The sequence below is a fragment of the Tessaracoccus pujii genome (assembly GCF_055326215.1).
In genome coordinates this window covers 1-57,671 of record NZ_JBUZNP010000003.1, presented here as the reverse complement: position 1 = coordinate 57,671, position 57,671 = coordinate 1, and the positions used below count along the sequence as shown (strand labels likewise).

Annotated in this window: 45 protein-coding genes (1 of these 45 running past the window's edge); 26 read left to right on the top strand and 19 right to left on the bottom strand. The window is 69.6% G+C overall.

Annotated features, from left to right (window positions below):
• A protein-coding gene (rny, locus tag ACZK5N_RS04440) for a ribonuclease Y (protein ID WP_459019516.1) crosses the window boundary here: on the top strand, positions 1-547 show its 3' end. The gene continues 1,061 nt to the left of window position 1, outside the view; 547 of the gene's 1,608 nt are visible here — the last part of the coding sequence; its start codon lies off the left edge, out of view; it ends in the stop codon at positions 545-547.
• Here the strand turns inward: rny and ACZK5N_RS04435 are convergent, their stop codons facing one another.
• Positions 548-1,426 carry an aldose 1-epimerase family protein gene (locus ACZK5N_RS04435; protein WP_459019517.1) on the bottom strand — a complete coding sequence of 293 codons (879 nt, stop codon included), beginning with the start codon at positions 1,424-1,426 and terminating at the stop codon, positions 548-550.
• A gap of 66 nt (positions 1,427-1,492) precedes the next feature.
• On the opposite strand from ACZK5N_RS04435, the gene miaB reads away from it, so the two are divergent.
• On the top strand, positions 1,493-2,989 hold the full coding sequence (gene miaB / locus ACZK5N_RS04430) for a tRNA (N6-isopentenyl adenosine(37)-C2)-methylthiotransferase MiaB (RefSeq protein ID WP_459019518.1): 1,497 nt from the start codon (positions 1,493-1,495) through the stop codon (positions 2,987-2,989).
• Between the two features lie 5 nt (positions 2,990-2,994).
• On the opposite strand, the gene ACZK5N_RS04425 is transcribed toward miaB, so the two are convergent.
• Positions 2,995-3,204, bottom strand: coding sequence for an antitoxin (locus tag ACZK5N_RS04425; RefSeq protein WP_459019519.1), 210 nt, complete (start codon positions 3,202-3,204; stop codon positions 2,995-2,997).
• An 85-nt stretch (positions 3,205-3,289) separates the two neighbouring features.
• On the opposite strand from ACZK5N_RS04425, the gene miaA reads away from it, so the two are divergent.
• The 4 genes from miaA (at position 3,290) to ACZK5N_RS04405 (ending at position 8,511) form a co-directional block, all read left to right on the top strand.
• The gene (gene miaA, locus ACZK5N_RS04420) at positions 3,290-4,252 is read left to right on the top strand and encodes a tRNA (adenosine(37)-N6)-dimethylallyltransferase MiaA (RefSeq protein WP_459019520.1); all 963 of its coding nucleotides are present in this window, start codon (positions 3,290-3,292) and stop codon (positions 4,250-4,252) included.
• Complete coding sequence (gene dapF, locus ACZK5N_RS04415; protein ID WP_459019521.1) at positions 4,230-5,045, top strand: diaminopimelate epimerase; 816 nt, start codon at positions 4,230-4,232, stop codon at positions 5,043-5,045. The genes miaA and dapF overlap by 23 nt, the downstream gene beginning before the upstream one ends.
• Before the next feature lie 84 nt (positions 5,046-5,129).
• Positions 5,130-6,533, top strand: coding sequence for a GTPase HflX (gene hflX / locus ACZK5N_RS04410; protein WP_459019522.1), 1,404 nt, complete (start codon positions 5,130-5,132; stop codon positions 6,531-6,533).
• The gene (locus ACZK5N_RS04405) at positions 6,526-8,511 is read left to right on the top strand and encodes an ATP-dependent DNA helicase (protein ID WP_459019523.1); all 1,986 of its coding nucleotides are present in this window, start codon (positions 6,526-6,528) and stop codon (positions 8,509-8,511) included. The genes hflX and ACZK5N_RS04405 overlap by 8 nt, the downstream gene beginning before the upstream one ends.
• Before the next feature lie 7 nt (positions 8,512-8,518).
• On the opposite strand, the gene lexA is transcribed toward ACZK5N_RS04405, so the two are convergent.
• The gene (gene lexA / locus ACZK5N_RS04400; RefSeq protein ID WP_459019524.1) at positions 8,519-9,253 is read right to left on the bottom strand and encodes a transcriptional repressor LexA; all 735 of its coding nucleotides are present in this window, start codon (positions 9,251-9,253) and stop codon (positions 8,519-8,521) included.
• A 201-nt stretch (positions 9,254-9,454) separates the two neighbouring features.
• Between lexA and ACZK5N_RS04395 the strand changes: the two genes are divergently transcribed.
• The 8 genes from ACZK5N_RS04395 to ilvD all read left to right on the top strand — a co-directional run bounded on the left by ACZK5N_RS04395 (position 9,455) and on the right by ilvD (position 19,645).
• The gene (locus tag ACZK5N_RS04395) at positions 9,455-9,781 is read left to right on the top strand and encodes a hypothetical protein (protein ID WP_459019525.1); all 327 of its coding nucleotides are present in this window, start codon (positions 9,455-9,457) and stop codon (positions 9,779-9,781) included.
• A gap of 170 nt (positions 9,782-9,951) precedes the next feature.
• Entirely contained in the window at positions 9,952-10,467 is a 516-nt protein-coding gene (gene nrdR / locus ACZK5N_RS04390) for a transcriptional regulator NrdR (RefSeq protein WP_459019526.1), read from the top strand.
• Positions 10,468-10,509: 42 nt separating this feature from the next.
• Entirely contained in the window at positions 10,510-13,362 is a 2,853-nt protein-coding gene (locus ACZK5N_RS04385) for a vitamin B12-dependent ribonucleotide reductase (protein ID WP_459019527.1), read from the top strand.
• A 114-nt stretch (positions 13,363-13,476) separates the two neighbouring features.
• On the top strand, positions 13,477-15,657 hold the full coding sequence (locus tag ACZK5N_RS04380; protein WP_459019528.1) for an amino acid ABC transporter substrate-binding protein/permease: 2,181 nt from the start codon (positions 13,477-13,479) through the stop codon (positions 15,655-15,657).
• Positions 15,654-16,403: an amino acid ABC transporter ATP-binding protein gene (locus tag ACZK5N_RS04375; RefSeq protein WP_459019529.1), complete on the top strand. Its 750-nt coding sequence runs from the start codon at positions 15,654-15,656 to the stop codon at positions 16,401-16,403. The genes ACZK5N_RS04380 and ACZK5N_RS04375 overlap by 4 nt, the downstream gene beginning before the upstream one ends.
• A gap of 28 nt (positions 16,404-16,431) precedes the next feature.
• Positions 16,432-16,842 (top strand): pilus assembly protein CpaE, encoded by a 411-nt coding sequence (locus tag ACZK5N_RS04370; protein WP_459019530.1) that lies wholly within the window; start codon positions 16,432-16,434, stop codon positions 16,840-16,842.
• 89 nt (positions 16,843-16,931) lie between these two features.
• On the top strand, positions 16,932-17,729 hold the full coding sequence (locus tag ACZK5N_RS04365) for a sulfurtransferase (RefSeq protein WP_459019531.1): 798 nt from the start codon (positions 16,932-16,934) through the stop codon (positions 17,727-17,729).
• Between the two features lie 77 nt (positions 17,730-17,806).
• Entirely contained in the window at positions 17,807-19,645 is a 1,839-nt protein-coding gene (gene ilvD, locus ACZK5N_RS04360; protein ID WP_459019532.1) for a dihydroxy-acid dehydratase, read from the top strand.
• Between the two features lie 13 nt (positions 19,646-19,658).
• Here ilvD and ACZK5N_RS04355 read toward each other — a convergent pair whose 3' ends face one another.
• From ACZK5N_RS04355 to ACZK5N_RS04345, 3 genes are read right to left on the bottom strand one after another with little or no spacing between them, the layout of a single operon-like run.
• Positions 19,659-20,804, bottom strand: coding sequence for a magnesium and cobalt transport protein CorA (locus ACZK5N_RS04355; protein ID WP_459019533.1), 1,146 nt, complete (start codon positions 20,802-20,804; stop codon positions 19,659-19,661).
• 32 nt (positions 20,805-20,836) lie between these two features.
• Entirely contained in the window at positions 20,837-21,322 is a 486-nt protein-coding gene (locus tag ACZK5N_RS04350) for a DedA family protein (protein ID WP_459019534.1), read from the bottom strand.
• Positions 21,323-21,364: 42 nt separating this feature from the next.
• A complete protein-coding gene (locus ACZK5N_RS04345) occupies positions 21,365-22,270 on the bottom strand; it encodes an AEC family transporter (RefSeq protein ID WP_459019535.1) in 906 nt (301 codons plus the stop codon).
• A 77-nt stretch (positions 22,271-22,347) separates the two neighbouring features.
• Here ACZK5N_RS04345 and ACZK5N_RS04340 point away from each other — a divergent pair, with 77 nt between their 5' ends.
• Genes ACZK5N_RS04340 through ACZK5N_RS04320 form a run of 5 tightly spaced genes read left to right on the top strand, consistent with a single transcriptional unit; the run spans position 22,348 to position 29,220 of the window.
• Positions 22,348-23,232, top strand: a complete 885-nt coding sequence (locus tag ACZK5N_RS04340; protein WP_459019536.1) for a T3SS (YopN, CesT) and YbjN peptide-binding chaperone 1 — start codon at positions 22,348-22,350, stop codon at positions 23,230-23,232.
• 36 nt (positions 23,233-23,268) lie between these two features.
• Entirely contained in the window at positions 23,269-23,673 is a 405-nt protein-coding gene (locus ACZK5N_RS04335; RefSeq protein ID WP_459019537.1) for a pyridoxamine 5'-phosphate oxidase family protein, read from the top strand.
• Positions 23,674-23,684: 11 nt separating this feature from the next.
• Positions 23,685-24,557: a universal stress protein gene (locus ACZK5N_RS04330; protein ID WP_459019538.1), complete on the top strand. Its 873-nt coding sequence runs from the start codon at positions 23,685-23,687 to the stop codon at positions 24,555-24,557.
• Positions 24,554-28,363, top strand: a complete 3,810-nt coding sequence (hrpA, locus tag ACZK5N_RS04325; protein WP_459019539.1) for an ATP-dependent RNA helicase HrpA — start codon at positions 24,554-24,556, stop codon at positions 28,361-28,363. Before ACZK5N_RS04330 ends, hrpA begins: the two co-directional genes overlap by 4 nt.
• Before the next feature lie 8 nt (positions 28,364-28,371).
• Complete coding sequence (locus ACZK5N_RS04320; protein WP_459019540.1) at positions 28,372-29,220, top strand: acyl-CoA thioesterase; 849 nt, start codon at positions 28,372-28,374, stop codon at positions 29,218-29,220.
• Positions 29,221-29,300: 80 nt separating this feature from the next.
• Here the strand turns inward: ACZK5N_RS04320 and ACZK5N_RS04315 are convergent, their stop codons facing one another.
• Positions 29,301-30,233, bottom strand: a complete 933-nt coding sequence (locus ACZK5N_RS04315) for a sigma-70 family RNA polymerase sigma factor (RefSeq protein ID WP_459019541.1) — start codon at positions 30,231-30,233, stop codon at positions 29,301-29,303.
• Positions 30,234-30,431: 198 nt separating this feature from the next.
• Between ACZK5N_RS04315 and ACZK5N_RS04310 the strand changes: the two genes are divergently transcribed.
• Positions 30,432-31,757, top strand: coding sequence for an RNA polymerase sigma factor (locus ACZK5N_RS04310; RefSeq protein ID WP_459020377.1), 1,326 nt, complete (start codon positions 30,432-30,434; stop codon positions 31,755-31,757).
• Here the strand turns inward: ACZK5N_RS04310 and ACZK5N_RS04305 are convergent.
• Positions 31,745-32,491, bottom strand: coding sequence for a glutamine amidotransferase (locus tag ACZK5N_RS04305; protein ID WP_459019560.1), 747 nt, complete (start codon positions 32,489-32,491; stop codon positions 31,745-31,747). The two genes, ACZK5N_RS04310 and ACZK5N_RS04305, sit on opposite strands and share 13 nt — an antisense overlap.
• On the bottom strand, positions 32,488-33,630 hold the full coding sequence (locus ACZK5N_RS04300; protein ID WP_459019561.1) for a carboxylate-amine ligase: 1,143 nt from the start codon (positions 33,628-33,630) through the stop codon (positions 32,488-32,490). The genes ACZK5N_RS04305 and ACZK5N_RS04300 overlap by 4 nt, the downstream gene beginning before the upstream one ends.
• A 141-nt stretch (positions 33,631-33,771) precedes the next feature.
• Here ACZK5N_RS04300 and ACZK5N_RS04295 point away from each other — a divergent pair, with 141 nt between their 5' ends.
• Positions 33,772-34,974: an amino acid aminotransferase gene (locus ACZK5N_RS04295; protein ID WP_459019562.1), complete on the top strand. Its 1,203-nt coding sequence runs from the start codon at positions 33,772-33,774 to the stop codon at positions 34,972-34,974.
• Positions 34,975-34,978: 4 nt separating this feature from the next.
• Here the strand turns inward: ACZK5N_RS04295 and recD are convergent, their stop codons facing one another.
• From recD to ACZK5N_RS04280, 3 genes are read right to left on the bottom strand one after another with little or no spacing between them, the layout of a single operon-like run.
• Positions 34,979-36,703: an exodeoxyribonuclease V subunit alpha gene (gene recD, locus ACZK5N_RS04290; RefSeq protein WP_459019563.1), complete on the bottom strand. Its 1,725-nt coding sequence runs from the start codon at positions 36,701-36,703 to the stop codon at positions 34,979-34,981.
• A complete protein-coding gene (locus tag ACZK5N_RS04285) occupies positions 36,696-39,872 on the bottom strand; it encodes a UvrD-helicase domain-containing protein (RefSeq protein WP_459019564.1) in 3,177 nt (1,058 codons plus the stop codon). The genes recD and ACZK5N_RS04285 overlap by 8 nt, the downstream gene beginning before the upstream one ends.
• Entirely contained in the window at positions 39,869-42,901 is a 3,033-nt protein-coding gene (locus ACZK5N_RS04280; protein WP_459019565.1) for an exodeoxyribonuclease V subunit gamma, read from the bottom strand. Before ACZK5N_RS04280 ends, ACZK5N_RS04285 begins: the two co-directional genes overlap by 4 nt.
• Before the next feature lie 91 nt (positions 42,902-42,992).
• On the opposite strand from ACZK5N_RS04280, the gene ACZK5N_RS04275 reads away from it, so the two are divergent.
• The gene (locus tag ACZK5N_RS04275; protein ID WP_459019566.1) at positions 42,993-45,017 is read left to right on the top strand and encodes an ATP-dependent DNA helicase UvrD2; all 2,025 of its coding nucleotides are present in this window, start codon (positions 42,993-42,995) and stop codon (positions 45,015-45,017) included.
• On the opposite strand, the gene ACZK5N_RS04270 is transcribed toward ACZK5N_RS04275, so the two are convergent.
• The 3 genes from ACZK5N_RS04270 to ACZK5N_RS04260 all read right to left on the bottom strand — a co-directional run bounded on the left by ACZK5N_RS04270 (position 45,008) and on the right by ACZK5N_RS04260 (position 47,394).
• Positions 45,008-45,520, bottom strand: coding sequence for a hypothetical protein (locus tag ACZK5N_RS04270; RefSeq protein ID WP_459019567.1), 513 nt, complete (start codon positions 45,518-45,520; stop codon positions 45,008-45,010). The two genes, ACZK5N_RS04275 and ACZK5N_RS04270, sit on opposite strands and share 10 nt — an antisense overlap.
• Before the next feature lie 166 nt (positions 45,521-45,686).
• Complete coding sequence (locus ACZK5N_RS04265; protein WP_176715192.1) at positions 45,687-45,848, bottom strand: DUF5679 domain-containing protein; 162 nt, start codon at positions 45,846-45,848, stop codon at positions 45,687-45,689.
• Between the two features lie 208 nt (positions 45,849-46,056).
• Positions 46,057-47,394 (bottom strand): zinc-dependent metalloprotease, encoded by a 1,338-nt coding sequence (locus ACZK5N_RS04260; protein WP_459019568.1) that lies wholly within the window; start codon positions 47,392-47,394, stop codon positions 46,057-46,059.
• 103 nt (positions 47,395-47,497) lie between these two features.
• Here ACZK5N_RS04260 and ACZK5N_RS04255 point away from each other — a divergent pair, with 103 nt between their 5' ends.
• From ACZK5N_RS04255 to ACZK5N_RS04245, 3 genes are read left to right on the top strand one after another with little or no spacing between them, the layout of a single operon-like run.
• Complete coding sequence (locus ACZK5N_RS04255) at positions 47,498-48,541, top strand: YlbL family protein (protein ID WP_459019569.1); 1,044 nt, start codon at positions 47,498-47,500, stop codon at positions 48,539-48,541.
• Positions 48,534-49,052 carry a PPA1309 family protein gene (locus tag ACZK5N_RS04250; RefSeq protein WP_459019570.1) on the top strand — a complete coding sequence of 173 codons (519 nt, stop codon included), beginning with the start codon at positions 48,534-48,536 and terminating at the stop codon, positions 49,050-49,052. The genes ACZK5N_RS04255 and ACZK5N_RS04250 overlap by 8 nt, the downstream gene beginning before the upstream one ends.
• On the top strand, positions 49,049-51,919 hold the full coding sequence (locus tag ACZK5N_RS04245) for a UPF0182 family membrane protein (protein ID WP_459019571.1): 2,871 nt from the start codon (positions 49,049-49,051) through the stop codon (positions 51,917-51,919). Before ACZK5N_RS04250 ends, ACZK5N_RS04245 begins: the two co-directional genes overlap by 4 nt.
• A gap of 6 nt (positions 51,920-51,925) precedes the next feature.
• Here the strand turns inward: ACZK5N_RS04245 and ACZK5N_RS04240 are convergent, their stop codons facing one another.
• From ACZK5N_RS04240 to ACZK5N_RS04230, 3 genes are read right to left on the bottom strand one after another with little or no spacing between them, the layout of a single operon-like run.
• Complete coding sequence (locus ACZK5N_RS04240; protein ID WP_459019572.1) at positions 51,926-53,248, bottom strand: M16 family metallopeptidase; 1,323 nt, start codon at positions 53,246-53,248, stop codon at positions 51,926-51,928.
• Positions 53,245-54,519 carry a M16 family metallopeptidase gene (locus ACZK5N_RS04235; RefSeq protein WP_459019573.1) on the bottom strand — a complete coding sequence of 425 codons (1,275 nt, stop codon included), beginning with the start codon at positions 54,517-54,519 and terminating at the stop codon, positions 53,245-53,247. The genes ACZK5N_RS04240 and ACZK5N_RS04235 overlap by 4 nt, the downstream gene beginning before the upstream one ends.
• A gap of 40 nt (positions 54,520-54,559) precedes the next feature.
• Positions 54,560-55,144 (bottom strand): DUF1349 domain-containing protein, encoded by a 585-nt coding sequence (locus ACZK5N_RS04230; protein WP_459019574.1) that lies wholly within the window; start codon positions 55,142-55,144, stop codon positions 54,560-54,562.
• 54 nt (positions 55,145-55,198) lie between these two features.
• Here ACZK5N_RS04230 and ACZK5N_RS04225 point away from each other — a divergent pair, with 54 nt between their 5' ends.
• Entirely contained in the window at positions 55,199-56,203 is a 1,005-nt protein-coding gene (locus ACZK5N_RS04225) for an aldo/keto reductase family protein (RefSeq protein ID WP_459019575.1), read from the top strand.
• A 97-nt stretch (positions 56,204-56,300) separates the two neighbouring features.
• Here ACZK5N_RS04225 and ACZK5N_RS04220 read toward each other — a convergent pair whose 3' ends face one another.
• Positions 56,301-57,557: an integrase catalytic domain-containing protein gene (locus ACZK5N_RS04220; protein ID WP_459017860.1), complete on the bottom strand. Its 1,257-nt coding sequence runs from the start codon at positions 57,555-57,557 to the stop codon at positions 56,301-56,303.
• Between the last annotated feature and the right edge of the window lie 114 nt (positions 57,558-57,671).

The following is a 57,671-nucleotide window of genomic DNA, read 5'->3' as shown; positions in this document are numbered from 1 at the left end:
TCTGGTGGAGTGCGCCCACCTGGCCGGCGTGATGGCGGCGGAGTTGGGCCTGGATGTGGCCACGTGCAAGCGTGCCGCCTTCCTGCACGACATCGGCAAGGCGATCACCCACGAGGTGGAGGGCCCGCACGCGCTGATCGGGGCCGATCTGCTGCGCAAGCACGGTGAGCACGAGGACATCGTCCACGCCGTCGAGGCGCACCACAACGAGGTGGAGCCCCGCACCGTCGAGGCGGTTCTCACCCAGGCGGCGGACGCCATCTCCGGGTCGCGGCCCGGCGCGCGGCGGGAGTCGCTCGAGGCCTACGTGGAGCGCATGGAGAACCTCGAGGGCATCGCGATGGCCCATGAGGGCGTCATGCGCGCCTACGCCATGCAGGCGGGGCGCGAGGTGCGCATCATGGTGGCGCCGGACCACGTCGACGACGCAGGCGCGCACGCTCTGGCACGCGACATCGCCTCAGAAGTGGAGCACAACCTCAGCTACCCCGGCCAGATCCGGATCACCGTGGTGCGCGAGTCGCGCGCCACGGAGACCGCCCACTGATCAGCTGACCCGGAAACCCCACACGGAACGCGACGAACCGCCGGGCTCCAGGACGATGAGGCCGTCGTGGGTGGGGCCCTCGTTGAACGCGTCGGGCCCGCACGTCATCGGCTCCACGGCCAGGGCGATCCGCTCCGGGTGGGTGAACACCTGGCCCCAGGGGAGGGTCTCGTCGGCCCACAGGGTGACCGTGCGGCCACGGGACGTCAGGGTCAACTCCCACGGCCCGGCCGCTCCGGCCAGCGCCGTGTCGAACTCCGTGTCCCCGATGACCCTCGTCCGACGGAAGTCGTGCCGGGGTGTGACCTCTGCGATCTCGACCGGCAGGAGCCTCTCGGGATCGACCAGCAGTTCCTGGGCGAAGGGCAGGGTCAGCTCTGCCGTGGCCAGGTCGGCCGCCACGTAGGGGTGGGCGCCGTAGCCGTAGGGCGCGCTGGTGCCGCCTACGTTGGTGACCTCGACGGTGATCGTGAGCCCGTCGTCGCCGAGGCGGTGCCCGATGCTGGCCTCGAGCACGGCGTTCCAGCCGCGCTGCGGGTAGTAGCGGGCCGTGAGCACCACCTCGTCCTCCGTGTGCCGCACGACCTGCCAGGGCTTCCCCTCGTCCAGGCCGTGGAGGGCGGTGTGCCGCGGGACCTCCGTGATGGGGAGCTGGTAGGCGGTTCCCTGGAAGGTGTAGCGGCCGTCGCGGATGCGGTTGGGCCAGGGCAGGAGCTGACGCCCCATCGACCCCGTCGGCGGCTCGTCCTCAGCGAAGGTGTGCAGCACTTCCTGGCCGTCGAAGGTCAGGCTGCGTAGCGTCGCGCCGACCTCGGTGACGACGGCGCCGTAGCGTCCGTGCGCGATGGGGAACTGGGTGCCGGTGGGGTTGATCGTCATGGGTGCGAGCCTACGCCCAGCTGAGGATTCGGCGCCCCCCAGGAGGCCCATTACCATGGTGGGACCATGCCAGACCCACGCACCTATCACGTCATCACCTACGGCTGTCAGATGAACGTCCACGACTCGGAGCGCATCAGCGGCCTGCTCGAAGAGGCCGGCCTGTCGCGCGCTGCGGCCGAGGCGGACGCGGGCCTGGGGGCGGGCGCTGATGTGGTGGTGTTCAACACCTGTGCGGTCCGGGAGAACGCCGACAACCGGCTGTACGGCAACCTCGGCCACATGGCCAGTGTCAAGGCGCGGCACCCGGGGCTCCAGATCGCCGTCGGCGGGTGCATGGCGCAGAAGGACCGCGAGCTGATCCTGCGGAAGGCGCCCTGGGTGGACGTGGTGTTCGGCACACACAACGTGGGCGCGCTGCCGACGCTGCTGGAGCGCGCCCGCGTCGAGCGCGAGGCGCAGATCGAGATCAAAGAGGCACTGGAGACGTTCCCCAGCAACCTGCCCAGCCGGCGCGAGTCGCCGTACTCGGCATGGGTGTCGGTGTCTGTGGGCTGCAACAACACGTGCACGTTCTGCATCGTCCCTGCGCTGCGGGGCAAGGAGGCCGACCGGCGCCCCGGCGACATCCTCGCCGAGATCGAGATGCTCGTCTCCCAGGGCGTGCAGGAGATCACGCTGCTCGGTCAGAACGTCAACGCCTACGGCGTGGAATTCGGCGACAGGCACGCGTTCGCGACGCTGCTGCGCGCGTGCGGGGGAGTCGAGGGCCTTGAGCGGGTGCGGTTCACATCCCCCCACCCCAAGGACTTCACCGACGACGTCATCGAGGCCATGGCCGAGACTCACAACGTGATGCCCCAACTGCACATGCCGCTGCAGTCCGGCTCTGATCGGGTGCTGCGCGCCATGCGGCGCTCGTACCGCTCAGACCGCTTCCTGGGCATCCTGGACCGGGTGCGCCAGGTGATGCCCGAGGCGGCCATCACCACCGACATCATCGTCGGGTTCCCCGGCGAGACGGAGGAGGACTTCCTGGCCACCATGGACGTCGTGCGCCGTGCCCGGTTCTCCGCGGCGTTCACGTTCCAGTACTCCATCCGGCCCGGCACGCCCGCGGCCACCATGCCGGACCAGGTGCCCAAGGCCGTCACGCAGGAGCGCTATGAGCGCCTCGTCGAACTCGTCAACGAAACGTCCTGGGAGGAGAACCGGCGCTTCGCGGGCCGGGAGGTGGAGGTCATGTTCGCCACCGGCGAGGGCCGCAAGGACGCCGAGACCAACAGGATGAGCGGGCGGGCCAGGGACAACCGCCTCGTGCACGTGGCGGTGCCGGCGGACCCGGGGGCCCGGCCACGACCAGGAGACATCGCGATGGTGAGGGTCACCCACGCCGCGCCGCACCACCTCAACTCGGACGAACTCCCCACGCGGCTGCGTCGGACTCGCGGCGGTGACGCGTGGGAGGCCGCCACCACGCAGCCCGGGCCCGTGGGTGTGGGGCTCGGCATGCCCGCCATGGGGCAGCCGGCGCCCCTCGAGGTGAGCGCCGGCTGCCCCTGACGCGATTACTGCTGGGTGGCCCGCTGAGCCGGCGGATCCTGGTCCCCCGTCACGCTGTCGAGCCGGTCGTTGGCGAAGTCCTGCGCCTGATCCACGTGCGCGGCGTACTTGCCGCCGGTCTTCTCGTCGAGGATGTCGCCGGACTGGTCGATGCCCGCCTCGATGGTGTCCTCGTGCTGCTTGGCGAGATCGCCGATGTTGTCGAACAGTCCCATGATTGAACTCCTTCTGTCGTTGACCGCTCCATCATGCCCGGCCTCCCGCGCATGTGCCGGGAACGCGGGGTGGCACACTGGCGGAGTGTCGCTCCCGCTCATCGTGCTCGTCGGTCCCACGGCGACGGGGAAGTCCCGCCTCGCCGTCGAGCTCGCGGTCGAGCTCATCGCCTCCGGGCGTTCGGCGGAGGTGGTCAACGCGGACTCGATGCTGGTCTACCGCGGCATGGACATCGGCACCGCCAAGCCCACGGCGGAGGAACGGGCGGGCGTTCCCCACCACCTCCTCGACATCGCCGACGTCACCGAGCGGGCGTCCGTCGCCGACTTCCAGGTGCTGGCGCGAGAGCTGATCGCGGAGCTGCGGGGTCGCGGCGTGATTCCCATCGTGGTGGGCGGTTCCGCGCTCTACGTGCGCGCCATCATCGACCACTTCGACTTCCCAGGCTCCGACGACGAGGTCAGGGCCAGGTGGGAAGCGGAGTTGGAGCGCGTCGGCCCGCTGGAGCTCCACCGGCGCCTGGCAGAGCTCGCGCCCGACTCCGCGGCCAAGATCGAACCGGGCAACGGCCGCCGGACCGTTCGGGCGCTGGAGGTGGCCGAGCTCACGGGAGGCCACCGTCCGAACCTGCCCGAGTGGACCTACGAACTGACGGACGTGTACCAGTTCGGGTTGACGCTGGAACGGTCCCAGCTCGACGCACGCATCGATCAACGCGTCGATGACATGTGGGCTCAGGGCCTCGTCGACGAGGTGCGCCACCTCCTGACACTGGGGCTGCGCGACGGCGTGACCGCGCTGCGCGCCATCGGTTACCGACAGGTGGTCGACCACCTCGACGGGTTGTGCACGGAGGACGAGGCGCGAGCCGCGGTCAAGCGGTCGACCCGCAGGTACTTCCGCAAGCAGATGGGCTGGTACCGCCGCGATCCGCGCATCACATGGCTCGACGCAACGGACCGGACCAACGTGGCACGAGTCTTAGCGGGGCTAGGATTGACCCACCACTCTGGAGGAGGCAAGGATGCGCCGGTTCAGCTTCCATAAGGGGCACGGCACCAAGAACGACTTCATCGTGCTCGATGACTCCTACGGCATGCACGACATGAATCCGCAATTCATCCAGGCAGTGTGCGACAGGCACTCCGGCATCGGGGCCGACGGTGTGATCCGCGTGGTGCGCGCGGGCAGCGTGCGGGAGTGGGACGGTGAGCCGACGCTGTGGTTCATGGACTACTACAACGCCGACGGCTCGGTCGCGGAGATGTGCGGCAACGGGCTGAGGGTGTTCGCCCGGCATCTGATCAACGAACAACTGGTGGATTCCGGCTCCTTCGACGTGGCCACGAGAGCTGGCGTCAAGCACGTGGACGTGGCTCGCCACGGTCTAATCGGCACAGACATCGGCCAGGTCACGGTCACCGACGAGCAGGTCACCATCGTCCACGAGGGGAGTGAGTGGCCGGCCACCAAGGTGGACGTCGGCAATCCTCACGCCGTGGTCTTCGTCGAGGAGCAGGTCCTCGACGAGCTCGAGCTGCACCATGCGCCCGCATGGGATCCGGCCGAGGCGTATCCGGCGGGCGTCAACGTGGAGTTCGTCCACATCGACGGACCAGGCCGGCTGCGCATGCGGGTCCACGAGCGCGGGGTGGGGGAGACGATGAGCTGCGGGACGGGCGTGGTGGCTGCGGCCGCCGCCTACCGGGACCGCAGCGGGCACACCGGCACCACCGTCGTCACGGTGCCCGGCGGCGAGCTGTCCGTCGAGCTGACCGGAGACAGGGCGCGGCTCACGGGTCCCGCCGTCATCATCGGTCGCGGCGAGTTCTGGATCTGAGCCCCATCCTCCGGCTCCGGTTTTTCCACAGGCTTAGCACCGCGGCTTGGCTGGCTGCGCGTCGGCTGGGAGAATGGCTGAACGATGAATGACGAATTCCTGGACCAGCAGCCCGATCTCGACGACGGCGAACAGGAGGACCTGGCGGCCAGGCACTCCCTGCGGCGCGTCGACGGCCTGCGCACCGAGCTCGAGGACGTCACCGAGGTCGAGTACAGGCAGCTTCGCCTTGAGCGCGTAGTGCTCGTGAGCGTCTGGACGTCCGGCTCGCAGGAGGACGCGGACAACGCCATGGCCGAGCTGCGGCTCCTCGCCGAGACCGCCGGCTCCGAGGTGCTGGCGGAACTGGTGCAGCGGCGCAGCCACCCGGATCCTGCCACCTACATCGGAAGTGGCAAGGTGGAGGAGGTCCTGGAACTGGTGCGCGCCACCGGGGCGGACACGGTGATCTGCGACGGAGAGCTCGAGCCGGCGCAGCTACGCAACCTGGAAGACCGCGTGAAGGTCAAGGTGGTGGACCGGACCGCGCTCATCCTGGACATCTTCGCCCAGCACGCCAAGAGCGCCGAGGGCAAGGCCCAGGTGGAGATGGCGCAGCTGCAGTACCTCAAGCAGCGTCTGCGCGGATGGGGCGGCAATCTGTCGCGTCAGGCCGGCGGTCGGGCCGCGGGCGGGGCCGGTATCGGCGGCCGTGGTCCTGGCGAGACGAAGATCGAGACGGACCGCAGACGGATCCGCACCCGCATCTCCATCCTGAGGCGCAGGCTGCGGGACATGGACGCCACCCGCGAGGGCAAGCGCGCGGAGCGCCGGCGCAACCAGGTGCCGTCGGTGGCCATCGTGGGCTACACCAACGCCGGTAAGTCGTCGCTGCTCAACCGCCTCACCGGGGCGGGCGTGCTCGTCGAGGACTCCTTGTTCGCGACGTTGGATCCCACCACGCGGCGCACCGAGACCTCCGACGGCAGGGTTTTCACGCTCACGGACACGGTGGGCTTCGTCCGGCACCTGCCCCACGATCTGGTGGAGGCATTCCGGTCCACCCTCGAGGAGTCGGCACAGGCGGATCTACTCCTTCACGTGGTGGACGCCTCGGACCCCGACCCGGAGGGCCAGATCGCGGCGGTGCGGACCGTCCTGGGGGAGATCGGTGCCACGCAGGTGCCGGAGCTGCTGGTGCTGAACAAGGCAGACGCGGCGGACGAGGCCGCCATCCTCGCGTTGCGCGCCAACCATCCCGACGCCCTGGTGGTGTCCGCCCGCACCGGCCGCGGCTTCGACGAGCTTCGCGCCGTGGTGGACGAGCGGCTTCCCCGCCCGGAGATCCCGCTCACCGTGCTCGTCCCCTACGGTCGCGGTGACCTGGTGGACAAGGTACACAAGACCGCCGTGATCGATTCCCTGGAGCACACCGGCGAGGGCACCCTCATCACCGCCCGGGTCCGCGGTGACCTCGCCGACGAGCTGGCGGCCTTCGTCCGTGAGTGATCACTCCAGCATCCTGGCGGCCGCCGTCGGCGAGATCCACGGCCAGGCCCGCCCGGGGCAGGAGGCCATGGCGGACGCGGTCGCGGCATCGCTGGAGACCGGTGTCCACCTTCTTGTGCAGGCCGGCACCGGCACCGGTAAATCGCTGGGATACCTCGCTCCCGCGCTGGCGCGCTGTGTGGGCTCGGATCAGCGCATCGTCGTGGCCACCGCCACGCTCGCGCTGCAGGCGCAGCTGGCCACCAAGGACATCCCCACCGCTCTGGACGCGGTGGAGGAGGTCACCGGGACCCGTCCCAAGGCAGCCATCCTCAAGGGCCGCACCAACTACGCCTGCCTGTATCGGGCCCGTTCGGGCGGCCGCCCGGAGCAGGACTCGCTCGTCGGCAGCGCCGCGCTGGCTGAGGCCATCGCCCCCGGCGACGAAACCTCCAAGCTGGGTGCGGAGGTCCTCGCGCTCCGGGAGTGGGTGGAGGAGGAGGCGGAGCGGAAGGGTCTGGCAGATCGCGACGATGCGCCATCGCACACCGCACGAGGATGGGCGCAGGTCTCCATCCCCACCCGCGAGTGCCTGGGCGTCGCCACCTGTCCGTTCGGGTCCGAGTGCTTCGTCGAGGCCTCCCGCGAGGAGGCCCGCGGCGCGCAGCTGGTGGTCACCAACCACGCGCTCCTGGCCATCAACGCCATGCACGGCGGCACCGCCCTCCCGGAACACTCAGCCGTCATCATCGACGAGGCGCACGAGTTGGTGAGCCGCATCACCACGGCGGCCACGGACGAACTCACCCCGGGCATTGTCGAGCGCACGGCCCGCCGCGCGCTGGCCTGGCTCGACGACGACCTCGGAGTGGATTTCCTGGACCAGGCGGACGTGCTGCGCGAGGCTCTTGCGGAGTCGGAGCTCACCCGCATCACGGCAGGCTCAGCGCCGCTGGCCTATGCCGCGGCTCAACTGCGCGACGTCGCCCGCAAGGTGGTGAGTGCCCTCGGCAAGGTCACCGACGACCCGGAACGGATCCAGGCGTCCTCCGCGGTGAAGGAGATCTTCGACGTCGCCGAGCGGATCGCGAAGCTGTCCGAGGCGGACGTGGTCTGGGTGAGTGAATCCGACATTCTCGGCCGCGCCGCGTATGTGGCGCCGCTGAACGTGGCCGGGCTGCTGCGCAACCAGGTGTTCGCCGAGACCACCACGGTGCTCACCTCGGCCACACTGGAGCTCGGCGGCTCGTTCGAGGCCGCAGCCAGCTCCATGGGGCTCAACTACAACGACAGGCTCACGGGGGACGCGGAGCCGGACGACGAGTTCGCATGGCGTGGGGTGGACGTCGGATCACCGTTCGACTACTCCAGGCAGGGGATCCTCTACGTGGCCAGGCGGCTTCCGCCCCCCGGCCGGGACGGCATGAACCCAGAGACCCTGGCCGAGATCGCCCAGCTCATGTGGGCGGCCGGCGGCCGCACGCTGGGGCTCTTCGCCTCGCGTCGCGCCGCGGAACAGGCCGCTGAATACTGTCGCCGGGAGCTGCCGGACCTCACGCTCTTGTGCCAGGGGGAGGCCCAGCTGTCCGAGCTGACACGCACCTTCATCGCGGATCCCGCCACTTCGCTGTTCGGCACCATGTCACTGTGGCAGGGCGTGGATGTGCCGGGGGAGACGTGCCAGCTGGTCATCATCGACAAGCTCCCTTTCCCGCGTCCGGACGATCCGCTTATGCAGGCTCGGAAGAAGGCCGTCGACGACGCGGGCGGCAACGGATTCATGCGGGTGGCCGCGTCGCACGCGGCTCTCCTGCTGGCGCAGGGCGCCGGGCGGCTGATCCGCCGGACCGAGGATCGCGGCGTCGTGGCTGTGCTGGACCCGAGACTCGTCACGAAGCGCTACGGCGAGTTCCTCAAGTCCTCGCTTCCGGACTTCTGGATGACCACCGACGGCGATGTGGCGGTGCAGGCACTGCGCCGCCTCAGGGGTGCTGACTAGCGCACCACTAGAGCTTGCGAAGGACCGCCACGACCTTGCCCATGATGGTGGCGTGGGTGCCGTCGATGGGTGAGTAGTCGGGGTTGTGCGGGAGCAGCCACACCTTTCCGTCCTTGCGCTTGAAGGTCTTGACCGTGGCCTCGTCGTCCAGCAGCGCGGCCACGATGTCTCCGTTGTGGGCGTCCGACTGCTGGCGCACCACCACCCAGTCGCCGTTGCAGATGGCGGCGTCGATCATCGAATCCCCACGCACCTCCAGCAGGAAGACCTGGTCGTCTCCCACGAGCTGGCGCGGAAGCGCGAACACGTCCTCCACCTGCTCCTGGGCCAGGATGGGCCCACCGGCGGCGATGCGGCCGATCAGCGGGGCCGCGACGGACCTGGGCGCCTCGTCGAACGCCTGCGCCGAATCCATGCCCTCCTCACCCGGCATGGTGACCACCACAGCTCGGGGGCGGTTCGGGTCCCGGCGGAGGAATCCCTTCTCCTCCAGGACCTTGAGCTGGTAGGTGACGCTGGATGTGGAGGCCAGGCCGGCCCGCGTCGCCACTTCGCGGATGCTGGGCGGATATCCGAGTTCTTCGATGGATTGCTTCACCACGCGCAGAATGGCCAACTGGCGCGTGGTGAGGCCGTGCGCGTCCTCCGGACCGTCAGGGAACGAGGCCATGGTCCCGAGCTCGGCCTCGATGGAAGCGTTGGTGGGGCGGCCCCGTCGAGGGCGTTTCGTCTCTTCAACCATGGAACAAGATTAGCCGGTCCGCGAACGTGTGTTCGAAATCAACGTGGCGTGTCGCGCACTGTGGAGAAATTGTCAGTGGGTGCCGATGGACTACGTGTGTCGCCTACCGCGACACGCCAGGGTCGAACGGGTGTTTCATTCCGGAGGCGAAGGCGCTAGAGTTTATTTAGAACAAGCGTTCTACGGAGGAGAGAGGTTGTCATGACCGCTTCACGCGCACTGAGCTTCCGGGTTGTCGACGCCGGCGCCCGTCGGGTCGTCACGGTCTCGCCCGCTGGTCGGCCGGAGCTCGGAGGGCCGCTGGCTCGCCCGTCCCGCCCCGTCTCGCCCGGACGGGTCGGCGGCGTCGCCTCCTGCAGAGTCACCCGCCCAGTCCTACCCTTTCTCGCGCTGAAGGTGGTGGCTGTCGGGTTGCTGGCGTCCGTGGGTGCGGCCGTCTCTGCGGCCCAGTTTGTGGACATGTCGCAGGAGCCGGCCACCCGCTACGTGGCGGGGGATCCGGCCTGGGCGCACGTCGCCGCTCCCTGAAGACCGACTTGACGTGCATCGGCGATTCGCCCTTGAACATGGAGGCCCCCAGATCTAGGCTGTCCCTACATCTAGTAGTTACAGCGGTGTCTTTCCCCCATAAGTTGTGGTCCCGGCCATAGCGTGGCAAGGTTGGCCCTCCGCTGTTCACCAGGGAAGGCCCGCCGGTCATGCACTGCCCGTTCTGCCGCAACGAAGACACCAAGGTGTCTGACTCGCGCGCCACCGAGGACGGGTCCGCCATTCGCCGACGGAGGATGTGCCCTGTCTGCGAACGGAAGTTCACCACCGTCGAGCAGATCGTCCTCACCGTGGTGAAGCGTTCCGGAGTGGTGGAGTCCTTCACCAGGGACAAGGTCATCAAGGGCGTGTCCAAGGCATGCAAGGGTCGTCCCGTCACAGCCGCTCAACTGGCGGCGCTCGCCCAGCGGGTCGAGGAATCATTGAGGGCCTCAGGCCAGGCGGAGATCGCCGCCGAGCAGATCGGTGTGGCCATCCTCGGTCCACTCGAGGAGCTGGATTCGGTCGCCTACCTGCGGTTCGCCAGCGTGTACAAGAACTACGACTCGGTGGACGATTTCCAGCGCGAGATCGATCTGCTCCGGCTCAGCTCCGCCGAGAAGGAGCTCAGCCGTGAGTCCGCGGCCATCGGGGTCGCGTCGGCCCAGCAACCGCTCATCAGCTAGAGCATCAGCACAATAACCAGGAATAGATCGAGGGGAAGAACCATGACCGCGACAGCAGCACGCGCCACGCGAACGAAGGGCGCCGCACAGGGGAAGGGGCTCGTCATCGAGCGCGTCTTCACCAAGCAGGGGGTTCATCCCTACGACGAGGTGGAATGGGATCGCCGTGACGTCATCCAGACCAACTGGAAGACCGGCGTGAACGTCTTCGAGCAGCGTGGCGTCGAGTTCCCGGCGTCGTGGAGCGTCAACGCCTCTACCATCGTCACCACGAAGTACTTCCGCGGCGCGCTCGGCACCCCCCAGCGCGAGGACAGCCTCCGCACCCTGATCGACCGTGTCGTCAAGAGCTACGCGAAGGCCGGCCTGGACTACTCATACTTCGCCTCGGAGCAGGATGCGGAGATTTTCGAGCACGAGCTCACCTGGATGCTGATGAACCAGTTCTTCTCCTTCAACTCCCCGGTCTGGTTCAACGTCGGCACCCCCTCGCCGCAGCAGGTCAGCGCATGCTTCATCCTCAGTGTCGATGACTCGATGGACTCGATCCTCAACTGGTACAAGGAGGAGGGTTTCATCTTCAAGGGCGGCTCGGGTGCCGGCCTCAACCTGTCCCGGATCCGCTCGTCGAAGGAACTCCTGAGCTCCGGCGGCACCGCCTCCGGGCCCGTGTCCTTCATGCGGGGCGCCGATGCGTCCGCCGGCACCATCAAGTCGGGCGGCGCCACCCGTCGCGCGGCCAAGATGGTGGTCCTGGACGTCGACCACCCGGACATCGTGGAATTCGTGGAGACGAAGGCGCGTGAGGAGGACAAGATCCGCGCCCTGCGCGACGCCGGCTTCGACATGGACCTCGGCGGCAAGGACATCACCTCGGTGCAGTACCAGAACGCCAACAACTCGGTGAGAGTCACCGACGAGTTCATGGAGGCGGTGGAGGCGGGCAGCGCGTTCGGCCTGCGCTCGCGCACCGACGGCTCTGTCATCGAGGAGGTGGACGCCAACGAGCTCTTCCGCAAGATCTCCACCGCGGCGTGGGAGTGCGCTGACCCGGGCATCCAGTACCACGACACCATCAACGACTGGCACACCAACCCCGTCACGGGTCCCATCACGGCGTCGAACCCCTGCTCGGAGTACATGAGCCTGGACAACTCCTCGTGCAACCTGGCCTCGCTGAACCTGCTCAAGTTCCTCAAGGCCGACGGCACCTTCGACGCGGAGCTGTTCGTCAAGGCCGTCGAGCTGATCATCACCGCGATGGACATCTCGATCTGTTTCGCGGACTTCCCGACCGAGTCGATCGGCGAGACCACGCGCAACTTCCGCCAGCTGGGCATCGGCTACGCCAACCTCGGCGCGCTGCTCATGGCCATGGGCAAGGGCTACGACACCGAGGGCGGCCGCTCCACCGCGGCGGCCATCACCTCGATCATGACCGGCGCGTCCTACCGCCGCTCCGCTGAACTCGCGGCGATCGTCGGCACCTACAACGGGTACGCCGTCAACGCGGAGGCCCACCAGCGGGTGATGCGCAAGCACCAGGCCGCCAACGACGACCTCCGCGTGCTCCAGGAGGACCGTCCACTCCACACCGTCGCCACCCGCGAGTGGGATCGCGTGGTCACTCTGGGGGCCACGAACGGCTTCCGCAACGCCCAGGCGTCGGTGCTCGCCCCCACCGGCACCATCGGCTTCATGATGGACTGCGACACCACGGGCGTGGAGCCCGACTTCTCCCTGGTGAAGTTCAAGAAGCTCGTCGGCGGCGGATCCATGCAGATCGTCAACCAGACCATCCCGCGCGCGCTGAAGCGGCTCGGGTACAGCTCGGAGGAGATCGACGGCATCGTCGAGTTCATCGGCGTCAATGGGCACGTCATCGGCGCACCCGGCCTGGCCGCGGAACATTACGAGGTCTTCGACACCGCCATGGGCGCCCGCTCCATCAAGCCGATGGGCCACGTCCGGATGATGGCCGCGGTCCAGCCGTTCCTCTCCGGTGCCATCTCCAAGACGGTGAACCTGCCGGAGACCGCCACGGTCGAGGAGATCGAGGACGTCTACCTCCAAGGGTGGAAGCTCGGCCTCAAAGCGCTGGCGGTCTACCGCGACAACTGCAAGGTGGGCCAGCCGCTCTCCGAGGGCAACGGGGAGGCCAAGGAGGAGAAGAAGGCAGAGCCTGAGGTGCGGATCGAGTACCGTCCCAAGCGGCAGCGGCTCCCGAAGTCCCGCGCCTCGCGTACCACCAGTTTCTCCGTCAGCGGCGCTGAGGGCTACATGACCTCCAGCGCCTACGAGGACGGCGGCATCGGTGAGGTGTTCCTCAAGCTGGGCAAGCAGGGATCGACCCTCGCGGGCGTCATGGACGCCTTCTCCATCGCAGTGTCCATCGGCCTGCAGTACGGCGTGCCGCTGGAGAGTTTCGTGCAGAAGTTCACCAACCTGAAGTTCGAGCCCGCGGGCATGACCGATGACCCGGACATCCGGATCGCTCAGTCCTTCATGGACTACATCTTCCGACGCCTTGCACTGGACTACCTGACGTTCGACGATCGGGCCGAACTGGGTATCTACACCGCCTCGGAGCGGGCCCGCTACGTCGAGACCGGCTCCTACCTCTCGGAGGAGGACGAGGCGGCGATGCCGGAGGCGGTATCCCTCCGCAACGACGCCGGCGACAACTTCAAGGTCGACGGGGCCCGTCAGCCCTCGCTGATCGACGCGCCGTCGCCGTCGCACTTCGGCACCGCACAGACCACGGCGGAGTTGATGGAGTCGCTCACGGGCCGTGAGGTCGACGCGCCCCTGTGCATGACCTGCGGCACGAAGATGCGGCCCAGCGGGTCCTGCTACGTGTGCGAGGGGTGCGGCTCCACCAGCGGCTGCAGCTGACCGCACCGGCTGAGCTCCAGATGGGCCAGGCAGACGTTGACGCGTCGGCCTGGCCCATCTGGGATATCGTTCTGCCAGCGTCCAGCGGGGGCGCCCACAGAGAGGACACGAACTGTGAACAGGCTGAAGGTCAAGGCTCGTGTGCATCGGCTCTGGGCCGCCGTCGTGGCGCTCCTGGTGGTCGGCTTCCTGGCGGCACCCGCCGCGCTGGCTGAGCCCACGCCGGACCCGTCGCTGGTGGGCAGGACGTTCGCGATCGCCACGGACACGACGTTCGCGCCGTTCGAGTTCCGTGACACCGGCGGTGAACTGACCGGCATCGACATGGATCTCATCCGTGAAGTCGCCCGGCGAGGTGGGTTCACCGTCGACATCAAGTCCGTGGGCTTCGATGCCGCCCTGCAGTCGCTGCAGTCCGGACAGGTGGCCGGGGTGATCGCCGGCATGACCATCACCGACGTCCGCAAGGAGACGTTCGACTTCTCCGATCCGTACTTCGAATCCGGCATCCAGATGGCTGTCAAGGCTGACTCGGCCATCACGTCGTACGAGGATCTGCGCGGGCAGACCGTCGTGGCCAAGACCGGAGCGGAGGGGCTGAGGTTCGCTGAGTCGATCGCGGACCAGTACGGCTTCGCCGTGAAGGCCCTGCCGCAGGCGGACACGATGTACTCCGAGGTGAACTCCGGTAACGCGGCCGCCGTCTTCGACGACTACCCGGTGCTCGCCTACGGCATCAAGCAGGGCAACGGACTCAAGACTGTCACCGCCAAGGAGCCGGGCGGGTCCTACGGCTTCGCGGTGAGCAAGGGCCAGAATGGCGCTCTGTTGGCTGCGTTCAACGCCCAACTGGCCGCCATGAAGGAGGACGGCAGTTACCAGAAGATCCTCGACAGGTACCTGGACGCCGGGTCGACGGGTGGACAGCCGGTGTCGAGCATCGATCCCGCGGTGGCCGGCAAGACGTACTCGATCGCCACCGACACCACGTTCGCGCCGTTTGAGTTCCGCGACGCCAACGGCGAACTCACCGGCATCGACATCGACCTCATCACCGCCATCGCAGAACGAAAGGGTTTCACGGTCGACATCAAGTCGGTGGGCTTCGACGCGGCGCTCCAGGCCCTACAGTCGAACCAGGTGGCCGGCGTGATCGCCGGGATGTCCATCACCGACAAGCGCAAGGAGATCTTCGACTTCTCCGATCCGTACTTCGATTCCGGCATCCAGATGGCCGTGAAGGACGACTCGCCGATCACGTCGTACGAAGACCTCGATGGGCAGATCGTGGTGGCCAAGACGGGTGCAGAGGGCCTGGCCTTCGCCGAGTCGATCAAGGATCAGTACGGGTTCTCGGTCAAGGCACTGCCTCAGGCGGACACGATGTACTCCGAGGTCAACTCCGGCAACGCCGCAGCGGTCTTCGACGACTATCCGGTCCTCGCCTACGGCATCAAGCAGGGCAACGGACTCAAGGCCGTGACGCCCAAGGAGCCCGGGGGTCAGTACGGTTTCGCCGTCAACAAGGGTCAGAACCCCGAGCTGCTCGCGGCGTTCAACGCGGGCCTGGCCGAGATGAAGGCCGACGGCTCCTACCAGGCGCTGCTCGACACCTATCTCGAGGCCCCCACCGGCGCTGAACGCCAGGGCTTCTTCGACCTCCTGGCGTCGGCCCTCCCGGCGTTGAGCAAGGGCATGGTGATGACCATTGCGGCCACGGCACTCTCGCTGGTGTTCGCGTTGATCCTCGGTCTGGTCCTGGGATTCTTCAAGGTGGGTGGCAACCCCGTCCTCAACGTCATCGCGAGCATCTACGTGGACGTGTTCCGTGGGACCCCGCTGCTGGTGCAGGCGTTCTTCATCTACTTCGGCCTGCCCACGCTGACCGGGGTGAGGCTCGATGTCCTGACCGCCGGCATCCTCACGTTGGCGCTCAATGCCGGCGCCTACATGACCGAGATCGTGCGCGGTGGCATCCAGTCGGTGGACCCGGGCCAGCTCGAGGCCGCCCGGTCGCTGGGTCTGCCGTGGATGAAGTCCATGCAGATGGTGGTGGTTCCGCAGGCCGTGAAGATCATGACGCCGTCGTTCATCAACCAGTTCGTCATCACCTTGAAGGACACCTCTCTGCTGGCCGTTCTCGGTCTCGCCGAGCTCACGTACCAGGGCCAGCAGATCATCGCCAACAACTTCAGGTCCGCTGAAATCTGGCTGATCGTGGGCGCGTTGTACCTCATCGTCATCAAGGCCCTCACCATGCTCTCCAATGCCGTCGACCGGAGGTTCAACAAGTGAGCACGCAACCCAGTGGCCAGACGCTCCTCGAGGTCCAGGACCTGCGCAAGTCGTTCGGGCACCTCGAGGTGCTCAAGGGCCTCGACGTCGCGATCCGCGAGGGGGAGGTGGTCACGGTCATCGGGCCCTCCGGGTCCGGCAAGTCCACCTTCCTGCGCTGCCTCAACAAGCTCGAGGAGCCCACGAGCGGGCGCATCATCTTCGAAGGCCAGGACCTGACGGATCCGAAGACGGACATCGACGTTGTGCGTCAGCGCATCGGGATGGTGTTCCAGCACTTCAACCTGTTTCCCCACATGACCGTTGCCGAGAACATCATGCTGGCCCCGGTGCAGCTGAAGAAGATGTCGCGATCCGAGGCCCGCGACGCTGCCCTCGAGCTCCTCAACCGCGTCCAGCTCGCGGACAAGGTGGACGCCCGGCCCGCCCAGCTGTCCGGCGGCCAGAAGCAGCGCGTGGCGATCGCCCGGGCATTGGCGATGAAGCCCGACGTGATGCTGTTCGACGAGGCCACCAGCGCCCTGGACCCCGAAATGGTGGGTGAGGTGCTGGCCGTCATCAGGACCCTGGCGGGTGAGGGGATGACCATGGTGATCGTCACGCACGAGATGGGATTCGCGCGGGAGGTGTGCGATCGGGTGCTGTTCATGGCCGATGGCACCGTCGTGGAGCAGGGACCGCCCGCCGAGTTGTTCGGTTCACCGCGGGAGGATCGCACGAAGGACTTCCTGAGCAAGATCCTCTAGCGGCTCAGCAGGTGCGAGGAGGCACGAGATGATCTCAGTGACAACCGCGGAGCGGTTGGCCCAGGCCGGTGTGGTGTGGCATCCGGGTGAGGGTGACCGCTTCGTCGTGCGTGCCATGGACCTGGAGGACGAGGTCTTCACCCTCGCCAACATGGTGGTGGAGGCGCGGGATCACCCCACCGGGACGCTGCTGGCGTTCAACGGCACCACCGAATGGGCGCTGGACTCCGTGCCGGCGGAGAAGGCGCTGTGGCTCCCGCGCGAGGAACAGCTGCGCGAGCTGCTCGGCGGCACCTTCCGCTCGCTAGGCAGGTCCCAGACCGGTGAGTTCGCCGTCGTGATCGAGATCCCCAGCCAGCCGGCGCGTTCCTTCATCGCCGAGGATGCGGCCGAGGCCTACGCCGCCGCGCTGCTCGCCCTCATCAGCGCCGCGCGGTAGCCCGGTCCCGGCTCATCGTTTCCCCACGGAAGCCGTGTCAGGCTCAACCCCCCTCCCCAGCCAGGACAGCGGCGGCATAGGCTGGTGACGTGATTCCTCCGGTGGTTGACCAGACCTGGCTCGCGGCGCATCCCGACGCGGTCGTCGCGGACGTGCGGCACTACCTCGACGGGCGATCCGGCGCCGACGCCTATGCGGCCGGTCACCTTCCCGGCGCGGTGTTCGTGCCGATGGACGACGTCCTGGCCGACCCACCGTCGCCCGCCCGCGGCCGGCACCCACTGCCTGATCACGACACCTTCGCCGAGGGTATGAGCCACCTCGGCATCGGTGAGCGCGACACCGTCGTGGCCTACGACGACGCAGGAGGCGCCATGGCCGGGCGCCTCGTGTGGTTGCTGCGCATCCTCGGCCGGGACGCGGCCCTTCTCGACGGCGGGATCCAGGCCTGGGACGGTGAGCTCACCACAGAGGTGCGGCGCCGGCCCCGTGCCGAGTTCCCGCCCGCCTCCTGGCCCGACGCCGCGCTCGCCGACATCGAAGAGGCGGCAGCGGGCGAGTTCGTGATCGACGCCCGCAGCGAGGAGCGCTTCCGCGGCGAGAACGAGCCGATCGACCCCAAGGCCGGCCATATCCCGGGAGCGCGCAACTATCCGCTGCCAGGCAATCTCACCGAGGACGGGCGGTTCAGGACGCCGGAGGCGCTGCGGGAGCGGTTCGCGGGGGTCGACGACGCCTCGCGCGTCATCTCCTACTGCGGGTCCGGGATCACCGCCTGCCACAACCTGATCGCCCTCGAGTACGCCGGGCTCGGGCGGGGTCGGTTGTATCCCGGGTCCTGGTCGCAATACAGCCACACCTCCAGACCCGTCGCGACGGGGGAGTAGGGCTCGGACGGCCACGGGCGAGGAGACGGCCGGCGGGTATCCTGGCCGGGTACGTCGCTAGCCCTTGGAGGTTCCCCATGCCGGCACTCCGGTCCCGCACCACCACCCACGGCCGAAACATGGCGGGCGCCCGCGCCCTCTGGCGCGCCACGGGCATCACGGACTCGGACTGGGGCAAGCCGATCATCGCCGTGGCCAACTCGTTCACGCAGTTCGTGCCCGGCCACGTGCATCTCCGTGACATGGGCAAGCTCGTCTCCGAGTCCATCGCCGAGGCCGGCGGCATCGGCCGCGAGTTCAACACCATCGCCGTGGACGACGGCATCGCGATGGGTCACGGCGGCATGCTCTACTCGCTGCCCAGCCGTGAGCTGATCGCCGACTCGGTGGAATACATGGTCAACGCGCACTGCGCGGATGCGCTGGTGTGCATCTCCAACTGCGACAAGATCACCCCCGGCATGTTCCTGGCCGCCCTCCGGCTGAACATCCCGGCCGTCTTCGTCTCCGGCGGACCCATGGAGGCCGGCAAGGCGGTGGTGAAGGAGGGCGGGGTCGTGACCTCGCTGGACCTGGTCGACGCCATGGTCTCGGCGGTGGATCCATCCGTCACCGACGACGAGCTGGGCCGGATCGAGGCCAACGCGTGCCCCACGTGCGGCTCCTGCTCGGGCATGTTCACCGCCAACTCCATGAACTGTCTCCTCGAGGCGGTGGGGCTGGCGCTCCCGGGCAACGGCTCGACGCTGGCCACGGCGTCGGCCCGCAAGGGCCTGTTCCAGGAGGCCGGCCGGCTCGTCGTCGAGCTGTGCCGCCGCTGGTACGACGAGGAGGACGCGTCCGTCCTCCCGCTCTCCATCGCGACCAAGGCAGCGTTCTCCAACGCCATGAAGCTCGACGTGGCGATGGGCGGCTCGACCAACACCGTCCTCCACCTGCTCGCCGCCGCCCAGGAGGCCGGCGTGGACTTCACCATGGACGACATCGACGCCATCTCCCGCATCACCCCGTGCCTGGCCAAGGTGGCGCCCAACTCCCCGAAGTACTACATGGAGGACGTTCACCGGGCCGGAGGCGTCCCCGCGATCCTCGGTGAGCTGTACCGCGGCGGCAAGCTCGACGACGCCGTCTCGACCGTCCACTCCCGCACGATGCAGGAGTGGCTCGACGACTGGGACATCCGCAGCGGCAAGGCCCGCCCAGAGGCCGTCGAGCTGTTCCACGCCGCTCCCGGCGGCGTTCGCACCACCGAAGCCTTCTCGTCGACCAACCGCTGGGACACGCTTGACACCGATGCCGAGGGCGGCTGCATCCGCTCCGTGGAGCACCCGTACACCCTCGACGGTGGCCTCGCCGTGCTCAGCGGCAACCTCGCGCCCGACGGCGCCATCGTCAAGACCGCCGGCGTGCCGGAGGCCCAGTGGGAGTTCACTGGGCGTGCCGTGGTCACGGAGTCGCAGGACGACGCGGTGGAGGCCATCCTCGGCAAGCGGATCCAGCCCGGCGACATCGTCGTGGTGCGCTACGAGGGCCCCAAGGGCGGCCCCGGCATGCAGGAGATGCTGTACCCCACCTCCTACCTCAAGGCGCTGGGCCTCGGCCCGCAGTGCGCACTGATCACCGACGGACGCTTCTCGGGCGGCTCCTCGGGGCTGTCCATCGGGCACGTGTCGCCGGAGGCTGCCTCCGGCGGCGCGATCGGGCTCATCGAGGACGGGGACACCATCACCATCTCCATCCCCAACCGCTCCCTGACGCTCAACGTGGACGACGACACCCTCGCGGCTCGGCGCGCCGCGCGGGACGCCGCCGGGTGGGCGCCGAAGAACCGCGTGCGCGAGGTGTCGACCGCCCTGAAGATCTTCGGGATGCTGGCGCAGTCCGCGGACAAGGGCGCGGCCCGCAAGCTGTCCTGAGGGTTCGGGAGGGCTACAGCCAGCCCTTGAGCTTGAACACTGTGTACATCCCCACCCCGGTGACCAGCATCAGCACAAGGGCGAAGGGGTAGCCCCACACCCAGTCGAGTTCGGGCATGTAGGCGAAATTCATGCCGTAGGTGCCCGTGACCAGACTGGGCACGAACAGGACGCCGGCCCACGCGGCGATCCGCCGGGTCTCCTCCGCCTGCTTCAAGCTGGAGGCGGTCATGTTGCTGATCTCCTCGTTCTGTCGCTGCGCCTGGAGCGAGATGTTGAGGTCCAGGGTGCCCTTGAGCGTCTCGCGGAGGATGTCGACCCGCTCGATCATGGCGATGGCGTGGTCCTCGATGTCGCGCAGCTCCTGGCGGCGGCGCTCCCCGGCGGAGGCGAACACCCGGTCACCCCGCACTCCCTCGATGATCTGTTTGAGGGGCCGCACGGCCCGCTGGAAGTCGATCACCTCGCGGGAGAGCTGATAGATGCGCCGCGACACCCGGGAACTCCCGGTGAACACCTGCGTCTCGATCTCGTCGATGTCGTTCTCGATGCCCATCGCGACGGGGGTGTAGTCGTCGACGATGCCGTCGAGCAGCCGCAGCAGGACCACGCTGGGCCCCTTCGCCAGAACCGTCGGCGTTGACTCCAGCTGCTGCCGCACGCGGGTGAGGTCCGGGGTCTCCGAGTGGCGCACGGTCACCACGAACCTGTCGCCGACGAAGGCGTGCACCTCGCCGAAGTCCACCGTCTCGCTGCGATCGACGTAGTGGGCGGCGCGCAGCACGAGGAACAGCACGTCCTCGTATCGCTCGAACTTGGGCCGCTGGTGGGCGGTGATCGTGTCCTCGACGGCGAGGGGACTGAGCCGGAACTCCTCGGCCAGGAGGGCCATGTCCGAGTGCCTCGGGCGGTACAGCCCGATCCAGGCGAAGCCGTCCGGCTGCTGGTCGAGGAGCCGGAAGGCCTCCTCGAACGTCTCCGGGGTGGCGACCCGCCTGCCGTCGGCGTAGATGCCCGCGTCCACGATGGAGGTGACACGAGCAGGGACGGTGCTCGGTGTGGGGGCAGGTTCCGTGGAGGGAGCCTCGGCGGAGGCGGGCAGTGTGGGCTTGAGCCGCAGCGAACGCAGCAGCCGGTCTGCGCGGCGCTGATCCGCCATGGGTGCCTCCTTGGGCAGGTACGGGCGGCAGCCTACTCCGCGGGGACGGGTTCCGGTGACGGATCGCGGCGGGCGACGGCCCAGAGGATGCCCGCCGCGGCCAGCGCCAGGAGGGCGACGGTGAGAAGCGGCGAACGGTCCCACAGGGCGAGCACCGCGACCCACCCGATGAACCCCACAGTGCCGTACATGAAGGCCCACATGAGGCAGCCGACGGCCACGGCCGGAAGGTAGCGGCGTAGCGGCATCCGCGCCACTCCCGCAGCCAGATTCACCATGGTCTGGATCCCGATGGTGAGGAACGAGAGCGAGACCGCCGGCGCGCCCCATCTGGTCAGCCAACGCGCTCCGGTGGCGTAGTGCCGCGATGCCAGAAGCCGCTCCCACCGGGTGCGACGGGCACCCGCGGCCAGCGCCCGCCCGAGCCAGTAGGCGCCGTTGGCGCGCAGCATGACGATGACGAACAGTGCCGACACCACGACAACGAACGGCGCGTCCCAGGAAGTGGGATCGAACATGGCGCTCCAAGGTGCTGCGGGCGGGCCGCCAGCTTAGCGGCTTCAGTGCAGCAGCGCCCCGGCCGCGACGATGACGGGGACGCTCAGCAGCGTGGACCACAGCGTCGTCGCCTGCACCAGGCGGAGCCCCACCTGATAGCGGACGGAGTGCACGAACACCACCTGCGCCGTCGGCAGCGCGGCCAGCACGACGGCGGCGCGCAGCGGGGTGCCGGTGAGGCCGATCGCGAGGGCGATGAGTAGCGCCAGCGCCGGCACGACGAACGACTTCGTCACGATCGCCGCCACGATGCGCCGCGACAATCGGCGGGGCAGGGGGCTGGAGTGCAGCGACATGCCGAACGCCAGGAGCATCGCGGGGATCGCGAGGTCTGCCAGGAGGGTGAGTGGCGCCCACAGCGCCGTCGGGGCCTGCCAGCCGCTGAGGTTGACCGCCAGGCCGATGAGGCCGCCGATGACGAGCGGGTGGGTGGCGAAGCTGCGCACGACAGAGCGTCCGCGCCCCGCCGTCGACGACTCCAGGACCGCGACGGCGCTCGGCTGCAGGATCAGCACCTGCAGCAGCATCGCCGGGGCCGCCCAGGCGGCGTCGCCCAGGACGAAGGCCGCGATGGGCATCCCGAGATTGCCGGCGTTGACGTAGCTCGTGGCCAGGTAGCCGATGGCGGCCTCGGCGCGGCCCGTCCGCCACCGCCGGGCCATGAGCAGCGCGAACGTCGACCCGGCCAGCACGCAGGCCCCACCGAAGGCCACGACGTGCCAGCCGACGAGCAGCCGCACGTCCGCGCCGGCGACCGCCACCAGGACCAGCGCGGGCTGGCCGACGTAGAAGGCCACGTCGCCCAGCGCACGCTGCGCCGACCGGCCCACCAGCCGCGCGCGGGCGAGGACGAAGCCGACGGCCACCACCAGACCGATCGTGCTGAACCCCTCGAGCGCCTCCCACATGCCGCCCAGCCTAGGGTTTGCGGGGTGGCCTGCAGCCCAGCGGGGTTTGCTAGGTTGATCCGCGAGGAGGTACTCCAGTGGCCGACTACCGCGATTTCGACTTCGACGCCACCCAGCGGCATGCCTGGGAGGAGTTCACCCTCCGCCTGGGCGAGGTGCTGTCCGTCATGGACGGGACAGAGGACCTCACCATCTCCGTGGCTGATCCGGACGCCGCGGCGCTGCGTCCCGGCCTCAGGTTTTCCATGGTGGCGCCGCTGGTGGTGGCGGGCTACGTGCTGGGTTCCGACGCCGGGCAGCCCACTCCCGAGGAGGCGGAGGCGCTGCGGGGCCTCGGGTGGACCGAGGGCGACGGGGTGCTGCGCTTCCACGCCGAGGTGGACCAGGAGGCGTCGTCGACGCTGGCCGAACTCGCCACCAGCACCCTGACGGGCGTCTTCGGGGTCCTGCACCCCGTATTCCTCCATCCGGATCAGCTGGCCGAGATCCTGCAGGGAGAGGCGCCGTGGGCGCCACTGACGCCGCGGAAGCTCTCGCGCGAGGAGACCGCCGTCATGCCTGGCTCCCGCGCCGAGCTGGACTCGCTGGTCGACGACGAACTGCGCCGGCTGTACCGCCACCCCACGCTGCGCAACGAGCTGGGCGACGTCGCCATCCGCGTGGGCTCCACGATGGTGTTCCTGCGGTCCACCCCGGACGGCGCCGAGTTGGTGCTGTTCTCGGCCCTGGTGCACGACGTCATCGGCAGGTCCCGCGCCTGCGAGGTGCTTAACGACCTCAACGTGGAATCGCGATATGGCCGGTTCGCCCTCCACCGCGACCGCGTCTTCGTGCAGTTGTCGGTGGCGGCGCAGCCGTTCGTGCCGGCGCACCTGCACCAGGCACTGTTCGCGCTCAGCCAGATCGCCGACGGCATCGACGACGAGCTCGCCACCAAGCTCGGCGGCCGCACCACGTTCTGACCTCCCCGGACGCCGCGCGAGCACTACAGTGGAGGCATGACCACCGAGCCTCAGCCCGTGACCTATTTCTCTCGGCTCGACGCCGACGAATGCTGGGCGCTCCTCACCGAGGCCGTCGTGGGACGCGTCGCGTGGATGGCCCCGGACGGCATCGCCGTCGTGCCGGTCAACTTCCGTGTGGTGGACGGCGCCATCGTGTTCCACACGTCCCCGCAGTCGTTCCTCGCGGGGCTCACCCAGCGCACCGATGTCGCGTTCCAGGTGGACGAGATCGATCAGGAGACCGCCACAGGTTGGTCCGTGCTCGTGCGCGGGATCAGCGGCCCGGCGGATGCGGACGTGGCCAGCAGCAGCTGGCTCGAAGGCAACAGGCCGGTGGGGCTGGCCGTGACCGCGAGCACCATCGCCGGGCGCGTCGTTTCCGGCGTCATCCAACAGTGAGGAGTCCAGACATGAGCGAACGCACCACACCCCTGGTGGTCGTCGGCGTCGACGGCAGCGACGACGGCCTCCGCGCCGTCCGCTTCGGCACGGGCACAGTGCTGCGCTACGGCGGCGAGCTTCTCCTGGTCAACGCCGTCGACGACACCCTCATGGCGGGCGCGTGGGGCGTGGTCTACGACCCCGAGGTGCTCCAGTCCGCCGGTGTCACCGCCAACGAACAGGCCAAGGACGTGGCCCTGGGGATGGGCCTCACGGAGGACCGGATCAAGACCGAGGTGGTGATGGGCTCCCCAGGCGGCGTCATGGCCCGCCTCAGCGAGATCGCGAGCCTCGTGGTGGTCGGCCGGCGCGCCGCCACCGGCCTGGAGCGCATGTTCGTGGGCTCCACGTCGGTGGCCGTGGTGGCCAATGCCGCCTGCCCCGTCGTCGTCATCTCCGCGGCCGCCCACCCCGACCCCGTCGGGCAGAAGGGTGTGGTGGGGGTGGGCCTCACCACCAGCCCTGGGTCCGAGCAGATTCTTGAGGCCGGATTCCTCCAGGCCGAGCGGCTGGGCGCCCGTCTCGAGATCGTCCACGCCATTCAGCCCCCGGTGGGTCTGTTCGCGAAGCGGCTCAGCCCCTCAGACCTCGACCAGCAGGTGCGGTTCGCCAAGGGCGGTATCGAGGCCATCGCAGCCACCGTGGCGGCCCGCCATCCCGGCGTGGAGTACGAGGTGCTGGTGGCCGCGGACACCCCCATCAACGAACTGGTCAGCCGCAGTGCCGGCTACGACCTCCTGGTGCTGGGCGTGGGGCAGTCCCACATTCCCGGCTTCAGCCTCGGCGGCCTGATGCGTGGCCTGATGGCCCACGCGGAGTGCCCGCTGTTCATCACTCGATGAGCCCGGACCCTTCCACGCGTCCCCCCGACGTCGAGGTCGTCGCCTCCCTGCCCATCGCGGCGGAGGCGGAGCGCATCGCGGGCCTGATCCGCGACCACCAGGTGGTGGTGGTGGCCGGGGAGACCGGCTCGGGCAAGACCACGCAGCTGCCCAAGATCTGCCTCCTGGCGGGCCGGGAGCGCATCGCGCACACCCAGCCGCGACGCATCGCGGCCCGCACCGTCGCGCAGCGCATCGCGGAGGAGTGCGGCGTCGAGCTGGGCGCGTTCGTCGGCTACCAGGTGCGTTTCACGCGCAAGGTCACGGCCCAGACCCGGATCAAGGTGATGACGGACGGCATCCTGCTCTCCGAGCTCACCCACGACCGACTGCTCAGCCGCTACGACACGATCATCATCGACGAGGCCCACGAACGCAGCCTCAACATCGACTTCCTCCTCGGCTACCTCAAGCAACTGCTGCCGCAGCGGCCCGAACTGCGCATCATCGTCACCTCCGCCACCATCGACACCGCCCGCTTCTCGGAGCACTTCGACGGCGCACCCGTCGTCGAAGTGTCGGGGCGCACCTTCCCGGTGGAGACCCGCTACCGCCCCCTGGGAGAGGACCAGGACGAGATCGACGGCATCGCCGGCGCGGTGGAGGAGATCGTCACGGAGTCCTCCACCGGCGACATCCTCGTCTTCCTCAGCGGTGAACGCGAGATCCGCGACGCGGCCGAGGCCATCGACAAGCTCAAGACCGGCCTCGACGTGCTGCCGTTGTACGCCCGGCTCTCCTCAGCCGAGCAGCAGCGCGTGTTCCAGCCGCACAGCGGCCGACGGGTGGTGCTCGCCACGAACGTGGCGGAGACCTCGATCACCGTGCCCGGGATCCGCTACGTGGTGGACGTGGGCACGGCCCGCATCTCGCGCTACTCCGCGCGCACCAAGGTGCAACGGCTGCCCATCGAGCCGGTGTCCCAGGCCTCGGCGAACCAGCGGGCGGGGCGCTGCGGCCGCCTCGGCCCCGGCATCGCCGTGCGCCTCTACAGCGAGGAGGACTTCGACTCCCGCCCGCTGTATTCCGAGCCCGAGATCCTGCGCACCAACCTGGCCACCGTCATCCTCCTCATGGCGCAGGCCGGGCTCGGTGACGTGGAGTCCTTCCCCTTCGTCGAGGCGCCCGTGATCTCACAGATCAACGACGGCGTCCGAGTGCTGACCGAGCTCGGCGCCCTGCATCCCCGCAAGCGCCATGACCACGTCCGGCTCACCCGCACCGGCCGCATGCTGGCCAGGCTGCCGGTGGACCCGCGGCTCGGCCGGATGCTGATCGAAGGCGCACGCCGCAAGACGCTCGGCACGGTGCTGGTGCTGGTGGCCGGACTCACGGTGCCCGACATCCGCGAACGGCCCACCGAGTTCCAGGCGAAGGCCGACGAGCTGCACCGCAGGTTCTGGGGCACGGACGTCCCGGCCGCGGTGGAACCCGACGGCGCGCCGCTGCGCCACACCGCACACACGGGCACCCGGCAGGAGAAGGCGGCCAGAACCAGCCTCGAGGGTGGAGACTTCGAGGTGCTGCTCAACGTCTGGACCTACCTGCGAAGGCGCCGTCGGGAGCTGTCCGGCAACGCTTTCCGGCGCATGTGCCGCGAGGAGTACCTCAACTTCGTCCGGTTCCGCGAGTGGGAGGACCTCGTCTCCCAGCTGCGCGAGGCGGTCAAGGAGCTGGACCTCGACGCCACCGGCGACGCACCGATGCCCGAGGTGCTGACCTGCCTGCTGACGGGGCTCCTGTCCAACGTCGGTCTCGCAGAGCAGGAGAAGACGAAGGGCCAGCCCGGGAGGCGGCGTCCCCTCACGCTGTACCAGGGGGCGCGCGGCGCCCGGTTCGCGATCCAGCCCGGGTCGTCGCTGGCGCGCTCCACGCCGCCTCTGGTGGTGGCCTTCGAGTTGGTGGAGACCTCTCAGCTGTGGGCCCGCACCGTGGCCGAGGTGCGGCCGGAGTGGATCGAGCAGGTCGGCGGCCACGTGCTGACGCGCACGCTGTCCGAGCCGCGCTGGTCGGGTCGCTCCGGGACCGTCGTGGCAAGCGAGACCGTCAGCCTGTTCGGCGTCCCCATCATCGCCGGCCGGCGCACCAACTACGCCGCGACCCACCCCGTCGAGGCCCGCGAGATCTTCCTGCGCAGCGCGCTCGTGGAGGGGGACTGGGAGACCAGGCAGCGCCTCGTCGTGGCCAACCGGGCCGTGCTCGACGAGGCCATGAAGATGACCGACCGGATGCGCCGGCCGGATCTCCTCATCTCCGACGACGCGCTGTACGCCTTCTACGACGAGCGCATCCCGGCGGACGTGGTCTCGGCCGCCACCCTCGACGCGTGGCTGCGCTCCATCCCTGAGGAGCAGTGGCCCAGGCTGATGATCGACGACGCCGTCGTCGACGCCAGGCAGCTGCGGCCCTCGGACTTCCCGGACCGGTGGCGGGCCGGGCCGCACACACTGCCGATCCACTATGTCTTCGACCCGGGATCCGGCAGCGACGGCGTGACCATCACGGTCCGGCTGGAACTCCTCAACCAACTCGACGGCGCCCGCTTCAGCTGGCAGGTCCCCGGTCTGCGCCGCGAACTCGCCACCGAGCTCATCCGCTCGCTGCCCAAGGCGCTGCGCACCAGCTTCGTCCCGGCCCCGGACTACGCCGCGCGGGCGCTGGCCTGGCTCGAGGGTCGCGGCGAGGTCGGCGAGGGCAGCTTTCCCGAGGCGCTCGCGCGGGCACTCACGGCGCTGACCGGCGTCGTCGTCGGGCCGGACAGCTTCGCCCCGACGACGATCGGCGGCCACCTCCGTCCCACCTTCGTCGTCGTCGACAACGGACGAGAAGTGGCACGCGGAGACGACCTGGACATGTTGGCGGTGACCCTCGCCCCCAGGGTCGCGGCGAAGCTCACCGCCTCCGCGGGAGACCTGGTGAGTTCCGGTCAGCGGAGCTGGACCTTCGGCACCGTCCCGCGGGAGAGCGCCGTCGCCAAGGGCGTGCTGGGCTACCCCGCGCTCGTGGACGAGGGCAGGACGGTGGGCGTGCAGGTGCTGGACTCGCCGCAGAAGGCCGCCCGCTCCCACACGCTCGGGGTCCGCAGGCTCCTCACGCTGACCAACCCGGATCCGACGAAGTGGGTGGTGGGGCACCTCGGCCGGCACGAGAAGCTCTCGCTGGCGGACTCGGCGTACCCGAGCGTGCCGGAGCTTCTGGCCGACGCCTGGCTCAAGGCGGGGGAGCAGCTCGCCGCCGAGCAGGGCCCGATCGTGGACGTTCGCTCGGAGGCCGACTACGCGAGGGTCGCGCTGGCGGTCCGGCAGGAGTGCCCCGGGCGCACCCGGCAGGTGGTGTCCATCGCCGCCCAGGCCCTGGCCTCCGTCACGCAGGCCCGGCTTCTCCTCGCGGGATTCGCCGCCGCCAGCCCGGTGCGCCGCGACGTCAGCGCCCAGCTCGACAACCTCTTCTTCGCGCGGTTCATCTCGGCCACCCCCGACCCGTGGCTGACGCACCTTCCCCGGTACGCCGAGGCCGCCGTCGCGCGGCTGCAGGCCGCCGCCTCCCAGCCCGAGCGTGACGCCCGTCTCCAGGCGGAGATCGACGACGTGGAGGATGCGTACGCCGAGCTGACCGACGCGCAGCCGCCAGGGCCGCTGCCGCCCGAGGTGGAGGAAATCGCCTTCCTCCTCGAGGAGTTTCGGGTCAGCCTGTTCGCGCAACAGCTGCGCACAGCGGTGCCGATCTCGGCCAAGCGCATCAGGCAGGCGATCCGTCAGGCCCGTTGAGTGGCACGATGGTCCTCGTGCCCAAGGACGTTACGGAACTGATCGCGTTGTTCGACCTGCACGCCACCGGTGAGAACCGGTTCCGCGGGCCGCACCCCACCACGCTGCTGCAGCGCCTCTTCGGCGGTCAGGTGCTCGGTCAGACCCTCGTCGCGGCCGCGCGGACCGTGCCCGCGGACCGGGTGGTCCACTCGCTCAACGCCTACTTCCTGCGCCCCGGGGCCATCGATCAGCCCCTTGACTTCGAGGTGGAGGTGATGCGCGACGGCGCCACCTTCAGCAACCGTCGAGTGGTCACCAGGCAGGGGGGCTCGGTGATCTTCCAGATGACCGCCTCGTTCCAGCAACCGGAAGAGGGGCTCACCCATTCCGTGGCGCCACCGGTCGACGTGTCGGTGCCGGAGTCCTGCCCATCGCTGCACGACGTGCTGGAGCGGCGCTTCGGGGCCAGCGTTCGGCTGGTCGCGGAGTGGGACGCGCTGGACGTGCGGCTTGCGGCGCGACCGGAGATGGTCGACGGTGGCGGCAGCATGCGGGCCTGGGTACGCACGAGGGAGCCCATGCCCGACGACCCGCTGCTGCACGCGGCGGTGCTGGCCTACCTGTCGGACATCACGCTGCTCAGCGTCTCGACGGTGCCCCACCCCGTGGAGTTCCTGTCACCGTCGATGCAGGCCGCGTCCATCGACCACGCCATGTGGTTCCACCGCCCGGTGCGCGTGGACCAGTGGCTGCTCTACGACATGACGTCGCCGTCGGCCTCACACGCGCGTGGTTTCGCCATGGGCAGGCTGTTCCAGGGCGGCGTGGCGGTGGCGTCGTGCGCGCAGGAGGGGCTCATCCGCGTCTTGTCGTGACACCGCCCCGGACACAGACCGCGGCCCGCTTCCCGGGGGAGGGGGAGCGGGCCGCGGTGCTCAGGGGACGCAGCGGGTGGTCAGGCGGCGAGCCCTTGACCGGCGCGCAGCGTGGCGAGCGCCTGCCGCTCGATCTGGCGCACCCGCTCCGCCGTGATGCCCCAGTGCACACCGATGTCGGCGAGCTTGGCCTGGCGGCCGTCGAGGAGGCCGTAGCGGCGACGCACCACGTCCTGGGAGCGCTCGTCCAGGCCCGCCAGCATCCCCTCGAGCCGCGCGCGCTCCTCCGCGTCCAGGACCATCTCATCCGGCCCGGGCGAGGTCTCGCGTGCGATGAGGTCGCCCAGTGCGGTGTCCCCGTCCGCCTCGACGGGTGCGTCGAGCGAGACGTGGTCCCTGGAGTAGCGGATGAGATCCACGATCTTGCTCTCCTCGATGCCGAGCTCGTCGGCGATCTCGGAGAGTTCCGGATCCCGGCCCAGCTGACGCTCCAGGTTGCGGCGCACCGCGGAGACCTGGTTGACCTGCTCGGCGACGTGCACCGGGAGGCGGACGATGCGTGCCTGCTGGGCGATACCGCGCGAGATCGCCTGCCGCACCCACCATGTGGCGTAGGTGGAGAACTTGAAACCCTTGGCGTAGTCGAACTTCTCGACCGCGCGGATGAGACCGGTGTTGCCTTCCTGGACGAGGTCCAGCATGGGCATCTGGGCGCGCCCGTACTTGCGGGCGACGGACACCACGAGGCGCAGGTTGGCCTGGATGAAGCGCTGCATGGCCCGCTCGCCGTCTGCGGCGACCTCCTGCAGTTCCTCGTCGGTGGCCGGCACCGCCGACTCGATCTCGCCGTCGAGGATCTTGCGGGCGTAGAGCCCGGCTTCGATCGCCCGCGCCAACTCCACCTCGTCGAGGGCGTTGAGCAGCGGCGTCTTGGCGATGGCGTCGAGGTACAGCCCCACCGCGTCCTTGCCGTCGATGCCGTCATTGGTTCGTGTACGCACAGTAGTGTTCATATCTCTGGCAACCTTTCGTACTCGTCATCTCCAACAACGCATGGGGTGCGAAAAGGGTTCCCGCGCGCGGGCAGCCGGTTGAGAATTGCGACCCAGATCGTACGGGACGACCCTGACGGGTGTTCGTTTGAGTGGTCGCCCGGCGCGTGCAAGAATGGGGGGCGCGTCACCCTTGACTAAGGCGGGGCGACGCACGCGCTGAAACCAGTAGATGCCCGCGAGAGGACCAATGTGACGCAGGACGCTGAAGGAACCGGCAAGCCGACACGAACCCGCCGGGCAGCCGTTCGCACCCGCGCCGCGCAGCCGGCCGCCGCCGGCGAATCCACTGTCAAAGCCGCCCCGCGCACGCGGGCCAAGGCAGCCGCCAAGGCGGAAGTGCCCACCGTCGCCCAGGCATCCACCGGCGAAGTCGAAGTCCAGTTCAAGCGCGAGGGGGACGACGTGGTCCTCACTGTTGGCGGGAAGAAGCGTTCCCTCGACGAGGTTGACGACTCCTCATTCAACGAAGCCAGCGAGGCGCCGCTGGTGAAGCAGCTCGTCGAGGAGGAGGGCTTCGCGCTCTCTGATTCCGACGACGCCGACGAGCCGGAGCAGCAGGTCGTCTCCGCCGGGGCCACGGCTGACCCGGTCAAGGACTACCTCAAGCAGATCGGCAAGGTGGCGCTGCTCAACGCCGTCCAGGAGGTGGAGCTGGCCAAGCGGATCGAGGCCGGCCTCTTCGCCGACGAGCGCATCCACACCACGGACAAGCTCAAGCAGGACGAGCGCGAGGACCTGGAGTGGATCGCCGAAGACGGGCGCCGAGCCAAGAACCACCTCCTCGAGGCCAACCTGCGCCTCGTGGTCTCGCTCGCGAAGCGCTACACCGGCCGCGGCATGCTGTTCCTGGACCTCATCCAGGAGGGCAACCTGGGCCTCATCCGCGCGGTGGAGAAGTTCGATTACACCAAGGGCTACAAGTTCTCCACCTACGCCACCTGGTGGATCAAGCAGGCCATCACGCGCGCCATGGCGGACCAGGCCCGCACCATCCGCATCCCGGTGCACATGGTGGAGGTCATCAACAAGCTGGCCCGCGTGCAGCGCCAGATGCTGCAGGACCTGGGACGTGAGCCCACCCCTGAGGAGCTCGCCGTCGAGCTGGACATGACGCCGGAGAAGGTCGTCGAGGTCCAGAAGTACGGCCGCGAGCCCATCTCGCTGCACACCCCGCTGGGCGAGGACGGCGATTCCGAGTTCGGTGACCTGATCGAGGACTCAGAGGCCGTCGTCCCCGCGGACGCGGTCAACTTCACGCTCCTGCAGGAGCAGCTCAACGACGTGCTGGACACGCTCAGCGAGCGCGAGGCGGGTGTGGTGTCGATGCGATTCGGCCTCACGGATGGTCAACCGAAGACCCTTGACGAGATCGGCAAGGTCTACGGGGTCACGCGCGAGCGCATCCGGCAGATCGAGTCCAAGACCATGTCGAAGCTGCGCCACCCGTCGCGCTCCCAGGTCCTCCGGGACTACCTCGACTGACCGTCGCGCTCGCGGGCCAGGCCCACGAAGTTGCGCAGCATGCCGTGGACGGCGTGCGTGATCGTCGACGATTCCGCCAGGGCCACCAGATCCTCGGTGTCGGCCGGGTCGAAGTAGCCGGCGTCGCGGTAGATGCGGATGCGGGCCGCCAGCCCGGCGGAGTCCAGTTCGGGGTGGAACTGGGTGGCGTAGACGCGCTTCCCCAGGCGGAAAGCCTGCACCGGGCAGGTCACTCCCGTGGCCAGGAGCGCGGCTCCCGGGGCCAGGATCCGGCAGCCCTCCTTGTGGGCGGTGAACGCGTGGAACTGATCCGGCACGCCGTCGAAGATGGGATCCGCGCGGCCCTCGTCGGTGAGTGTGGCGGTGACCACTCCCACGTCCTCGCCGACGCTGCGGTCCACCACCCCGCCCATCCGGCCGGCCAGCGCTCCCACCCCGTAGCAGAGGCCGAAGAAGGGGAAGTCGCGCTCCACCACCTCGGTGATGATCCGGTCCAGGTCCGCCTCCACCCGCACCTGCAGGGCGGACTTGTGCGTGTCGCTGGAGTTGAAGGGCCCCCCACCGAGGAACACGCCCGAGTACGAGTCGAGGTCGACCACCGGCGCGGGAGCGGCCTCGACGCGCACCTGCACCACGTCGTCCGCGGCGAGGCCCGCAAGCCGCGCCACGGCCTCCAGCTCGCCCGCCGCCGCGTCGTCCTCGGGCCGCGTGCTGAGCAGAAGGAAGGGTTTCACCTGGACTCCTTGAACGATGGCTGACCGGCGCGGAGCTCCGCGGCGATGGCCCGGGTGACCGCCACGGGGTCCCCGTCGTGGGCGCCCGCCACGCGCCGCTGCCGAAGGTAGCTCGGACCCAGCCGCACGAGGTCCTCGACGTGGGCCAGGCTCTCCGCGCACCCCAGCTCCTCGGCGATGGGCGTGAGCTCCACCACCCAGCGGAGGATGCCGTCGCTGACGTGGATGAGGTATTCGTCCTTGCGGGGAGTGATGATGTCCGCGGAGAGCCCGTAGCGCGCCGCCCGCCACTTGTTCTCCCGCATGAACCAGAAGGGTAGGCGGTGGATGGGCTCGTTCAGGGCCAACGCCCGTGACATCCGCTCGACGAGGCACTGGTTGAAGGCGGTCAACGCACCGATCTCCATCAACGTGGGCACCGAGTCCATCGTGCGGTTCTCCACCGTCCCCCACGTCGAGGGCCGCACGTCCCACCGGATCTCCGAGGGGTTCTGGATCAACCCGACCCCCTCGAGCTGCGACGCGTAGCGCTCCAGCTCCGCCCAATCGCTCATGTGATAGGGCAGGCCGTTGGTGGGTAGCTGCTGGAAGATCATCGTGCGCTGCGAGGCGAACCTGGTGTCCTCCCCGATCCAGAACGGCGACGAGGCCGACAACGCGATGAAGTACGGCGCGAACCGGGCCATGCCGTAGACGATCGGCAACGCCTTGTCGCGGTGGTCGATGCCGGTGTGGATGTGGAGGCCGTTGATGGCCATCTGTTGACCCCACCACCCGTTGCGCTCCGTGACGCGGCGGTACTGCGGCTTGTCGCCGGGAAGCTGGCGGGCCGGATCACCGAAAGGGTGGGCCCCCGCGCCGAGCAGCGTGAAACCCCGCGGCTCGAGGAGCGCCAGGGCGCGCTCCAGGTGCCCGCGCATCTCCTTCACCGCAGACGGCACGGTGGCGTGCACGCCGGAGACGATCTCGATCATGCTGGTCAGGTACTCGGAGCGGATGGGGCCGTTGACCGGATCGTCGACCCGGGACAGCACCACGTCGGCCGCCGGCACCTGCTCCATGGTGTGCGCGTCGACGACGGCGAGCTCCCACTCGATCCCGATCGTCGACTGCCTGGACTGACCGAACTTGATCCTCATGAGGTCCCTCCGTCGGTGGCGTGGTCGCGGCGACACTGAGAAGTCTGGCACCTCGCCGATCCCGGTGGCGCGTGTCGGATGGGTATCTGGACACCCGGCCGCAGGGCATTAGGCTGGGCCACCGAGGAAAGAGGTGCCCCCATGTCGCTGTTCGATCGTGTCCAGCTCGCCCCCGCAGACCCCATTCTCGGACTCACCGAGGCTTTCGTGGCCGACCAGCGGCCGGGGAAGGTGAACCTGGGCGTCGGCGTCTACCTGGACGAGGACGGCAGAATTCCGCTGCTCGGCTGTGTCAGCACGGCGGAGCAGCGGCTCGCTGCCGAGTCCAAGCCGAAGGGCTACCTCGGCATCGACGGCCTGCCTGCCTACCGCGAGGCCGTGCGGTCACTGGTGTTCGGCGCTGACGCGGAGGTGCTGGCCGAGGGTCGCGTCGTCACGGTTCAGACGCTCGGCGGCACCGGCGGGCTGAAGGTGGGGGCGGACCTCCTCAAGCAGATCGAGCCCTCGGCCACCGTGATGATCTCCTCACCCAGCTGGGAGAACCACCGCGCGCTGTTCACCAGGGCCGGGTTCGCGGTGAAGGACTACCGCTACTACGAGCCGGCGCTGCAGGGCATCGACGTCGACGGCATGCTGGCGGACCTCGGCCAGGCGGATGCCGGCACCATCGTGGTCCTCCACGCGTGCTGCCACAACCCCACGGGCTACGACCTCAGCCCGGACCAGTGGGACAGGGTCATCGAGGTGTTGCGCGAACGTGACCTCATGCCGTTCCTGGACATGGCTTACCAAGGCTTCGGGTTCGGCATCGAGGAGGACGGGGCGGTGGTGGCGAAGTTCGTCGCCTCCGGCCTGGAGTTCTTCATCGCCACCTCCTTCTCCAAGTCGTTCAGCCTCTACGGAGAGCGCATCGGCTCGCTGTCGGTGGTCACCTCGACGGCGGACGCGGCGCGGCGGGTCCTGTCCCAGCTCAAGGTTTGCATCCGCACCAACTACTCCAACCCGTCGACGCACGGCGCGGCCCTGGTCACCGCGGTGCTGTCGGATCCGGATCTGCGGCGCGGATGGGAGCAGGAGCTGGCCGCGATGCGTGACCGGATCAAGCAGCTACGCCGTGGCCTGGTGGCCGCTCTGGAGGCGAGGGGGGTCCAGGACATGGGCTTCATCGCGCAGCAGATGGGCATGTTCAGCTACTCCGGCCTCACCAAGCCGCAGATGGTGGCGCTGCGGGCGGACCACGGGATCTACGGCACCGACGCGGGGCGCATGTGCGTGGCCGCCCTGAACAACGACAACCTCGTCCATGTGGCAGAGGCCATCGCGGAGGTGCGGACCGCCGGGTGAGGGGTCAGCGCCGGCCGAGCCCGCTCGCCCGGCGCACCGGGGTGGAGATGGCCTCTGCCAGCGTGTCCCACGTGCCGTAGATCCGGACCGTGTCCTGGGCGCGCGTCACCGCCGTGTAGAGCAACTCCCGGGTCAGCAGCGCTGATCCGGCCGGGGGCAGCACCACGGACACTGCCCCGAACTGGCTGCCCTGGGACTTGTGGATGGTCATGGCGTGCAGATCCGCGGCGTCGTCCAGCAGCCACGGCGACACCCACAGCGGGCGGTTGGGCAGGTCCACGACCGCCATGAGCTCACCGTCGCCGGGACGCCGCACAACGACCGCGGTGTCACCGTTGTTGTAGAGATCCGTGTTGCGCTGGATGAGGAGGGGCTGGCCCGCGTAGGGCCGGGACTCGAAGCCGTATCCGTCGATCTGACTGGACAGCCAGGCCCGTACGGTCCGGGCCCAATGGCCGGCGCCGAACGGGCCCTCGCGGTGCCCGCAGAGAATCCGGTGGGCGTTCATCGCCAGCCCGGCGCCCTGCCCGTCACCGGACAGGGCGTGATCCACCACGGCCCGGGCCGCCGGCAGCACATCATCGCGCAGGCTGGGCAACGAGGCCGGGTCCGGCGTGCCGTCGAAGTTCACCAGGTGCAGCACGGATGATGCCTCCAGCAGGCCCCTGGCCGTCTCCGCATCCCCGGCGAGGATGGCCTGGGCCAGCAGGTTGATCTCCTGGTTGGAGCGGAAGTTGGTGAGCAGCCGCACCAGCCGGCCTCCTGGTGCGGTGACGAGATCCGCCGCCTGTTCGATGTCGGCGAGCACCGCGCCCGCCTCCACCGACCGGAGCTGGTGTGGGTCACCCAGCAGGATGAGCCTGGTGGTGGGATCCAGCGCCGCCATGAGCGCCCCCATCATCTCCAAGGACACCATGGAGGTTTCGTCGACCACCACGACGTCGAACGGGAGGGGGTTGGCCGGCCCATGCTCCAGCCTGCTGGTACGCGGCCGGGCCCCGAGGAGCTTGTGGAGCGTACCGCCCCACAGCTCCGACCCGGGAGGGATCCTGCCGGCCACAGCCGACTGCAGCCGGGCGGCGGCCTTCCCGGTGGGGGCGGCCAGGGCGATCCTCGGCCCCGCCGGGGCGAGGGCCGTGAGGATCCGGGCCACGATGGTGGTCTTGCCGGTGCCGGGGCCACCGGTGATGACGGTGGTGGAATGGCTCAGGGCGGCGGCCACGGCAGCCTCCTGGTGGGTGTCGGCGGTGTCCACCGGCGAGGGCGGCGGGGCCGCCGGCCCGGGTGCGGGCATCAGGGCGCTGCGGCGGCGGAGGTGCACGGCCAGACCTCGCTCCTGACGCCAGTAGCGATCAAGGTAGAGCAGTGTGCCCTCCAACCTGAAGGGCTTACCGGGGTCCTCGGGCCCGGCCACGGCAGGCGATAGCGCGATGCGTTGCAGCCACCCCTCCGGCTCCGGCCAGTCCAGGGCGGCCCATGCCTCGTCGTCGAGTCCGTCGTCGAGGTCCGTCTCGGGGAGCAGATCCTTCGCGGCGGTGTGGAGGTCCACGCACACGGAGCCCAGCCGCAGCTCACGCGCGGCGATGGCGAAGGCGAGCTGAACCTCCGGGTCCGCCTCACCGGCGAGCGAGCCCAGCCGGCGGGCGACGTGAAAGTCGATGGGGCGCAGCATTCCCGCCTCGCAGAAGTGACGCAGCACCCCCGTGGCGGCGATCGGGATCTCAGGCATGGTGGCCTTCCAGCAGGTCTGAAACGGCCTCGACGAGGGGCGCCGGTGGGTGCCAGGCCATCACGCCGCACGCCGTGCCGGCCACCACGGGGGTGTCCGGCCCGGCCATCCCGCGCACGAAGAGGTAGCCCACGCCGCCCAGGTGCGCGGACGCCGAGTATCCCGGAAGCCGGGTGGAGAGGTACCGGTGGAGGGCCACGCAGTAGAGCATGGCCTGCAGGGGATAGTGCGCCTGCATCATGGCCTCCGCCATGGCCGGCACGATGTAGTGCCCGACGGTGACCCCCGTCTCACCGGCCGGTGCGAGACGGTTGGTCTTGTAGTCCACCACCAGGAAGCGCCCGTCATCGAGCTGCAGCACGGCGTCGATGGACCCGGTCAGGAAGCCGTTGAGCACGGCGTCGGCCGCCTCCGAGGCCGCCAGCCGCGCCGGGTACTCGGCGAGCGGGTCCGACGCGGGCAGGTGCGCGGCCATGAGCGCGGCGAGTTGGGCCAGCGTGACGGCCGCCCCGCGGTCCGCCAGGGGCAGATCGAAATCCAGCTCGGGAAGGCGGCGCGCCAGGGGGATGTCGGTAAGGGCGTTGGCGGTGAGGGGGAGCAGCGGCGTGGTGCAGACCGCCACCAGTGCCGACGCCAGGACGGCTCCACGCTCCGGGTCGAGGCCGTGCTGCGGAGCCAGCTCGTCCATCACCTCCTGCGCATGAGGCGCCAACCTCCCGGGTGTCCAGTCCAGGAGCTCGAGGGCCTCGTGTACCAGCGTGCCGAATGCGGGTCCGGCCGGGAGCGCGGTCATCGGTGAGGGGGCGTCCAGCGCCGGGTCCGACGCTGCCGGAGGGGCGACGTCGACCTCCGCGGCCTCGTCCGACAGCAGGTGAGCCGGCGCCTGCTCGTGGAGGCTCTGGGTGAGACCGGAATAGGAGGTCCGGCGCCACGTGGTGTCGATGGAACGACTCAGGGTCGCCAGCCGCAGGGCCGGCTCCTCGCGCGCGATCACGGGGCGTTGGAGCTCCTGCCTGTCCGAGATGGGTGAGCGGTGCACCCACAGCACGGGCGCCGCCGTCGCACCGTTCGAGCGGCGGTCCAGCCGATCCAGCAGCAGTGCCATGGGCCGCTTCGCGACGGAGGGCGCGCGCTCGGGGGCGACGTGCCAGGCGACGCTCAGGTGCCGTGCCCGGGTCAGGCCCACGTAGAGCAGCCGGAGCTCCTCGGCCAGGTTCTGGGCGTCGAGATCCTGCGCCAGCTCGTCGCGCCAGTCCGGCGCGGGGCCGACGTAGAGATGGCGACGCCCGCCGGTAACGATGCTGAACGGCTTCTTTCGCGAAGCCTGGACGCCCTCTGTCTCCGGGAGGAGCACAAGCGGAAACTCCAGCCCCTTGGCGGCGTGGATGGTCATGACGCGGATGGCCTGCTCATCGCCGGCCACCCGGATGGCGTCACCGCCCTCCTCCGGCAGAAGCGGCCGTTCGCACAGCGCGATGAGGGCGCTGAGCGTCGACTCGCCGCTCCCGTCCAGCAGCTCTGCGATGTGGGCGAGATCCGCCAGGTGCCGCTCGCCGTCCCGCTCTCCCAGGACCCTGGCGTCGAGATGCTCGCTGGTGCGGAGCGCGGTGAACACCCCGGCCACCCCGCTGTCAGCGAAGCGGCGGGCCAGCGCGCGGACCAGCACGCTCACCCGGGCGGGCTCGACGCTGCCGTCCGTGAGCATGTCCGCCAGGTCCGAGCCGATGAGGGAGGTGAGGGCCGCCAGGCGGATGGTGGCCTGCGTCGGCTCCGCCATGGCGCGCAGGAGGGTGGCCCACTCCGCGGCGGCCGGCTGCTCCCACACGGACTGGCTTCCGGTGAGGACCGCCGGATAGCCGGCGGCCTCCAGGACGGTGCGCAGCTGATGTGCCCGCGCGCCCCGACGAACCAGCACCGCGATGTCCGACAGCTCCACCGCGCGGGTTCCCCCGGCACCGTCCGGGAGACGCGCCAGCTCGAGGAGCCTGCTGATGGTGAGCACGAGGTCCTCGTCGATGGCGGCGGCGGGTGAACGGCCGTCCAGCCGGCCGGCCTTGCCTTCGCGGATCCAGAGCCTCGCCTGCCCCGCCAGGCCGCTCATCCGGGAACCGTGCTGGGAGCCCACCGGCAGCACCGTGACCGAGGCGTCGCCCAGTGGTGCGGCGCCGAACAGCTCGACGACCCCGTCCACCAGTGGCCGGTCCGACCGCCGGTTACAGGTGAGGGTGTGCACCGTGGCGGCCCCCTTCGCTGCAAGGTAGCTCTGGAGGTCTGCGCCGCGGAAGGCGTAGATGGACTGCTTGGGATCCCCGATGAGCACGGTGGGTGTGCCACCGGAGACGAAGGCCCGGTCCAGGATGGCCCACTGGTCCGGATCCGTGTCCTGGAACTCGTCGACCAGCACCACCGCGAAGCGACGGTGCAGGGCGTCCGCGACCGCGGGCCCGGTGCCGGGGCTCTCGAGGAGCGCGCGGAGCCGGCCGACGATGTCGTTGTAGGTGCACAGGCCCTGGACGGTCTTGCGGTGGCTGTAGATCTGGCGCACCCGCGTCGCGAACTCGACGTGTGGCCCGGCCGAGGGCGCCAGGGGAAGGGTGGTCTCGCAGGCGGCTCTGCCGATCTGCAGCGCCTCCTTGGGCGTCACGGCGGGGGAGCTGTCGGTGAGGTAGCGCTGCAGGTAGGCGTCCGTGGTGCACTGGGTCATGAGCTCCGCCGGGTCCGGCCCCACAGCCTCGGACGGATCCCAGTCACCGAGGATGCCCAGCTCGGAGAGCATCGCCTGGCAGAAGGAGTGGGTGGTGAGGACGGTGGCCTCGTTGAACCGGGCGACGGCCTCCGCGAGCCGGTCCCGGTGCACGGCCGCGTCCGTCCCGGCCAGGAGCGCGGAGACCTCGTCGTGCGGATCCGGCAGCGCGTGGCCCGCCAGGACGGCGTCGAGGGCCGCGATGGTCTGGGTGAGCCGCCCGAAGATGCGCGCCCGCAGCTCGCTGGCGGCGTGGCGGCCGAACGTGACCAGAAGCAACCGGCTGACGTCCAGGCCCTCCTCGGCGATGTATCTCGCTGTGAGCGCCGCGATGGTGTAGGTCTTCCCGGTGCCGGCGCTGGCCTCCAGCAGGGTGCTGCCCGTGGGGAGGGGGCCGGCGAGATCGAAGGGCGACGGTGCGGTCATCGGAAACCTCCGAGCATCGGGGTGTAGAGCGCGAGCGCCCACTGTTCGAAGGCCGACCCGCGCGGCGGGCCCGGGTCCTCGGGCAGCGGCGCGTCGGTGAACAGTTCCGCGACGTCCGAATCGTAGAACAGCTGCCACGCCCGACCGGGCCAGCTCCACTTGGGGTGGTAGCTCCGGAAGCTTCCGGTCCATGCTGCGCGGTCCGCCCCCCCGTGCAGTTCGTCCTGCGCGTAGGCGATCGCCGCGGCCGCCGGCACGGGTAGGAGCCGCCTCTGCCCCAGCACGTACGCGCGGACGACGAGCTCCAGCACGGCCCGGGCCTGTGCCACGTCCTCCGTGGCCAGCGTGCGGGACTCCGGCACGACGGTCCCGTTGTAGCCGGGCCGGATCAGCCGGTGGACGCGGGAGACGGCCGGCCCGCCACCGGAGGCTGCCAACGCCAGGGACTCCAGCCACGGACCGATGAGCTTGTCCTCGCCCGAACTCGCGGTGAGCGCCACCGCCACCCCGCCGCGGGTGCGGATCTCATCCACCAGAGCCACCTCACCCAGGCCGTCGAGGCAGAGGCGGAGGTGCACCTGATGGCTTGCCAGCTCCGCGTTCCAGTCCGGTTCGGCGGCGCGCCAGAGCTCCTCGGCGTCTGCGCGGGCCTGGGCGAAACCCAGGCGGCCGATGGCCAGCGGCGGGTGCTGTTCACGCTGCCGGAAGGCCTCCTCGGCCGCCCGCCCGTCCGTGCCGGCCTTCCACGACTCCAGGAGGTCGTCGATGATGGCCCACCGGCTCAGTCCCTTGGTCTCCAGATCGATCTCGTCTGTGAGCTGGGCGTCCTGGTACTGGGTGATGCCGGCGGCCGACTGCAGGAAGCTCTTGGCCGGATCCGCCAGGAACCTCGACAGCTGCGCGAGCGTCACCGGCCCCGGGATCGATGCGACGGGGAGGGTGCGCGCAGCGAGCCGACGCCTGGCGTGGCGTCCGAGGAGAGAGCTTCGGCGTCGCCGCGCCAGGACGCCGGCGAGGGCTGGGGCGTCGAAGCTGGGCGCCGTGCCCTCGAAGTTGGACTCGGAGGATGCGATGGGCGGGTGGGTCACGGCCCGGTGGCTCCCGCCGAGCTGATCCAGCAGCCAGCTCAGAGCCACGGGGACGGGCATCTCGTCGTTGGTGCGCTGCGAGCGCCGCTGGCGCACGATGAGCACCCGCTCGGCGGAGCGGGCGTGGGTGAGGAGCTGCTCGAGCCGGCGGGCTCGCGGGTCCGGTGCCAGGTCTCCGAGGGCGATGCTGTCCGGCGGCAGCCCCACGCGCCCGGGCACCACGTCGTCGGTGACGCCCAGCAGCGCGACCAGGCGGAACTCCACGTGCATGAGTTCACCGAGCCCCACCACCATGAGTGAGCCGTTGCCTGCGGCGGCCCGGGTGCGCCGCGTGGAGGCGGCCTCCTCCAGCATGAGGGCGAACTCGTGGCGGGTGAGGAGGGTCTCGTCGGTGCGGTGGTCCGAGGCGAGCCGGGCGAGCGTCCGCGCCGTCACGGTGAGCTGCCAATCCTCGGTGCGCGGAAGTCCCACAAGGGTCTCCATCGCCTCGCGGCAGCGGCCCACCCACGAGGCGATGGTGGCCGGGGAATCAGTGACCGCGACGAGCCTGCGCAGCCTGGAGACGATCTCGCACAGTGCGCCGACGGTGTCCATGTCCGAGGCAGAGACGGCATCGGCGCCCGACAGGCCGACGCCGGCCTCGTGGCCGGGGGCGACGGCGAGGCCGACGAGCAGCCGGTCAAGGCCCCGCAGCCAGGTGTTCTGCCCCACCTCCGGCAGGCCGAACGCCGCCCGGTGCGTGAGGTCCATGCCCCACCGGATGCCTGCGCCGCTGACCAGCTCCGTGACGGCGGCGCGATCCGTGAGCCGCCAGCGATGCGCGATGGCAGGCCGGAGCAGGAGCTCGACGACGGCGCTGGCGGTGGCGCGGGACTCGCCCAGCCGCAGGAGCTCCACGAGGAGCTCCACCAGACCCACCGAGGGGGCTGACTCGACCCGCTGCACACGGAGCGTCCGCCCGGGATGCGTGGTGGGATCCCCTGGGGCGAACGCGGCATCCAGGAGGTCCGCGTAGCGTTCCGGCTGCGGACAGACGATCGCCACGTGGCGCGGCTCGAGGGTGGGGTCCTTCGCGAAGGCGCGGGTGAGTTCGTCGCGCAGCACCTCCACCTGCCGGGCCTCGCCGTGGGACTCGTGGATCTCCACCTCGGGCGCCGGGTCCGTGGCGCCCGGCAGGTCCACGATCCGCGTGGCGAGGGCCTGAGCCCAGACAGCGCCTGGGGAGCCCGAGATCTGCAGCGCGGTGACGCCGACGCCGGCAGCCAGGGCGTCGAAGACCCCGGCCTGCGGGACGGTGACGTGGTCCACGGCGAGGACCACTGTGGGGGTGGGGTCCGTGGCGGCGGCCTCGGTGATGGCCGCGAGGATGTGCAGCGGATCCACCTCCAGGCTGGCGGTGGCGGCCCGCAACAGGGGCGGCTGCCACGCGGTGGCCTCGGGGAGGGGGTGCCCGTCCGCGCCGTCGCCGGCTCCCTCCATCCAGGCGCCGATCACCTCCGGTGCCACGTCGACGTAGCCGCGCAGGAGCCGGGCGAGCCTGATGGCGGTGGCGCGGCGGCGCCCTGGGCGCCCGGCGTCCGCCTCCAATGCGGCCGCGAGGAGCGGATGGTCCTGGGCCACCTCGTCCAAGGCGCCCCAGACCGCGAGATCCAGCGGTGAACCGAGCCACCGCGCCCGATCCTGCGCGACGCCCGCCCGCTCGGCCAGCTCGCGCAGGAGAGCGGCCGGCGTCACGTACGCGATCCCGGCGGAGATCCCGAGGCGGGCGGCCACGCCCTGCCCGGCGAGCCGGCCCGTCTCCCGGGACGCCACCACCACCCTTGCCCGGTCGAACGGGCCGAGGCCCAGCGCCTGCAGGTGCGCGGCCGCATGGTCCACCAGAGGGCCCCATCGGGTACCCCGAACCAGCGTCAGCGCCATGAGCCCCAGACTCCTCTCCACGTCGCCAGCAACCATACTGGCGGGCACCGACACTTCGTCGGGGCCGGCCGTGCGAGTAGGAACTGTCGGCGGCGGCGTCCACAATGGGCGGGTGAGTGACCCCATCCTGGATGCCCTGGACCCCGAGCAGCGCCGCGTCGCCACGCTCCTCGAGTCGCCCGTGGTCGTGCTCGCGGGGGCCGGCACGGGCAAGACCCGTGCCATCACGCACCGCATCGCGTACGCCGTCAGCCAGGGCCGGTACCAGCCCGGTGCCACCCTGGCGGTCACCTTCACCACACGCGCCGCGGGGGAGATGCGGGCCCGCCTCTCCGCCCTCGGGGTACGTGGCGCGCAGGCCCGGACGATCCACTCCGCGGCGCTGCGGCAGTGCCAGTTCTTCTGGCCGCACGCCTACGGTGTGGAGTTCCCCCGGGTCGCGGAGAACACCTACGGCCTGGTCGCGCGCGCCGCCCATCAGGTGCTCGGGAAGTCCGAATCGGCGCTGGTGCGGGACCTGGACAGCGAGATCTCCTGGGCCAAGACCAGCAATGTCTCGGCCAGCCGCTACCCGGAGGTGGCGGGAGCCCGCTCGGTGGCCGGGGCCTCGGCGGCGCAGGTCTCGGCGGTGATGACGATCTACGAGAAGCAGAAGACCGGCGAGGGCAGCGTGGACTTCAACGACATCCTGATGTGCAACGCGGTGCTGCTCACCGAGCATCCGGAGATCGCGACAACCATCCGGCAGACGTACCGGCACTTCGTTGTCGACGAGTATCAGGACGTCTCGGCGCTGCAGCACCGCCTCATCACCCTCTGGGTGGACGGCCGCCAGGACGTGTGCGTGGTGGGGGATCCCAACCAGGCCATCCACTCCTTCGCCGGAGCGGACGCCTCGTATCTTCGCGGCTTCGCCACCGCTGTCGACGGCGCAGAGACGGTGCGCCTGTTCCGCAACTACCGCTCGACGCCGGAGGTGCTGTCGTCGGCGAACAAGGTGCTCCGGGTCCGGGCCGGGGGGCCGGGAGCCCTCACGCCCACGAAGGCCTCCGGTCCCAGGCCGACTTTCGCCGGCTACCCGGACGAGGCGGCGGAGGCCTCGGCCGTCGCGGACTGGTTGCGGGACGTGCACGCCCGCGGGTCCCGGTGGTCCGAGTTGGCGGTCCTGTACCGGATCAACGCCCAGTCACCCTCACTTGAAGCCGCCCTCAGCGAGCGGGGCATCCCGTACTCCGTGCGGGGCACTGAGAAGTTCTACGACAGGGCCGAGGTCCGTCAGGCCATGCTGGAGTTCGGCCGCCACACCGAGCGGGCGGCGGACTCCCCAGCGGTGGACACCATGGAGGCGGTGCTGACCGGCCTCGGATGGCGGACGGAGGCGCCGTCGGGTCAGGGTCGGCAGCGGGAACGCTGGGAATCCCTCACGGCGCTGCGAACCATGGTGGCCGAGGAGGCCGCCAAGCATGACACATGGCCCGCTGAGCGCGCCACGGAATGGTTGCGGGAGCGCGCCTCGTGGCAGTCGGCTCCCGTGGCGGATGCGGTGACGCTGACCACTCTTCACGGCGCCAAGGGCCTGGAGTGGGATGGGGTGGCCATCGTCGGGGTGCGCGAGGGCATGATCCCCTTCGTCCTCAGCCAGGAGGAGCCGGCGCTGTCCGAGGAGCGTCGGCTGCTCTACGTCGGCTTCACCCGAGCCAAGAAGGAGCTGCGCGTGAGCTGGGCGGCCGGCCGGGGGAGCGCCACGCGCTCCCGGTTCATCGCGGACCAGGTCTCCGGACCCGCCACGGTCAGCAGGGCGCCGAAGCAGAGGACCACCTCGGTACGTTCCCGCACCTGCAGAGTCTGTGGATCCCAGCTGCACACCCCGGCGGAGCGGAAGCTCAGCCGGCACGAGGGATGCGAGGTCAACTACGACGAAGGCCTGTTCGAGGCGCTCCGCGCGTGGCGCAAGCTGACCGCCGAGGAGGCGTCCGTGCCCGCCTTCGTGGTGTTCACCGACGCCACGCTGCAGGCCATCGCCGAGGCCGCGCCCTCCTCCGAGGGGGAGCTGCTGCGGCTGCCGGGGATCGGGAAGGTGAAGGCGGAGCGTTACGGCGGAGGGGCCCTGGAGGTCATCCGGGGGCATCAGGGCTGAGCGCATCCCGCCGCCCGGCAGTCCGGCAGCCGCTGCCAGCCCACGAGACTGAGCCCGGGCCGGCCGAGCTGCCAGGCCCAGCTCAACGCCACCAGGTCCGTGCTCCCGCGGACGATGGCGTGCGCCTGGAGGGCCGCCCAAGAACTCGCCCAGCTGACCAGTGCCCGGTGGGCGCCGGGCGCCTGAGGCCCACTCCGGTGGGCGAGGCAGGCGGGGCAGGGACCGAGCCCGGGCGACACGAAGGGGCCCACCGCGGCCGCGGCGGCGTCCCACGCCACGTGCAGCGCACCGGTTCCGGCCGCGTACGCTTCCGCCTCGAGCGGCAGCTGGGCGCCCGGTGGGGAGGCGAAGACGATGAGCCGCGCGTCGAGCGTCACCCCAGGGTTCCGCAGGGCATCCTCAGGGGCGACCGGAACGGGCCGCAGGTGCGCGCGGCGCAGGGCGACGGAGAGGGGGTGGATGGCTTGCGGCGCACCCACCACCGAAACGAGGGGATCGGACACGTCACCAGCCTCATGGTCGAGACGATCCTCAGCCAGTCCGGGCCGGGTCACGACGACACCTGGGGTGAAGCGGACAACATCGTCCCGGGAGTGGACAACACAATGGGGCGGTGCCGATGGCGACCGCCCCATTGGAAGCCCGCATGGGGGCCAGTGGTGACCTTGCTCAGGCCTTGCCGAGGATGCGGTTGAGGTTCGTGCCGCACTCGGGGCACTTGCCCTTGGCCATCTTGGTGCCCTTGGCATTAACGACGACCTCGCCCTTGGCGTCGCGCTTCTCCTTGCACTTGACGCAGTAGAAGGAGCCTTCCCAGATCTCCGTAGCCATGTTTTCCTCCTTGTTGGGGTGGCTGCCCAAATCGGCAGCCGCGGTTTCACTCTAGGCGCAGCCCGGTGCACTCACAACGAGACACTCCGGCTGAACGCGTGGAGTCCCGGCCGCTCGATCCGCCTTCCCCTGCGTAACGAGCCACCGGGACTCACGCGCCCCAGTTAAGCGCTCCGGGCGCTGCCGCGTCAAGAACCGCTGGAAGGGATCAGGCCCCGGGGCCCTCGAGCAGCCTGCGCAGTTCCCTGTCCATGGCATCCTCGACGGGCTCCACGGGCGCCACCCCCGTGGCGAAGGACAAGGGGTCGGCGAGGTGGGCTGCGGTGGGAAGCATGTCCGGGTGGTCCCAGACGGCGTCGCGACCCTCGAGCCCGCGGTGGTGCTCCACGGCGGCCCAGAGGTTCTTGGCGTCCCGCACCAGCCTGGGCCGCAGGTCCAGCCCCAGCAGCTCGGCGAACACTCCCGTGACGGGCGTGTTGGAGGCGCGGCGGCGGTGCATGACCTCCTCCAACTGTGCGGCGTTGGGCATCCAGGGGCCCGCCGCCCTGGCCACGACGTGGTCCACCCAGCCCTCCACCAGCGCCAGCAGCACTTCGAGCCGGTGCAGGATCTCCACCTGGGTGGGGGTGCTGGCCGGCTGGAAGAACGACCCGCGCACGGATTCGCCGACCGCGACGACATCTTCGATGGAGAGGTTCTGCAGGTTCTCGGGCTGGAACTGGCTCGCGATGGAGTCGAAGTCGATGCTGATCTCGCGGGCGAAGTGCGCCAGTAGCGCGCTCAGCTGCGGAGACAGCCATCCGACGTGGTGGAACAGGCGTTGCCGCGCGGCCTCACGGAGCAGGAGGAACAGCGTCACGTCACGCTCGCTGGCGTCGAGGTCTGCCGTGAAAGCGGCCACGTTGGCGGGGATGAGCACCACGTCCGGTGAGCCGAGCAGGTTGAACCCGATCTCGGTGCCGGTGAGGATGTCGCCTGCCACCTTCGCCAACTCGCGCTTGAGCCTGTCGCGGTAGATCAGGGACGCCGACTGCTTCATCATGGGCGCGAGGAAGGCCCCCATGGGCTCCATCTCCTTGCCGGCGTCGTCGACGGTGCCGCGCTTGAGTGCCTCGGCGAGTCCGTCGATGATGGGTTCGATCACAGCGCGCCAGCCGGGGCCCGTCTCGTCCAGCCAGGCGCCGCGGGTGAGGCCGCGGGCCGGGCGGCCCGTCTCGGGGAAGGACGTCTGCGGTGTCAGCCACGCCTGGGCGAGGCGCTCGGTGTCCGCGATGAGGGTCTTCTCCTCAGGACGCAGCTCGGGGTCCGACCCCGCCGGCGAGGCCAGCTGCCTGGCGGCCGTCAGTGTGGTGCGCCACGCGGCGTCCGGGTCCCGGTCCGCGTTGGTCAGCCCGAACATGGCGCCGCCGCCGGATTGTTGAAGACGCTGGACGTGGGCGAGCAACTCGTCGAGGTTGAGCTGGTCGGCGTCGCCGAAACCCATCTGTTCGAGCATCTTGCGCAACTGCTCGAAGTCGAAGGATCCGAACGGGTCAGGGTTGGACATCAAGTGACCTCCTCCTGGTCCATTCTTCCGCATGGAGCAAGCGCCGCGCGACGGCTTGCCGCCCCTTGCTAGGGTGATCTGGTAGCTGCAGGAGGGAGTGTCGGTGTCGCGCAACGCTGTGGCGATCGTGTCCTCGCTCCTGTTCGTGGCCCTGGCGGCGCTGCTGGTGGTGCTGCCCGTGCCTTATGTCGCCTGGCGGCCCGGCCAGACCATCGACGTCCTCGGCTCCGCGGAGGACGTCCCCGTCATCGAGGTGTCCGGGCTTCCGACGTTCGAGACGGACGGCAGCCTGCTCATGACGACGGTGTCCACCACCCGGGCGGACTCCTCCCTGAGCCTGCCCGAGGCCGTGTTCGTCTACCTCTCCAACGACTCCGACGCCATGCCGCGCGAGGTCATCTACCCTCCGGGCAAGACCACGGACCAGGTGCGCAACGAAGCCGTGGCCATGATGGACAAGTCCAGGATCAACGCGACGGTGGCCGCGCTCCGCGCCGCCGGCGTCGCCGTGACGGAGCTGCCGCGCGTTGAGAGCGTTGTGCTCTCCGGACCCAGCGCGGACCGGCTCGAGCCAGGTGACCTGCTCACGGCCGTCGACGACATCGCCATGAAGACCCGCGAGGACGTGATCGCTCAGGTCGGGACGCACGCGGTGGGCGACGTCATCGTCTTCACGGTGCTGCGCGACGGGCAGGAGGTCACCGTCAGCGTCACCGCCAGTGCCAGCCCCACGGACTCCCGCCGCGCCGTCGTCGGCGTCAGCCTGGACACGGGCTACCGGTACTCGCCGCAGATCCAGTTCGGCGTGGACCAGTCCGTCACCGGCCCGAGCGCAGGCTTGGTGTTCGCCCTGGGCCTTTACGAGCGCATCACCGAGGGCCACCTGATCAACGACGCCGTGGTGGCGGGCACCGGCGAGATCGATCCGAACGGCCGTGTGACGAAGATCGGCGCCGTGCGCGAGAAGATCAAGGGTGCGGAGCGGGACGGCGGCACCGTCTTCCTCGTGCCCGAGGGGAACTGCGCGGATGTGGGCAACCTGGACACCGACGTGCTGCTGGTGACCGTGAGCACGCTCAAGGACGCCATCGCGGCGCTCCAACTCATCAACGAAGGAAACACCGCGGAGGTGCCCACCTGTGGCTGACTCGTCCAAGCTCATCGCCTGCCTCATGGATGTGGAACGCCATGTATCCACCTCGGGGTGGGACCAGCCGGCGCGGCTGTTCGCCCTCGTCACCACCCAGACGCTGCTGGAGGTGGAGCCCCAGCTGCGGGGGCGGGTCCCCGAGGGCTCTGACGATGCGCTGACGGCCATCGAGCAGGAGGACTTCCAGGCCACGGACAACGTGGTCAAGCGCCTGTCGAGTATCTTCTGGCCGGACACCGTCGAGGGCTGCGCGCTGGCGATGGAACGCGCCTTCCTCGCCCCGGAGCATGAGGGCGAACTGCCCGATGATGCGGAGGAGGCCGCAGCGTTCGTGGCCGCCCATCCGGAGAAGACCGATGTGCGGATCGTGGTGGGCGTCCTGCGCGACGGGACCCGCCACGGGCTCGCCCGCCTCGTGACCAATCCAGAGGACCTCCTCGGCGCGGAGGACCTCGTCCCCGGGCTCACGGAGGCCCTCGTCGACACGTTCAGGAGTGAACAAGCGTGACCGCTCATCCCTTGGATCCCGATGCCCCCGCGGGCCGCGGCCCCCTCCTGTGGACCATCCTGATCGTCGGCGCGCTGGCGCTGGCGGGCGTCATCTCGGCCCGGGTGGTCACGGACTACCTGTGGTTCCGCAGCTTCAACTTCCAGACGGTGTTCACGACGCAGTTGGCCGCACGCGTCGGCCTGCTCGTCGTGTTCGGCCTGCTCCTGGCCGCCGTCGTGTTCTTCAGCCAGGTGATCGCCTACCGGCTGCGCCCGAAGGTGCGCCGGGCCAACCTGGACTCGGAGTTCCTGATCCAGCTGCGCGACGCTCTGGACCGCAGATCGAAGATGTTGATGGCCGTGCCCGCCGTGGTGCTGGGCATCCTGGGCGGCATGACGGCGTCGGGGATGACGGACACGTTCCTGGCCTGGTGGCACGCCACCGATTTCGGGTGGGACGACCCGTACTTCGGGCTGGACGCGGGCTACTACGTGTTCACTCAGCCGTGGCTGAGGTTCGTCGTCGGCTATCTGCTCTTCGCGCTGATCGCCGGAGCGTTCGCCGCGGGTGCCGTGCACTTCATGACGGGTGCGTTGAACTCCTCTGCCATGCGCGGCCGCGGCAACTCGGCCGCCGGTGTGGGGGCGCAGCGCCACCTGTCCATCATGCTCGGCATCATCATGCTGCTCATCGCGGCCAACGCCGTGCTGGACAGGTTCGGCCTCAGCCTCGTGGCCAACAAGAATTTCACGGGCCTCGGCTACACGGATTTCACCACCCGGGTGCCCGTGGCCGCGATCATCGCCATGATCTGCGTGATCGTGGCCGTTCTCGCCTTCGTCAACGCCTGGCTGCTGCGTTGGAGCATCCCGGGCGCGGGCATCGCGCTGCTGGTGGTGTCCTCGCTGCTCCTGTCCATGCTCTACCCGTGGATCGTGCAGAGCTTCGAGGTGACTCCCGACGAGGCGGAGAAGGAACGTCCCTACATCGCCAACAACATCGACGCCACGCGCTTCGCGTACGGCATCGAGGACGTGGAGATCGAGGACTACGAGGCCACCACGCTGGCCGGCGCGGGGCAGCTGCGGCAGGATGCGGAGGCGCTCCCGGCCATCAGGCTGATCGACCCCACCGTCGTTCCGGCGGCCTTCGAGCAGCTCCAGCAGGTGCGCGGCTACTACACGTTCCCCGACACCCTGGACATCGACCGCTACGTCATCGGGGGCAAGGCCACTGACTCCGTGGTGGCGGTGCGTGAGCTGGACCTCAATTCGGTCGAGTCCGGTGACACGTGGAACAACCGCCGCACCGTCTACACCCACGGCTACGGCATGGTGGCGGCCTACGGTAACCAGCGCAAGGCCAACGGCGAGCCCGTGTTCTTCTCCGGGGGCATCCCCACCGTCGGCACGCTGCCGGAGCACGAGCCCCGCATCTACTTCGGCGAGGCCACCAACTACTACGTCGTCGTCGGTGCGCCGGAGGGTCTGGATCCCGTCGAGCTGGACACCCCGTCGGGCGGCGAGGGACGCACCGAATCCCTGTATACCTACACGGGGGACGGCGGCGTGCCGATCGGGAACCCGCTGGTGCGCACGGCCTTCGCCATCCGCTTCGGCGACATCAACCTGATGCTCTCGGACCGGGTCAACGACGAGTCGCGGATCCTGCACGACCGGATTCCGGTTCAGCGCGTGCAGGAGGCGGCGCCGTGGCTGACGGTGGATTCGGATCCGTTCCCCAGCGTCGTCGACGGCCGCATCGTGTGGATCATCGACGCCTACACCACCACCGACAACTTCCCCAACTCGATGCGCAGCGACTGGACGCAGTCCATCTCCGATTCGCGCACCTCGGCCGACCGGCTGCTCATGGGCCAGCAGGTCAACTACGTCCGCAACTCGGTCAAGGCCACTGTCGACGCCTACGACGGCACCGTCACGCTCTACGAGTGGGACGAGGAAGACCCCATCCTCAAGACGTGGGAGAAGGTGTATCCGGGGGTCATCACACCGAAGGACCAGATCTCCCAGGAGCTGCTGGAGCACCTGCGCTACCCGCAGGACCTGTTCAAGGCGCAGCGGGAGATCCTCGGCCGGTACCACACCACCAGCGCCAACACCTGGTACCGCCAGACGGACATCTGGCAGGTCCCCAACGACCCGGTGCGCGCCGGCCAGCAGGGGCTGAAGGAGCCGCCGTACTTCCTCACCATCCGGTGGCCGAACGACGAGGCTCCCCACTTCGCCAACACCACCGTGTTCGTGCCGAAGGACCGCGAGAACCTCAGCGTGTACATGTCCGTCAACGCGGATGCCACCACGGAGGACTACGGGCGCATGAGGGTGCTGAAGCTCTCGGATGCCGAACAGATCGCCGGCCCCGGCCAGACGTACAACTTCATCGCGACCAATCCACTGGTCGCGGACAAGCTGCTGCCGTTCAACAGGCAGGGCGCGTCGGCGGCGGCCATCTACGGCAACCTGCTGACGCTGCCGTTGGGTGGCGGGCTGCTGTACGTGCAGCCCATCTTCACGCAGACCACGGGGACCACGGGCGCCTACCCGGCGCTGCGCTTCATCGTGGTGCGATTCGGTGAGCAGATCGGCATCGGCGAGACGCTGCAGTCGGCGCTGGACCAGGTGTTCCAGGGCGACGCGGGCGCCGATACCGGCGAGCAGCCGGTCGACGAGCCGGCGATCGACCCGGGCGAGCCGTCGTCGCCGGAGGACGCACAGGTGCGGGCGCGCAACTTCCTCAACGAGGCGCAGGCGTTGTTCGCCTCGGCGGACCAGGCGTTGCGCGACGGCGACCTGGCGGTCTTCCAGGCGAAGATGAGGGCCGCCGAGGCGAAGATCGAGGAGGCCGCCGACGCGCTGGGCTGATCGGCCTCAGCCGCGCAGATCCACGATCTCGGCGTCCAGGCCGATGGCCGCCAGAGCCGGCACCAGGGCGTCCGCGTCCCCCGCGATCGCGACTGTGGTGCCCGAGGGTGTCACCTCCGCGCGGAAGGCCGCCGTCGACTCCTCGGCGGTCACGACCGCCAGGTCGGCGTAGTGGTCGTTGAGATAGCCGGGCCGCAGGCCCGCGGCGGCCAGAGCTGAGGCCTGGTCCACGATGTCGGCGGACGTCTCGTTGGCGAGCGGGGCCACACCGATCAGGTAGCGCCGGGCGTCGTCGATCTCCTCGGCGCTGAACGGTTCACGCACGGCCAGACCGTCGAGGAGGCGGGCGACGGAGTCCGCCGCGACCTCCGTGCGGACGCTTCCCCCCACGGTGAAGAGTCCCTCGTCCGTGCCGGGGGAGAAGCCGCCCCCGATGCCGTAGGTGTAGCCGAGGCGCTCCCGCAGCTCAAGGTTGAGCCGGCTGGCGAATGCGCCCACCAGCGCGTGGCCGGCCAGGCGCAGCGGCGCCCAGCGGGGATCCTGCCGGGTGACGCTCCGGCGACCCATGACCACCGTGGCCTGCACGGCGTCCGGCTGGTCCACCACGACGATGCGTGGCGCCTGTGAGGGCGCGGGCGCGACGGGGACCTGCTGGCCACCGGCGGCGGCCCAGGACCCCAGCGCCGTGATGGCTTCGGCCGAGGTGAAGTCTCCGGCGATGATGAGGGTGGCGCCTGCTGGCGAGAAGTGCGCGGCGTGCCACAGCCGGGCGTGCTCGGGGGTGATGGCCGTGAGGGTCGTCGGGGTTCCGGCGGCCGGCCGGCCGTCTCGATGCTCCGGGCCGAACAGCTCGCGCCGCAGCGCCAGCCGGGCCGCGGACGACGGTGAGGCGAGTTTCGACTCGTAGTCGGCCACCTGTGCCTCCACGTGGTGGGCCACGTCGCGCTCCGCGAAGGCGGGCTCGCTGAGCACCTCCGTGAACAACGGCAGCACCCGGGCGAGCCTGCGCGAGGGTGCCTGGCCGCCCAGGGTGGTGTAGCGCTGGCGGGCCGTGCCGTGCAGGGTGGCGCCCTGGTCCTCCAGGAGCTCCCCGATGGCACCGTCCGGGTGCGTGCGGGTGCCCTCGTCGATGGCGTGGAGCGCCACCGTCGCGACCCCCTCCAGGTTCCGCGGCTCGGCGGTCAGGGGGGCGGGCAGGACCACCTCGAAGGTGGCGATGTGCTGCCCCGGCAGGTGGAAGTGCCACACGGTCATCCCCGAGTCCAAGGTGGTGATGGTGGGGGTGGGGAACTGCCAGGGCAGGCCGAGGGTGACGTCTGGGCGGTTCATCGGGAGGCCTCCGCGGCGTAGTGGAGATGGTGGGCCGACGGGGGCGCGAGCCAGCGCCCGGCCGCGGCCGCGATGTCGGCGCCGGTGAGCGCCACGACGTCGGCGAGATGGGTGTTGACGTCCTCGGGTGAGCCGTGGATGAGCCAGGCCTCGTTGATCGCGTCCGCGCGTCCGCCGGTGGTGGCCAGGTCCCAGAGCCAGTCCCGCTCGTACTGGGCGACGGCGCGGGCGAGCTCCTCGTCAGTGGGGCCCTCGGCGGCGAACCTGGCCACCTCGTCGTTGATGGCACGGGACAGCTGGCCCAGGCTCACGCCCTCGGCGGGGCGGCCGAGCAGCGCCGCGATGGACGGCGCGGAGCGGTGCGTCAGGGACGCGCTGTGCACCTCGTGGGCCACGTCGCCGTGCCGGACGAGGGCGCGGTGCAGGCGGGACGTGTGTCCCTCGGCGAGCACCGACAGCGCGAGGTCGATGGCGGGCTGGTCGACGTGCGCCGCCGGTGGGGTGGCCCAGGAGAGGTAGGCCAGGGAGTGGGGCACGTGGCGCGTGACCTCCACCGTCGAGGGTTCTCCCCGAGACGGGTCGGTGACGTCGGCCCGTCGGGCGGCGGCCCTGCTGGGCAGGCGGCCGAAGTGCTTCTCCGCCAGCTCGATCCCTTCGGCGGCGGTGAGGGGGCCACACAGCACCAGGCGCACGTTGGCCGGCCGGTACCAGGCGTCGAAGAACTCGGCCACGTCCGCCAGGGAGGCGGCGTCGAGGTCCGCCATGGACCCGATGGTGAGGTGCCCGTACGGATGCTCGGCCGGGAAGTGCTGTGCGGTCAGCAGCTCCAGGAGGTCGCCGTAGGGCTGGTTGTCGTAGCGCTGCCGCTTCTCCTCCTTGACCACCTGCCGCTGGGCCTCGAAATTGGCCGGCGTGATGGCGAGGGACGCGAACCGGTCCGCCTCCAGCCACAGCGCAAGGTCCAGGGCGCCTCGTGGAACCGTCTCGAAGTAGTTGGTGCGGTCCGTGGAGGTGGTGGCGTTGACCGTGCCGCCCAGGGACTCGACGGTGGACATGTGCTCGCCGCTGGCCACGTTGGCCGATCCCTGGAACATGAGGTGCTCGAAGAGGTGCGCGAATCCGGTCTTGCCGGGGCTCTCATCCGCCGAGCCCACCTCCACCCACAGGTTCACCGCGACCCCGGGAGCTCCGGGATCCGGTGCGACGACGACCTGAAGGCCGTTGTCGAGGCGGGCTTGGGTGAGCTCGTACTGCAGGGCGGCCTCGGTCATGCGCGCAAGGCTAGCCCACGGCGTCGGGCCGGCCAGGCGCTCAATGGAGGGCGCCGTCGGCTGGGCCGACGGTCCATTCGTGGAAGCGCACGACCAGCCCCGCCCTCGTCGGCGCGCATGTGAACGGGCCGGCCGCCGCGCGGGCGTCGCGCGGGAAGGGAGCCACCCGTACCAGCAGCAGTTCCTCGCCGTCGAGGCCGGCGCGTACCGTCAGGGCGTCACCCGAGCGGGAGACGCGCACCCTCACCCGCCGGTCGTGCCACGCGTCCATCGGGGCGGTCGACCAGTCCGAGACCGGGTTGGTCACGACGGCGCCGAGCTGTGGGTGGCCGTCGGCGAACTCGACGCCGGCCTTGACCCAGCAGTCCGCGGCGGCCATTACGAAGAGGCCGGCCTGGTCGAACTGCTCCGCGTAGTCCGCGGTGAACACGACCTCCATGGCGGTGTCCTGCCGGAAGGGGGCGACGAGGGCGTGCTCGTTGTCGTGGATGAAGCCGTAGGAGGTGACCCGCCAGGCGTCGGATCCCTGCACCGCGGCCACCACCAGGTCGGTGCCGTCCTCGCGCGAGTCCGCGGGGGGTGTGGTCCAGGTCCCGGAAGCCCAGGCCAGCTCGGTTTTCTCCATGGACGTCACGGTAGCGGCGCGCGGGCGTCGCCGGAGCGGAGTAGGTTTTGTTGCATGAAGTATCGCTATCTGGGTAACTCGGGCCTGAAGATCACCGAGCTGACGTACGGCAACTGGCTGACCCACGGCTCGCAGGTGGAGGCGGACACCGCCACGGCCTGCGTGCGCGCCGCGCTGGAGCACGGCATCACGTCGTTCGACACCGCAGACGTCTATGCCAACACGGCGGCCGAGGTGGTGCTCGGCGAGGCGTTGAAGGGTGAGCGCCGCGAATCGCTGGAGATTTTCACGAAGGTCTACTGGCCGGTGGGTCCGAAGGGGCCCAACGACACGGGGCTGTCCCGCAAGCACATCATGGAGGGCATCAACGGCTCCCTCGAACGCCTGCAGACGGACTACGTGGATCTCTACCAGGCTCACCGCTACGACGTGGAGACGCCGTTGGAGGAGACGATGGTGGCCTTCGCCGATGTCGTCCGCCAGGGCAAGGCGCTCTACATCGGTGTGTCCGAGTGGCCGGCGGACAAGATCCGTGAGGCGGCCCGGTTCGCCAAGGAACTCAAGATCCCGTTCGTGTCCAACCAGCCGCAGTACTCGATGCTGTGGCGGGTCATCGAGGACGAGGTGGTGCCCGCGTCGCAGGAGGTGGGCGTCTCGCAGATCGTGTGGTCGCCCATCGCGCAGGGCGTGCTGACCGGCAAGTACCTGCCCGGCCAGCCGGCGCCGGAGGGTTCGCGGGCCACCGACACCAAGGGCGGCCAGAGCATGATCAGTCGTTGGATGCGCGACGACGTCCTCACCCGGGTGCAGGGCCTCAAGCCGATCGCCGACGAGCTGGGCCTCAGCATGGCGCAGATGGCGGTGGCGTGGGTGCTGCAGAACGACAACGTGGCGGCTGCCATCATCGGCGCCTCCCGCCCCGAGCAGATCGCCGAGAACGTCAAGGCAAGCGGGGTGGAGATCCCCGACGAGCTGATGACGCGGATCGACGACGTGCTGGGTGACCTCGTCGAGCGTGACCCGGCCAAGACGTCCGTCCCCGAGGCGCGGCCGGCCTGACTTCCGCCCCCGCGTCGCTCGCGATTCGTGGTGCCTCACTGTCAAGTCCCCGGATAGTGGGGGGCCGTGCCTCACATAGTTTTCCCCGTGTAACGGGTTAGCTGGCTCGGGTCTTGAGGACACCGGGGGTGGGTGCTTTCCAGGTGATCTGGTCTTGGAGTCGCCGTGTTTTCCCGGCGGCGAGTCGGGTGAGTTCGTGTTGGATCTCGGTGATGGCGCGGGCGATCGCGGCGGGTTGCAGGGTGGCTTTGTAGGCGGCGAGTTCGGCTTCTTGGGCGGAGCTGAGGACGCCGGCGGCCAGCAGCCGCTGATACGGGGAGCGGGGCTGGTCGTAGAGCCTCTTGCGTCGCCCGATGGTGTCGGTGGACCAGCCGACGGGTTTCTTGGTCGGGGTGAAGAAGTTGAGTCGGTCGTTGACCAGGGTCCAGAGCTGGTTGAGCAGCGTCAGCTCGGTAGGGGTGTCGTAGCGGTGGTAGAAGCCGTAGCGGCGCACGAGGTGGTTGTTCTTCGACTCGATGGTGGCCTGGTCGTTCTTCTTGTAGGGCCTTGAGCGGGTGAAGAACACGTCGCGTTGGCCGGCCCAGTCGATGAGTTGGTGGTTGATGAACTCAGAGCCGTTGTCGCTGTCGATGCCGGTCACGGCGAACGGTACCTGGTCGATGAGCAGGTCGAACGCGCTCCGGATGTGGATGTGGGCGTTGTTGCGGATCGCGTGGGTGAAGGTCCAGCCGGTGTGCATGTCGGTGAAGTTGACGCTGCGGGCGAACTCTCCTTGCAGGGTGGGGCCGCAGTGGGCGACGGTGTCGACCTCGAAGAACCCGGGTTCGGCTTCGACCTCGTCACCGGCTTTGCGGATCTGGATCGAGTTGCGAAGCAGGCTTCCCTGCCTCGTGGCGGACTTCCCGCGGAGTGGGTCTGTGGCTCGGGCAGGGGCCAGGTAGCGGTCGATCGTGGCCGGCGACATCGACTCGAGTTCGGCTCTGACCTCAGCGCTGTACCGATCCTGGCCGGAGACCAGGGAGCCTTCGGTTTCCATTGCGTCGAGCCAGTCGGTCATCGCAACAGCGAGGTACTTGCCGCAGCTGCCCCCGGCAGTGGCCCAGACCAGTTGAAGGACCTTGATCGCATCGTAGGAGTACTTCCGCGGTTTGGTCTTGCGGCGGTCGATCACTGCGACGGTGGCAACCGCCCGACCGGGGGCCTGTTTCAGCCGGGCGACCAGCTGTTGACGGGCGTGATCACGGTTCCAGCCGGTGACCTCGACCACGTGGTCCAGGATCACGCTCTTGCCCTTCCTCGGGGCCGCGGCGTAGGCCTGGGCGTACTTCTTCGTGACTTCGAACCGGGCTGCCATCGACAGCTTCTCCTCAACCTCCACACCCCATCGTGGCCAGCCTCCACGTTCGCGGGGAAAAGTGTGTGAGGCACGGCCCCTACGTACGCGGGGACTATGTGTGAGTCTCGTCGC

Excerpts from the sequence above, each read along its gene's own strand:
- ACZK5N_RS04435 (WP_459019517.1), bottom strand. The coding sequence starts at position 1,426 with ATGACGATCAACCCCACCGGCACCCAGTTCCCCATCGCGCACGGACGC.
- miaB (WP_459019518.1), top strand. The coding sequence starts at position 1,493 with ATGCCAGACCCACGCACCTATCACGTCATCACCTACGGCTGTCAGATG.
- ACZK5N_RS04425 (WP_459019519.1), bottom strand. The coding sequence starts at position 3,204 with ATGGGACTGTTCGACAACATCGGCGATCTCGCCAAGCAGCACGAGGAC.
- dapF (WP_459019521.1), top strand. The coding sequence starts at position 4,230 with ATGCGCCGGTTCAGCTTCCATAAGGGGCACGGCACCAAGAACGACTTC.
- hflX (WP_459019522.1), top strand. The coding sequence starts at position 5,130 with ATGAATGACGAATTCCTGGACCAGCAGCCCGATCTCGACGACGGCGAA.
- lexA (WP_459019524.1), bottom strand. The coding sequence starts at position 9,253 with ATGGTTGAAGAGACGAAACGCCCTCGACGGGGCCGCCCCACCAACGCT.
- ACZK5N_RS04395 (WP_459019525.1), top strand. The coding sequence starts at position 9,455 with ATGACCGCTTCACGCGCACTGAGCTTCCGGGTTGTCGACGCCGGCGCC.
- nrdR (WP_459019526.1), top strand. The coding sequence starts at position 9,952 with ATGCACTGCCCGTTCTGCCGCAACGAAGACACCAAGGTGTCTGACTCG.
- ACZK5N_RS04385 (WP_459019527.1), top strand. The coding sequence starts at position 10,510 with ATGACCGCGACAGCAGCACGCGCCACGCGAACGAAGGGCGCCGCACAG.
- ACZK5N_RS04370 (WP_459019530.1), top strand. The coding sequence starts at position 16,432 with ATGATCTCAGTGACAACCGCGGAGCGGTTGGCCCAGGCCGGTGTGGTG.
- ilvD (WP_459019532.1), top strand. The coding sequence starts at position 17,807 with ATGCCGGCACTCCGGTCCCGCACCACCACCCACGGCCGAAACATGGCG.
- ACZK5N_RS04355 (WP_459019533.1), bottom strand. The coding sequence starts at position 20,804 with ATGGCGGATCAGCGCCGCGCAGACCGGCTGCTGCGTTCGCTGCGGCTC.
- ACZK5N_RS04350 (WP_459019534.1), bottom strand. The coding sequence starts at position 21,322 with ATGTTCGATCCCACTTCCTGGGACGCGCCGTTCGTTGTCGTGGTGTCG.
- ACZK5N_RS04345 (WP_459019535.1), bottom strand. The coding sequence starts at position 22,270 with ATGTGGGAGGCGCTCGAGGGGTTCAGCACGATCGGTCTGGTGGTGGCC.
- ACZK5N_RS04335 (WP_459019537.1), top strand. The coding sequence starts at position 23,269 with ATGACCACCGAGCCTCAGCCCGTGACCTATTTCTCTCGGCTCGACGCC.
- ACZK5N_RS04330 (WP_459019538.1), top strand. The coding sequence starts at position 23,685 with ATGAGCGAACGCACCACACCCCTGGTGGTCGTCGGCGTCGACGGCAGC.
- hrpA (WP_459019539.1), top strand. The coding sequence starts at position 24,554 with ATGAGCCCGGACCCTTCCACGCGTCCCCCCGACGTCGAGGTCGTCGCC.
- ACZK5N_RS04320 (WP_459019540.1), top strand. The coding sequence starts at position 28,372 with ATGGTCCTCGTGCCCAAGGACGTTACGGAACTGATCGCGTTGTTCGAC.
- ACZK5N_RS04315 (WP_459019541.1), bottom strand. The coding sequence starts at position 30,233 with ATGAACACTACTGTGCGTACACGAACCAATGACGGCATCGACGGCAAG.
- ACZK5N_RS04300 (WP_459019561.1), bottom strand. The coding sequence starts at position 33,630 with ATGAGGATCAAGTTCGGTCAGTCCAGGCAGTCGACGATCGGGATCGAG.
- ACZK5N_RS04295 (WP_459019562.1), top strand. The coding sequence starts at position 33,772 with ATGTCGCTGTTCGATCGTGTCCAGCTCGCCCCCGCAGACCCCATTCTC.
- recD (WP_459019563.1), bottom strand. The coding sequence starts at position 36,703 with ATGCCTGAGATCCCGATCGCCGCCACGGGGGTGCTGCGTCACTTCTGC.
- ACZK5N_RS04285 (WP_459019564.1), bottom strand. The coding sequence starts at position 39,872 with ATGACCGCACCGTCGCCCTTCGATCTCGCCGGCCCCCTCCCCACGGGC.
- ACZK5N_RS04265 (WP_176715192.1), bottom strand. The coding sequence starts at position 45,848 with ATGGCTACGGAGATCTGGGAAGGCTCCTTCTACTGCGTCAAGTGCAAG.
- ACZK5N_RS04260 (WP_459019568.1), bottom strand. The coding sequence starts at position 47,394 with ATGTCCAACCCTGACCCGTTCGGATCCTTCGACTTCGAGCAGTTGCGC.
- ACZK5N_RS04240 (WP_459019572.1), bottom strand. The coding sequence starts at position 53,248 with ATGAACCGCCCAGACGTCACCCTCGGCCTGCCCTGGCAGTTCCCCACC.
- ACZK5N_RS04235 (WP_459019573.1), bottom strand. The coding sequence starts at position 54,519 with ATGACCGAGGCCGCCCTGCAGTACGAGCTCACCCAAGCCCGCCTCGAC.
- ACZK5N_RS04230 (WP_459019574.1), bottom strand. The coding sequence starts at position 55,144 with ATGGAGAAAACCGAGCTGGCCTGGGCTTCCGGGACCTGGACCACACCC.
- ACZK5N_RS04225 (WP_459019575.1), top strand. The coding sequence starts at position 55,199 with ATGAAGTATCGCTATCTGGGTAACTCGGGCCTGAAGATCACCGAGCTG.
- ACZK5N_RS04220 (WP_459017860.1), bottom strand. The coding sequence starts at position 57,557 with ATGGCAGCCCGGTTCGAAGTCACGAAGAAGTACGCCCAGGCCTACGCC.